The sequence below is a fragment of the uncultured Paracoccus sp. genome (assembly GCF_945915435.1).
GTDB lineage: Bacteria > Pseudomonadota > Alphaproteobacteria > Rhodobacterales > Rhodobacteraceae > Paracoccus.
In genome coordinates, this window is record NZ_CAMEFG010000007.1 from 1 (window position 1) to 53870 (window position 53870).

Here is a 53870-nt window from a genome sequence, read left to right on the forward strand (position 1 = left end):
TGCTGGCGCTGTGCCTGCTGAAGGAGCCGGGCGCGATGGGGGCCGATATCGCCGTCGGCAGCGCGCAGCGGTTCGGCGTGCCGATGGGTTATGGCGGGCCTCATGCCGGGTTCATGTCCTGCCGCGATGCGATGAAGCGCGCCATGCCGGGCCGGATCGTCGGCGTTTCCATCGACGCCAAGGGCAACAAGGCCTATCGCCTGTCCCTGCAAACGCGCGAGCAGCATATCCGTCGGGAAAAGGCGACCTCGAACGTCTGCACGGCCCAGGCCCTGCTGGCCGTGATGGCCGGATTCTACGCGGTTTTCCACGGGCCCGAGGGGCTGCGCGCCATTGCGCAGCGGGTCCATCTGAACGCGGTCACGCTGGCCGATGCGCTGCGCGCCGCCGGGGCCGAGGTCGCGCCCCAGGCCTTCTTCGACACGATCACCGTTCGCGTGGGCGTCGGGCAGGCGGGGATCCTGGCCGCCGCGCGGCAGCGCGGGATCAACCTGCGCAGGGTCGGGCGGGACCGCGTGGGGATTTCCGTCGACGAACTGACCGACGGCGGCGTGATCGCGCGGGTGCTGGACGCCTTTGGCATCTCGGACCCGGCGCGGCCTGCCGACACCCCTGCCATCCCCGAGGATCTGCTGCGTGAAAGCGATTACCTGACGCATCCGATCTTTCACATGAACCGCGCGGAATCCGAGATGATGCGCTATATGCGCCGCCTCTCGGACCGCGACTTGGCGCTGGACCGGGCGATGATCCCGCTTGGCTCCTGCACGATGAAGCTGAACGCCGCGGCCGAGATGATGCCGCTGACATGGCCCGAGTTCGGCGGCCTGCATCCCTTCGCGCCCCAGGACCAGGCGGCGGGCTATCACGAGGTGTTCGCCGACCTGTCCGACAAGCTTTGCGCGATCACGGGCTATGACGCCTTTTCCCTGCAGGCCAACAGCGGCGCGCAGGGCGAATATGCCGGGCTGCTGGCGATCGCGGGTTATCACCGCGCGCGCGGCGAGGCCCGCGACATCTGCCTGATTCCCGTCAGCGCGCATGGCACCAACCCCGCCAGCGCGCAGATGGCGGGGATGAAGGTGGTCGTCGTCAAATCCGCCCCCAACGGCGATATCGACCTGGAGGATTTCGCCGACAAGGCGGCGCAGGCTGGCGACCGGCTGGCGGCAGCGATGATCACCTATCCTTCCACGCATGGCGTCTTCGAGGATACCGTGCGCGACGTCTGCCGCATCACGCATGAGCATGGCGGGCAGGTCTATATCGACGGCGCGAACATGAATGCGATGGTCGGGTTGGTCCGGCCCGGCGATATCGGCGGCGACGTCAGCCACCTGAACCTGCACAAGACCTTTGCCATCCCGCATGGCGGGGGCGGGCCGGGCATGGGGCCGATCGGCGTCAAGGCGCACCTGGCGCCCTTCGTGCCGGGCGACCCGCGCGAAGAGGGCCGGGGCGCGGTCAGCGCGGCGCCCTGGGGCAGCGCCTCGATCCTGCTGATTTCATGGGCCTATATCGTGATGATGGGCGGGGCGGGGCTGACGCAGGCCACGCGCGTCGCGATCCTGAACGCCAACTATATCGCCAGCCGGCTGGCGGGGGCCTATCCGGTGCTGTTCATGGGCAACCGGGGCCGCGTCGCGCATGAATGCATCCTGGACATGCGCCCCTTCGCGGAACATGGCGTCACCGTGGACGACATCGCCAAGCGCCTGATCGACAACGGATTCCATGCCCCCACCATGAGCTGGCCGGTCGCCGGAACGCTGATGGTCGAGCCGACCGAATCCGAAACCAAGGCCGAGATCGACCGCTTCGTCACCGCCATGCTGGCCATCCGCGACGAGATCACCGAGGTTGCCGAGGGCCGCGTTCCGGCGCAGGACAGCCCCCTGCGCCACGCCCCCCACACGGTCGAGGACCTGGTCGCCGAATGGGACCGCCCCTATTCGCGTGAACAGGGCTGCTTCCCGCCGGGCGCGTTCCGGGTGGACAAATACTGGCCTCCGGTCGGGCGGGTCGATAACGCTTATGGCGACCGCAACCTGGTCTGCACCTGTCCGCCGCTGGAGGATTACGCCGACGACTGACGCGATGCCCCGGCTGTCCGAAAGGGTGGCCGGGAATTGCTTTTTGTTCGGGATGAAAAGCCGGCCCGGCCCTGTATACAGGGGGAAAGTCGGTTTTTCGGATCAGGTGCGCCCGCCCGTGTTTCAGCTACAGCCTTTGCCCGTCCTGCCCGTCGGCGGCGATCCCGCGCCCGGATTTGTCCAGCGCACCCATGCCAACCCGCGCTTTTCCTTCGATTCGGCGGCGGGGCGCTACCTGGTGCTGGGGTTTGCCGGTTCGGGCGGGGATCCGGCGGTGCAGCGGGCCATGCGGGCGATCATGGCGCGCCGGGACCTGTTCGACGACGAACACGCCAGCTTTTTCGCCGTCACCCAGGACCCGCAGGACGAGGCGCAGGGGCGGCTGGCCGACCGCCTGCCGGGTTGCCGCATCTTCTGGGACTTCGACCACCGGATCGCCCGGCGCTATCGGCTGATCGACCGCCACGTGCAGGGCGCGGATCCGCGCGCATTGCCGCGCTTCTGGCTGGTGATCGACCCGACCATGCGCGTGATCGAGAATATCCCCTTCGCCCCGGACGGTTCGGACGTGATCCGGCTGCTGGACCTGGTGGCGGGCCTGCCCCCGCCCGGCGGTTTCGCGGGCGTCCCCCTGCAAGCGCCGATCCTGTTCCTGCCCCGCGTGTTCGAGCCGGAACTGTGCCGCCACCTGATCGCGCTTTACGACCGCCACGGGGGCGAGGAAAGCGGCTTCATGCGGCAAGAGGGCGCGCGCACGGTGGCGGCCAGCGACGCGCGCTTCAAGCGGCGCAAGGATTACGTCATCCGCGACACCGAGCTGATCGCGCAGATACAGGCGCGATTCGTGCGCCGCGTGATCCCGGAAATCGCCAAGGCCCACCACTTCGCCGCCACCAGGATGGAGCGTTACATCGTATCGTGCTATGATGCGCGGGACGGCGGGCATTTCGCCGCCCATCGCGACAATACCACCACCGGGACCGCCCATCGCCGCTTTGCCGTCTCGATCAATCTCAACGACGATTTCCAGGGGGGCGAGGTGGGCTTTCCCGAATACGGCCCGCGCAGCTTCAAGGCCCCTGCGGGCGGGGCGGTGGTCTTTTCCTGCTCACTGCTGCATCGCGTGGGGCAGGTGACCGCCGGGCGGCGCTTTGCCTTCCTGCCCTTTCTTTACGATGAGGCGGCGGCGAAGATCCGCGAAACAAACGCGCAATCGGTGGGCGCAGCAGGCGCCGGGCCGCAGCGGGCCGTGCCCTGATCGGGGGCGAATCACCGGGCGCCGGGGCAGCGCGGACCAAGGCGTTCGCGCAAGGGTTGCGCCGATGAACGCGACTCGCCGGTATGCATCGGCGGGTTTGCGCCAATAGGACAATATCACGCAGTGCCTTTCCTTGTGCGATCCACTATCGGGTCCCCATGTTCCGACGCGGCATCAGATAGAATTTGCTTTTATTTTTAAGGATTTTTTTGACGAAACCCGGCTCACTTTTCACATCGGACGGGGTATGAAAAACAGGTGACAAACGGAACAAAACGGTTTATCGCGCCCACCTGTCGCAATTATGTCTGTTTTGTGTTTCCGTAAAGTAAGCTTGATGACATCGCAGTTTCAGTCTGTTTGGTTGTTTTAGGAGGTAGCATGATGTCAAAGGATCTTCCCATCACGCGTGGCCGCAAGTTCGCACAGGTCCTGGAAGGGGCGCGCAAGGTCTTTCTGCGCGATGGTTTCGAAGGTGCCAGCGTCGATGACATCGCCCGTGAAGCCGCGGTCTCGAAGGCCACGCTCTACAGCTATTTCCCTGACAAGCGCCTCATGTTCATCGAGGTGTTTCGCGCCGAACTCAGCCGCGACACCGCCGACGCCAGCGCGCTGATCGACGTGGACCTGCCGGTCGAGCAGGTGCTGCCCTTCATCGTCCAGATGATTTCCTCGCAGCTTACATCCGATTTCGGCGCGCGCGTCTATCGCGTCAGCGTCGGCGAGGCCGAGCGTTTTCCCAGCCTTGCGCAGGAATATTACGATGCCGGTCCCGGCCTTCTGCGCAGCCAGCTTGTCCGCTATCTGGAACGCTGCGTCGAGCGGGGCGAACTGGTGGTGGACGATTTCGAACTGGCCGCCGACCAGTTGATCCGCCTTGCGGGCACCACGATCCAGGACCGGGCGATCTTCCTGGGCCGGGAATCGGTGGACCGGGACATGCTGCGCCGCGTCAACCGGGGCGCGGTCGCGATGTTCATGGCCGCATATGGGGTCCGGAACCGGGCCGCGGATCAGCCGGGCTGACCGCGCCATGCGCTGAAATGTGAGCGGGGCGGGACGCCTTCGCGGTTCTCAAACCCGAAAGCGGCGCATATAGTGCAAACCATTGCATGAATTCCCGAACTGGAAGTCCGACGAATGAAACAAGCCCTGATTGCGCTTCTGGTCGCGTCGCCGCTGGCGGCCTGCATGGCGCCGCAGCATGCGCCCTTCCATGAACCGCTTCCGGCCCAGCCGATGCCGGCGGCCCTGCCCGCCTACGAACCCCTGCCGGTCGCCGCGTCCGGCGGGTTCCAGTCGCGCGAACCCGACGTCTGCGGCGCGCAGAACCATCGCAGCGCGATCGGCCAGCCCGCTTCGGCCATCCCCTCGCTTGGCCTGTCGCGGCCCCATCGCGTGGTCGCCTATCGCGGCATCGAATCGCAGGAATATGATCCGCAGCGCATCGTTTTCCGTCTGGACCAGATGGGCAACATCTCGAACATTGATTGCGGCTGAAGAAGGAACGATCCGATGCGCCGATATCTTGCCCTGATCCCGTTTGCCCTGCTGGCCGCCTGCGAACCCGCGCCGACCGCCACCCCGCCCGAGGATGAGACCACCGACGCCTGCGGCGCCTCGGGCTTTTCGGGGCTGGAAGGGCAGCCCGAATCCGTCCTGGACCAGATGCGTTTCCCCGCGGGCACCCGCGTCATCCGGCCCAACCAGGCGATCACGATGGATTACCGCATCGACCGCCTGAATATCGAGATCGGCGCGAATGGCCGCATCGACAAGGTTTCCTGCTACTGACCGGGCAGGACCATCGCGAAGGGGCCGCGCTTTGTTGTTGCGGCCCGCATCGGGCGCTGCCACCATCGCGTCATGTCCAACCCTGTGCCTGCCCATATGCGCGACGCTGAGCGAGTGAGTTTCGACCGGGCCGAGCTTGGTGTCATCCTCTCGGTCTATGGCCGCATGGTGGCGGCGGGGGAATGGCGCGATTACGCCATGTCCTTCCTGCGCGAGGTGGCGGTGTTTTCCATCTTTCGCCGCGCCGCCGAACATCCGATCTACCGCATCGAAAAGCGCCCCCGCCTGCGCAATGCGCAAGGGGCCTATGCGGTGATCGGCATGGACGGGCGGGTGTTGAAGCGCGGCCACGACCTGCGCACGGTGCTGCGCGTGCTGGAGCGCAAGCTGATCCGCCCCGTGGATTGACGTTTCCGGGGGCTAGCCGCGATCCGGGCCGCGCCGGACGGTGTATTCCGTCACGCCCTCGTCCACTGCCGTCTGTGCGACCAGTTCGTGCCCCGACTGGTTGCAGAAATGCGGCACGTCGATGACGGCGGCGGGATCGGTGGCTTGCAGCGTCACCGTCGCGCCGGGCGGCAGCGCGCGCAGGCGCTTTTGCAGGCGCAGGACAGGCAGGGGGCACAGCAGCCCGCGGGCGTCGATGATGCTCATTCCGCCAGCGGCCCGTAGAAGATCAGGGCGGGATGCGGGCTGGGACCTTCCGTTTCCAGCAGGCGGGCCAGTCCTGCCACGGTGCTGCGCAGCAGTTTCTGGCCGGGATGGCCCACCGCCTCGGCCAGCAGGGCCGGGGTGTCGGCGGGCAGGCCCCGCGCGATCAGTTCGCGCGCCAGGTCGGGAAAGTTGCGCTGCCCCATGAAGACCACCGTCGTCGCCTGCGGGTCCGCGATGGCGGCCCAGTTCAGCCCCTGCGGCACCCCGCCCGTCACATCCGCGCCGGTGACGAATTGCAGCCGCCGCGCCGTCAGCCGCCGCGTCAGGGGAATGCCCGCCACCGCCGCCGCCGCAAGGGCCGAGGGGACACCGGGCACGATCTCGAACCCGATGCCGGCGGCTTGCAGGGCGGCGATTTCTTCCTCCAGCCGCCCGAAGATCCCCGCATCGCCCGATTTCAGCCGCACCACGCGCCGCCCCGCTTGCGCATGTTCGACCAGCAAGGCATTGACGCTTTCCTGCTTGGCCGAGGGACGCCCCGCGCGCTTGCCGACGCTGACCAGCTCGGCGCTGCCCGCAAGATCCAGGATCGGCCCGGCGGCCAGCGCGTCGTAAAGCACGACCTCGGCCCCGCGCAGCCGGTCCACGGCGCGCATGGTCAGCAGTTCCGGGTCGCCCGGTCCCGAGGATACGAATGAGACAAATCCGGCAAGGGTATCGTTCATGTCCAACCCGTTGCGCCAAACCGCGCGGCGATGCAAGCCCTTTGCCGCGCTTGCCCGGCCCCGCGACATTTGCGATAGAAGACGCAGATGAGATGAGGGGACCCTTGCCATGTTTCGCGCCCGCCACCTGCTGGGGATCGAGCCCCTTGCCCCCGCCGAAATCACCACTTTGCTGGACCTTGCCGAAACCTATGTCGACCTGAACCGGCGCACCGTCAAACGCTCGGACGCGCTGGCGGGGATGACGCAGATCAACCTGTTCTTCGAAAACTCGACCCGCACGCAATCCAGCTTCGAGCTGGCGGGCAAGCGCCTTGGCGCGGATGTGATGAACATGGCCGTCGCGCAATCCAGCGTGAAAAAGGGCGAGACGCTGATCGACACCGCCCTGACGCTGAACGCGATGCACCCCGACCTGCTGGTCGTGCGCCACAACCAGTCCGGCGCGGTCAAGCTGTTGGCGGAAAAGGTGAACTGCGCCGTCCTGAACGCGGGCGACGGGCGGCACGAACACCCCACGCAGGCGCTTCTGGACGCGCTGACGATCCGCCGCGCCAAGGGGCGGCTGCACCGCCTGACCGTCGCGATCTGCGGCGATATCGCGCACAGCCGCGTCGCGCGCTCGAACCTGATCCTGCTGGGCAAGATGGAAAACCGCCTGCGCCTGATCGGCCCTGCAACGCTGATGCCCGCAGGCGTGGGCGACCTGGGCTGCGAGGTCTACGAGGACATGCGCGAGGGCCTGAAGGGCGCCGATGTCGTCATGATGCTGCGCCTGCAAAAGGAGCGGATGGACGGCGGCTTCATCCCGTCCGAGCGCGAATATTACCACCGCTGGGGGCTGGACGCCGAGAAACTGGCGCTTGCCGCCCCCGACGCCATCGTCATGCACCCCGGCCCGATGAACCGCGGGGTCGAGATCGACGGCACCATCGCCGACGACATCAACCACTCGGTCATCCGCGATCAGGTCGAAATGGGCGTCGCTGTCCGCATGGCCGCTATGGACCTCTTGGCCCGCAACCTGCGCGCGGAACGCGGCGCGCAATTCGTGGCCGAGGTCTGACGTGGGCCATTCCGCCGACATGCCGCCGAACTGGCAAGACATCCTGCAAAAGGGCGAGAGGATCCTCTGGCAGGGGCGTCCCTCGGCGCGTATCCACCTGCGCCTGCCGGACCTGCCGATGATGCTGTTCGGATTGGCCTTTGCAGGGTTTGCGCTGTTCTGGATGAGAATGGCAGGCATGGGCGGGGGCAGCTTCTGGATGTTCGGGTTGATCCATTTCGCGGTGGGCCTGCTGGTGTTCACCTTGCCGCTGGTCTGGCGGCCCCTGCTGCGCGCCCGGACCTTCTACACCCTGACCGACCGCCGCGCCTTCATCGCCCGCGACCTGCCGATGGCCGGGCGCAACCTGGACATCTATCCGATCAGTCTCATGTCCGAACTGACGCTGAAGCCGGGAAACCCCGGAACCATATGGTTTGCCCCCCGCAGCAGGGGTTGGGGCGGGTTCGACCTGAACAGGCGGATCGGGTTCGAGCTCATTCCCGATGCCGAACAGGTTTTCGGCCAAATCACCCGCCGGCAAAAGGAACAGGCATGATCCAGCATTTCCACAACGCCCGCCTGATCGACCCCGAGGCGCTGACGTACGAGCCGGGCAGCCTCACCATCCGCGATGGCCGGATCGAGGCAGTGGGCGGCGATGCCCCCGAAGGCGCGGAATTGATCGACGCGGGCGGCAAATGCCTCGCCCCCGGCATCGTCGATTGGGGCGTCAAGATCGGCGAACCGGGCGAGCGGCACAAGGAATCCTTCCGCTCCGCCGGTCGCGCGGCGGCGGCGGGGGGCGTGACCACCATCGTTGCGCGCCCCGACACGCTGCCCCCCATCGACGACCCCGAGGCGCTGGAATTCGCCGCCCGCCGCGCCGCCGATGCGCCGGTCAACATCCGCCACATGGCCGCCTTGACCAAATCGCGCGAGGGCCGTGAGATGGTCGAGATGGGCTTTCTGCAAGACGCGGGCGCGGTCGCCTTCAGCGACGGCGTGCGCACCGTGACCGACACGCGGCTGCTGTCGCGCTGCATGACCTATGCGCGCGGCCTTGGCGCGCTGATCGTGGGCCACCCGCAGGACGTGGGCCTGTCGCGCGGCGCGGTGGCGACCAGCGGAAAGTTCGCCTCGCTCTACGGCCTGCCCGCCGTCTCGCCCATGGCCGAGGTCATGGGGCTGGACCGCGACCTCGCGCTGGCGGCGATGACGGGCTGCCGCTGGCACGCCGATCAGGTCACCGTGGCCGCCAGCCTGCCCGCCCTGCGGCGCGCGCGCGATGCGGGGCTGGACGTCAGTGCGGGCATCTCGATCCACCACCTGACGCTGAACGAATTTGACGTGGGCGATTACCGCACCTTCTTCCGCTTCACCCCGCCCTTGCGGTCCGAGGACGACCGCATGGCGATGGTGCAGGCGGTGGCGGACGGCGTGATCGATGTCATCGCCAGCTTCCACACTCCGCAGGACGAGGAATCCAAGCGCCTGCCCTTCGCTGAGGCCGCGCCGGGCGCCGTCGGTTTGCAGACCCTGCTGCCCGCCGCGATGCGGCTTTACCATCAGGGCGGGCTGACGCTGCCGCAGATCTGGAGGGCGATGTCGCTGAACCCGGCGCGCCGCCTCGGTCTGGACGCGGGCCGCCTTGCGGCAGGGGCGCCCGCCGATCTGGTGCTGTTCGACCCTGACGCACCCTTCGTGCTGGACCGCTTCACGCTGCTGTCCAAGTCGAAGAACACCCCCTTCGACGGCGCGCGGATGCAGGGGAGGGTGCTGGGAACCTGGGTCGCAGGCACCCGCGTATTCGGAGAAACCGCATGAGCCTGATCCTCTGGGCGGCACTGGGCTATCTGCTCGGCTCGGTCCCCTTCGGCCTCGTCATCACGCGCGCCTTGGGCCTTGGCGACCTGCGCCGGATCGGTTCGGGCAATATCGGCGCGACCAACGTGCTGCGCACCGGCAACAAACCCGCCGCGCTGGCGACGCTCCTGCTGGATTCGGGCAAGGGCGCCATCGCCGTCCTGCTGGCCCGCGCCTTCGCGGGCGATCAGGCGGCCCTGTTCGCAGGCGCCGCCGCCTTCCTTGGCCACCTGTTCCCGGTCTGGCTGGGTTTCAGGGGCGGCAAGGGCGTGGCCACCTTCCTCGGCACGCTGATCGCACTCGACTGGCGTGTCGGCCTGACGGCCTGCGCGCTTTGGGCGGTCACGGCGGCGGTCGGCCGCATCTCCTCGCTCTCGGCGCTTGTCGCGGCGGCGGGGGCGCCCATTGCAGCCTGGCTGCTCAACGGCCCGCAAATGGCGCTGGCGGCGGGCTTCATGGCGGTGCTGATCTTCATCCGCCACCACGCCAATATCACCCGCCTGCTGGATGGAACCGAGCCTCGCATCGGCAAGAAGGGCTAGGCCCCTTTCTTCATCACCCAAATACCCCGGGGTCCGGGGCAGCGCCCCGGTCCGGCGATGCGCTTTAGCGCGTCGGCACGGGTTCCTCGCCGGAATAGTCGTAGAACCCGCGCCCGGTCTTGCGGCCCAGCCAGCCCGCTTCGACATATTTCGTCAGCAGGGGGCAGGGGCGGTATTTCGTGTCTGCCAGACCCTCATGCAGCACGTTCATGATCGCAAGGCAGGTGTCCAGCCCGATGAAATCGGCCAGTTCCAGTGGACCCATCGGATGGTTGGCGCCCAGTTTCATGGCGCGGTCGATGGACCGCACGTTCCCCACGCCCTCGTAAAGCGTATAGACCGCCTCGTTGATCATCGGCATCAGGATGCGGTTGACGATGAAGGCCGGGAAATCCTCGGCGCTGGCGGTGGTCTTGCCCAGCTTCTCGACGACCTCGATCAGGGCGTCATAGGTCGGCTCATCGGTGGCGATGCCCCGGATCAACTCGACCAGTTGCATCACCGGAACCGGGTTCATGAAGTGAAAGCCCATGAATTTTTCCGGGCGGTCCGTGCGGCTCGCCAGCCGCGTGATCGAGATCGAGGAGGTGTTCGACGTCAGGATCGTTTCCGGCTTCAGATGCGGGACCAGTTCCTCGAAGATCGCGTGCTTGACCGATTCGCGCTCGGTCGCGGCCTCGATCACCAGGTCGCATTGACCCAGGTCGGGCAGGCGAAGCGTGGTCGAGATCCGCTTCATCGCCGCGTCCTTGTCCCCGGCCGAGATCTTTTCGCGGCTGACCTGCCGGTCGAGGTTATGCGCAATCAGCGCGACCGCCTTGTCCAGCGCCTCGCGCGAGATATCCGTCAGCATCACGTCGAAACCGGCCAGCGCAAAGACATGCGCGATACCGTTGCCCATCTGACCCGCGCCGATGACGCCCACCGTTTGAATTGCCATGACGGCCTCCTGCTTAGCTAGCCTGGGCGGACGATAGGGGTATCGGGGTCCTGCCTCAATGAGAAAACCGCCCGGTCGGGTTTCCGGGCGGTTTGCGTTTTTTCTGCGGCGTTGCGATTCCTTCTTCGGGTCGCCGTGGGTATTTTTGTGATGAAGAAGGGGTTTGGGTGCTTACAGCTTTTCCGTCAGTTCCGGGATGGTTGTGAAGAGGTCACCGACGAGGCCATAGTCTGCGATCTGGAAGATGGGGGCTTCCTCGTCCTTGTTGATCGCGACGATGACCTTGCTGTCCTTCATGCCCGCGAGGTGCTGGATCGCGCCCGAGATGCCGACGGCGACGTAGAGTTCAGGTGCGACGACCTTGCCGGTCTGCCCGACCTGCCAGTCGTTGGGGGCATAGCCCGAGTCGACCGCCGCGCGCGAGGCGCCGACGGCGGCGCCAAGCTTGTCGGCAAGCGCCTCGATGATGGCGAAGTCTTCCTTGGAGCCTACGCCGCGCCCGCCGGAAACCACCCGGCCGGCCGAGGTCAGTTCGGGGCGGTCGCTCTCGGCGACCTCGTCGGCGACCCATTTCGACAGGCCCGGATCGTCGGCCAACGTGGCGTCGGAAACCGGGGCCGCGCCGCCCTCACCCGCCGCGTCGAAGCTGGCCGTGCGCACAGTCAGCACCTTCTTTGCGTCGCGCGACTTGACCGTCTGGATCGCGTTGCCCGCATAGACCGGGCGCTCGAACGTGTCGGCATCGATCACCGCCGAGACGTCCGGGATCACCATCACGTCCAGAAGTGCGGCGACGCGGGGCATGACGTTCTTGGCATCGGTGGTCGAGGGCGCGACGATATGGTCGTAATCGCCCGCCAGCGCCGCCAGCAGCGCCGCAGTGGGTTCGGCCAGGCGGTGGCCGTAGCGCGCATCCTCGGCCACCAGCACGCGGGCCACGCCGTCGATCTTCGCGACCTCATCCGCCGCAGCACGCGCGGAAGCGCCTGCGCAAAGCAGCGTCACATCGCCCAAGCCCTTGACCGCATTCACGGCCTTGGCCGTCGCGTCGCGGTTCAACTCGCCATTCGTGACTTCACCCAGCAGAAGAACAGCCATCAGATCACCCCCGCTTCTTTCAGTTTCGTTACCAGCTCATCGACCGAGCCGACCTTGATCCCGGCCTTGCGGCCCTCGGGTTCGCGGGTCGAGACGATCTCCAGGCGCGGCGTGACGTCGACGCCGTAATCCGCCGCCGTCTTTTCATCGAGCGGCTTTTTCTTGGCCTTCATGATGTTGGGAAGGCTCGCATAGCGCGGCTCGTTCAGCCGCAGGTCGGCGGTGACGATGGCGGGCAGGCTGACCTGAATGGTCTGCAAACCGCCGTCGACCTCGCGGGTGACTTTCGCCGCTTCGCCCTCGATCTCGATCTTCGAGGCAAATGCCGCCTGCCCCCAGCCGAGCAGCGCCGCCAGCATCTGGCCGGTCGCGTTCATGTCGTTGTCGATGGCCTGCTTGCCGGCGATGACCAGCTTGGGCTGTTCCTCGTCGATCACGGCCTTGAGGATCTTGGCCACCGCCAGAGGCTCGATATCCTGATGCACGTCATCGGCGGCCACCACCAGGATCGCCCGGTCCGCGCCCATCGCCAAGGCCGTGCGCAGCGTTTCCTGCGCCTGCTTGACGCCGATGCTGACGGCGACGACCTCGCTGGCCGCGCCCTTTTCCCGCAGACGGATCGCCTCTTCCACCGCGATCTCGTCGAAGGGGTTCATCGACATCTTCACATTCGCAAGATCGACGCCGGAACCATCCGCCTTCACACGAGGCTTCACGTTGTAGTCGATTACCCGCTTCACAGGCACCAGAACCTTCATATGCCCTTCTCCCTTCCTGGTTTGGGGTTTGTTAGCTGGCCGGAGGCAGCTTGCACAACAAGAATTCCTGTTTTCCACCCAGAGGCGGCGAATGCCTTGGCGTCATGCGCCCGGCGATCATTCCTGACGGCTGGCACCCGGCACCCATAAAATATCGTCCTGCCCCTGGTTGTTGGCTACCCGCCCGGCGACGAAAAGCCAGTCGGACAGGCGGTTGAGATAGCGCACCGCCGCCGGATTCGCATGTTCGAATGCTGCCAGCAGGGTCGCGGCGCGTTCGGCCCGGCGGGCGACGGTGCGCGACAGGTGCAGATGGGCGGAAAGCACGCTGCCGCCGGGCAGGATGAAGCTGCGTAGCGGGGCGAGGTCGGCGTTCATCGCGTCGATCTCGGCTTCCAGCCGGTCCACCTGGGCGTCGATGATGCGCAGGACCGGATAGGGGGCCTGGCCGTCCTTGTCCATGTCGGGCCGCGACAGGTCGGCGCCAAGGTCGAAGAGGTCGTTCTGGATCACCGCGATCCGGCCTGCCATCTCGGCCCCGGCATGCAGCCGGGCAAGGCCGAGGGTCGCGTTCAGTTCGTCCACCGTGCCATAGGCATCGACGCGCGCGGAATGCTTGGCGACGCGCTGGCCGTCGGACAGGGCGGTTTCGCCCTTGTCGCCGGTGCGCGTGTAGATCTTGTTCAGGACAACCATCAGCCCCCCCGGATGACGACATAGGCGACGAGGATGGCGACCGCGATGGCCTGCGCGATCAGGCGCCAGCGCATCATGCGGTTGCCGTTCTTGCGGTTGAACTCCCCTCCCCTGGCGAAACCGCCGATCCCGATGGCCAGGATGACGGTGACGATCAGGCAGAGGATCGCGGCAAGGGTGAAAAGCGTCGGATCATTCATGCTACATGGCCTAACCGTGTTGGGCGAACCAGTCCAGTGCCCGCGTCGACAGGACGCGCCGCCCGATCCCGGCAAACCATGTCGGGCGGGTGACGTAATGGCGCGGACGGGGGCGCGGATGTTCCAGCGCCAGCGCGATCCTTTCGCTGACGGCGCGGGGCGGCAGTTCGAAACGGTCCTTTTTCGCTGCGGGCCGATACAGCCGTTTCAGCAGCGTCTTGCGGTATTCCTCGCGCCGCGCGCTGTTTTCCCAGTCGATCCAGCGTTCGAAATGGGGGATGGATTTCTGGCGGATCATGGTGGCGATCGGGCCCGGCTCGATCAGCACGACCTTGATGGGGGTATCGGCCATTTCCAGCCGCATCACGTCGGTCAGCCCTTCCAGTGCGAATTTGCTGGCGGCATAGGCACCGCGCCAGCGGATTCCGACCAGCCCCAGGACCGAGCTGATATTGACGATTCGCCCCTGCCCGTTTTCGCGGAAATGGGGGATCAGGCGGCGGGTCAGGTCGTGGGTGCCGAAGAGGTTGGTCTCGAAGATCTCGCGCAGGCCCGCGCGCGGCAGGTCCTCGACCGCGCCGGGCAGGGCGAAGGCGGCGTTGTTGACCAGCGCATGGACCGGGCCAAGCGACAGGGCGCGGGCCGCGCCTTCGGCCACGCTGTCCTCGGACGCGAGGTCGAGGGGGAAGCTTTCCAGCCCCTCGGCCCGCAGCGCGGCGACGTCGCGGGGGTCGCGGCAGGTCGCCAGCACGCGCCAGCCGCGCCCGGCAAGGAAGGACGCCGCGTCGCGTCCGATGCCGGACGAACAGCCGGTGATCAGCACGGTCCCCCTGCCGCTTGCCTTGCCGTCCATGCGAACCCGTTCCCCTGCCTGTCGCGCGGCAGTAGAATGAAAGGCGCCGCGAAGGTCAACGGGGGTCGCGCGACAAGAACGGTGCGGCAAGATTGGGCTGGACCGGCGCGGGGCGTGGTTCTATTGACGGCCCCATGTCAGACGATACCAAGACCCCCGGCGAACCCTCTGGGCAGAACGTGACCGAGCAGCTATCGCGCGCCATCGGCGAACGGTATCTGACCTATGCGCTGTCCACCATCATGAACCGCGCGCTGCCCGACGCCCGCGACGGGTTGAAGCCGGTGCATCGCCGCATCCTGTTCGCCATGCGCGAATTGCGGCTGTCGCCGGGTGGGGCCTTCCGCAAATCGGCCAAGATCAGCGGCGACGTGATGGGCAACTACCACCCGCATGGCGATGTGGCGATCTATGACGCGATGGCGCGGCTGGCCCAGCCCTTCGCCATGCGCTATCCGCTGGTGGACGGGCAGGGCAACTTCGGCAATATCGACGGCGACAACCCCGCCGCCAGCCGCTACACCGAGGCCCGCCTGACAGCCGCCGCCGAGGCGCTGATGGAGGGGCTGGCCGAAAACGCGGTCGATTTCCGCCCCAATTACGACGGCACGCTGCAAGAACCCGTCGTGTTGCCTGCGGCCTTTCCGAACCTGCTGTGCAACGGCGCGTCGGGCATCGCGGTCGGCATGGCCACGAACATCCCGCCGCACAACCTGCACGAAGTCGTCGACGCCTGCCTGCATCTGATCAAGTCGCCCGATGCGCGCGACGATACGCTGGTTTCGCTGATCCCCGGTCCCGATTTCCCGACCGGCGGCGTGCTGGTCGAAAGCCGCGACGTGATCGCCGAGGCCTACCGCACCGGGCGCGGCAGCCTGCGCCTGCGCGCGAAGTGGGAACGCGAGGATCTGGGCCGCGGCAACTGGCAGATCGTCGTGACCGAGATCCCCTATCAGGTCCAGAAGTCCAAGCTGATCGAGCGTCTGGCCGAGGTGATCCAGCTCAAGCGGGTGCCGATCCTTGCCGATGTCCGCGACGAATCCGCCGAGGACGTGCGTATCGTGCTGGAACCCCGCACCCGCACCGTCGACCCCGAGCAGTTGATGGCGGCGCTGTTCCGCGTCAGCGACCTCGAGGTGCGTTTCGGGCTGAACATGAACGTGCTGATCGACGGCCGCCAGCCCAAGGTATGCAGCCTGAAAGAGGTGCTGCGCGCCTTCCTGGACCACCGGCGCGATGTGTTGGTGCGCCGCTCGCAGCATCGTCTGGACAAGATCGCCGCCCGGCTTGAGGTGCTGGAGGGCTACATGATCGCCTTCCTCAACCTTGACCGCGTGATCGAGATCATCCGCCACGAGGACGACCCCAAGGCGGTGATGATGGCCGAATTCGCCCTGTCGGACGTGCAGGTCGAGGCGATCCTGAACATGCGCCTGCGCGCCCTGCGCCGGCTGGAAGAAATCGAGCTGAAGGTCGAACACGCCGCCCTGACCCAGGAACGCGCCGCCTTGCAAGCCATGCTGGCCGACGAATCCGCGCAATGGGGCCGGATCGCCGAGGAGTTGCGCGAGGTGCGCGGCAAGTTCGGCAAATCCGCCCCCGGCGGGCTGCGCCGCACCGTCATCGCCGAGGCCGAGGATATCGGTCCCATCGACATGGAAGCCATGATCGAGCGCGAGCCGATCACCGTCGTGCTGTCGAAAATGGGCTGGATCCGCGCGCTCAAGGGCCATCAGCCGCTGGACGGCGAGCTGAAATTCCGCGACGGCGACGGGCCGTTCATGGCCTTCCACGCCGAGACCACCGACAAGCTGATGGTCTTTGGCGCGAACGGGCGGTTCTACACACTCTCGCCCACCGCGCTGCCGGGCGGGCGGGGATTGGGCGAACCCCTGCGGCTGATGATCGACCTGCCCAACGATGCCGCGGTGATCGGCATGTTCCCCTGGCGCGAGGGGGTGAAATACCTCGTCGCCTCGAAGGCGGGGGACGGGTTCGTGGTGGGTGCCGCCGACATCCTGGCCCAGACCCGCAGCGGCAAGCAGGTCCTGAACGGCGAGGCGTTGCTGTGCCACCCCGTCAGCGGCGACCATGTCGCCACCGTCGGCGACAACCGCAAGCTGCTGGTCTTCCCGCTGGACGAACTGCCCGAGATGGGACGCGGCAAGGGCGTGCGCCTGCAAAAGTTCAAGGACGGCGGGTTGTCGGATGCCACCTGCATCACCCTGGCCGAGGGCCTGTCGTGGAAGGATCCCGCCGGGCGCACGCGGCTGGAAACCGACCTTGCCGAATGGCTGGGCAAGCGCGCCACCGCCGGGCGCATGGCCCCGCGCGGCTTCCCCCGCGACAACCGCTTCAACTAGGGCGGTTCGGCGTGATTCCCAAGCGCCGCCACGCTGTGCATGTCATCGACATGGCCGGGGGCGCCGCAGGGTCCTTCATCACCTTGCCGTCGCATTTCCGGCGAAAGCGGCAGCCGGTCTTGCCCGTATCGTGATGCGCGCAAGCAGCCTGCGGCATTTCGGCGATTCACCGCATTGCCGAAATGCCGCCGGGGCGTTGCGGGCGCGGGCGGATGGCGGGTCTGCGTCGGGAACCGGCGCCCCTCAGCGCGCGGGTGGCCAGTTCAGATCGACCCAGACCAGCCGGTGGCGCGATGCCGCCGCCACGGCTTCGGCAAGGGGGGCCGAAGGCTCGGGCCAGATGGTGCCCGTTCCCAGGACCTTCAACCCCCTGGCGGGCAGGACATAATCCACCCGCAGGTTGCCGGTTCTGTCGGCGGGCCAATCCGTGGTATCCAGTGCCGGATCGCCCCGATGGCTGGCGTTGCTGCCGTCTTGCGGGGCCAGCCTTGCGCCGTTGCTGGCCGGGCGGGTGTCCTGCGTGATTTCCAGCAGCGCATGGATCGCCTGGTGCCACCCGTCGCCGTCATGGGGGTCCAGGTTGGCATTGCCCAGCAGGACGAAAGGCGCATCGGGCAGGTGTTGCAGCCAGAAGACGGCCTCGTCATGGTTGCGGCGGCGGTTGCGCCCTTCAGGCCCGTCGAAGGCCGGCGGCGTCGCATACCAGGCCAGCAGGTGCAGCGGCCTGTCCAGCACCGTGACGACCGCATCCCAATGCGCCGCCGAGGACAGGCGCTGCACCTCTGCCACCTCGTCCGGCAGGGGCGGCATGACATGTCCGGGCAAGTCGCGCCACAACAGGGCGCTGTGATCCGTCACCGGCCCGATCGGATGGCGCGACAGCAGCGCCATCGCCTTTTCGCCGGTAAAACTGCCGAAACCCTGCGCATCGCCGGGTCCGCCGCGCCGCCCGTCCCCGTCAAGGTCGATGCCGGTGGCCATTCCGCGATTGGGGCGCGTGGCATGCAGATGGGGATATTCCACCCCGGCATCCGCCAGCGTCCGGGCAAAGGCGGTCAGCGCGGCATTGTCGTGGTCCCAGTCGAATCCGGTCAGCAGCAGGATATCGGCATCGGCGGCCTTGATCACCTCGACCACCGCCGCGACCTGGCGGTCCTTGCCCGATTCGATATCGCGCAGAAGCAGCCCCGGCCCGTCGCGGGTCAGGGCGGGCGAGAATGTGGCGATGCGCAACGGCTCGGCCGTTGCGGGCAGGGCGGCCAGCGCCGCGACCGCCGCCAGCCGGCGCATCAGACCCAGGGGCGGCTTTGGGCGGCCTGCTGCTCGAAGGCGTCGATGCTGGCCGCCTTTTCCATCGTCAGCCCGATGTCGTCCAGCCCGTTCAGCAGGCAATGCTTGCGGAAGGGATCGATCTCGAACGGAAAGCTTTGCCCGTCCGAGGTGGTGACGGTCTGGTTTTCCAGATCGACGGTGATGCGGGCATTCGCGCCCTTGCGCGCGTCCTCCATCAGCACATCGACCACCTCTTGCGGCATGACGATGGGCAGGATGCCGTTCTTGAAGCAGTTGTTATAGAAGATATCGGCAAAGCTGGTCGAGATCACGGCGCGGATCCCGAAATCCAGCAGCGCCCAGGGCGCATGTTCGCGCGACGAGCCGCAACCGAAGTTGTCCCCCGCCACGATGATCCGGCTTTCGCGATAGGCGGGCTGGTTCAGGATGAAATCGGGATTCTCGCCGCCCTGCGCGTCATAGCGCATTTCGTCGAACAGGTTCTTGCCCAGCCCCGAGCGATGGATCGTCTTGAGGAACTGCTTGGGGATGATCATGTCGGTGTCGATATTGACCAGGGGCATCGGCGCCGCGATCCCGGTCAGGGTGGTGAATTTGTCCATTGGCTTGCTCGCTATGAAATGGGGGGCGGGGCTTTTGCGCCCCGCGCCTGCGTCAGACGGTCTCGGTCATCAACTCGCGCACGTCGGTCAGGTGGCCGGTGATGCCTGCTGCCGCCGCCATGACAGGGGACATCAGGTGGGTGCGCCCGCCGCGGCCCATGCGGCCCTCGAAGTTGCGGTTCGACGTGGCGGCGCAGCGTTCGCCCGGCGCAAGCTGGTCGGGGTTCATGCCCAGGCACATCGAGCAACCCGCCAGACGCCATTCGAAACCGGCGTCGGTAAAGATCTTGTCCAGCCCCTCTTCCTCGGCCTGCATCCTGACCAGACCGGAACCGGGCACCACCATGCCGCGCACGCCATCGGCCAGCTTGCGGCCCCGCAGGATGGCGGCGGCGGCGCGCAGGTCCTCGATCCGGCCGTTGGTGCAGGAACCGATGAAAACCGCGTCCACCTTGATCCGGTTCAGCGGCGTGCCCGGCGTCAGGCCCATGTAGTCCAGCGACCGGCGCGCGGCCTCGACCTTGCCGCCCTCGAAATCGTCGGGCGAGGGGACGGTGCCGGTGATGGGCAGCACGTCCTCGGGGCTGGTGCCCCAGGTCACGACCGGGGCGATGTCCTCGCCCGCGATGGTGACGACCTTGTCCCAATGCGCGCCCTCGTCCGAGAACAGGGTCTTCCACCATTGGACGGCGGCCTCCCATGCCGCGCCCTTCGGCGCATGGGGGCGGCCCTGGCAATAGGCGAAGGTCTTGTCGTCGGGCGCGATCAGGCCCGCGCGGGCGCCGCCCTCGATCGCCATGTTGCACACGGTCATGCGGCCTTCCATCGACAGCTCGCGGATCGCCTGCCCGCAATATTCGATGACATAGCCGGTGCCGCCCGCCGTGCCGGTCTTGCCGATCACCGCCAGCGTGATGTCCTTGGCGGTGACGCCGGGGCGCAGGCTGCCGGTGATTTCCACCTTCATGTTTTTCGATTTCTTCTGGATCAGCGTCTGCGTGGCCAGGACGTGTTCCACCTCGGAGGTGCCGATGCCGTGGGCCAGCGCGCCGAATGCGCCATGCGTGGCGGTGTGGCTGTCGCCGCAAACGACCGTCATGCCGGGCAGGGTCCAGCCCTGTTCGGGGCCGACGATATGGACGATGCCCTGCCGGATGTCGTTCATCGGGTAGTAGTTCAGCCCGAATTCGCGGGCGTTCTTGTCCAGTTCGGCGACCTGGATGCGGCCCTCGGGGTTTTCGATGCCGTTCACGCGGTCGGGGGTCGTGGGCACGTTGTGGTCAGGGACGGCGATGGTCTGGTCGGGACGGCGCACCTTGCGGCCCGCCATGCGCAGCCCCTCGAAGGCCTGCGGGCTGGTCACCTCGTGGACCAGATGGCGGTCGATATAGAGGATGCAGGTGCCGTCCTCTTGCCGGTCGACGACATGGGCGTCGAAGATCTTGTCATACAAGGTGCGGGGCGCGCCCGCGTTGTTGTTGCCGGTCATGGCTTTCTCTTTCCGAAGAGTAGCTGGTTTTTCATGCGAATCGCCGCAGGGCGCGGCAGGGGGCGCAGGACAAGGCGCCCGGCCCGGCATCAAAGTCGGGCGGTGATCGAGAGGCTTTCGCCATAGAACCGTCCCGGCAGGCGGGCGCGGTCGTGAATGTCGAAATAGACGAATCCTTGCATGGGCGTGAATTTAGGCCGGTTTCCCCGCCGGTGCAACGATTGCCTGCACGCTGGCGGGGATTTGACCCGCGGGCTGTGCCCCCTTTGCCGCGCCGCCCTATGGGCGGTTTTGCCACAAATCGCATCCGTGGCATTGAGAAAGGCCGGAATCGTGCTATCTTTGGGGATACCCGGCGCCGGGGTTCAGCGGCGTTATGATCGGAGGAACTACCCTGTCCAATACCGTCCCGCCGGCGGATCAGCCGGCCGCGACCGCCACCCGTTCCGAAGCGCTGACCAGCGATCAGCTTCTGGAACGCATCCTTGCCTCATTGGAAGATGACAAGGCCGAAGATGTCGTGACCATCGACCTTCGCGGCCGTTCGGCGATGGCCGATCACATGGTGATCGCCTCGGGCCGCTCATCGCGCCAGGTCGCGTCGATCGCCGAAAAGCTGGTCGAACGGCTCAAGCAGCAGACCGGACGCGGCGCCCGCGTCGAGGGCAAGGAGACCGGAGACTGGGTCCTGATCGACACCGACGACGTCATCATCCACGTCTTTCGCCCCGAGGTGCGCGAGTTCTATCAGCTTGAAAAGATGTGGATGCCCGCGGACGCCCTGCGCTCGCCCACGTTGGAGCGGCTGCGCGCCGAACACGCGAACGAAACGCGCTGATGCGGCTGGTGATCGCCGCGGTCGGGCGGCTGCGGCAAGGTCCCGAGGCCGATCTGGCCGCCGATTACCTTGACCGCTTCGCCAAGGCGGGCCGTCCGCTTGGCCTGCCCGCCGTCACCCTGGCCGAGGTCGAGGACAAGCGCGGCGGCGGCATGGGCGCCGAAGCCGCGCTGCTGGCCCGCGCGATCCCCGATGGCGCGGCGCTGGTGGTGCTGGACGAACGCGGGCGGATGCTGGATTCGCCCGATTTCGCGACCCGCATCGCCGGCTGGCGCGATCAGGCGCGCGATGTCTGTTTCGTCATCGGGGGCGCGGACGGGATCGACCCCGCCTTGCGCGCCCGCGCCGATCTGGCGATCAGCCTGGGCCGGATGGTCTGGCCGCACATGCTGGTGCGCGTCATGCTGGCAGAACAGCTTTACCGCGCCGCGACGATCCTGGCGGGCGGTCCCTATCACCGGGCCTAGTCGTCGCAGGGCGCACAGGGGTCCTGCCAGCCGTCGATGATCGCGACGGCCTCGTCGGCGGTTTCGACGAAGCGGATCAGGTCCAGGTCCTCGGGGCTGATGGTGCCCGCCTCGGCCAGCGCCTGCCAGTTGATGATGTCCTGCCAGAATTCGCGCCCGAACAGCATGAAGGGGATGCGCCGCATCCGGCCGGTCTGGATCAGGGTCAGGGCCTCGAACAATTCGTCCAGCGTGCCGAAGCCGCCGGGAAAGACCGTGATCGCCTTGGCGCGCATCAGGAAATGCATCTTGCGGATCGCGAAATAGTGGAAGTTGAAGCACAGGTCCGGCGTGACATAGCCGTTGGGCGCCTGTTCATGCGGCAGCACGATGGACAGCCCGATCGAGACGCCCCCCGCATCATGGGCGCCCTGGTTGCCCGCCTCCATCACGCCGGGGCCGCCGCCTGTGCAGATCACGTTTTCGACGCCGTAGCTGCGCAGGCTGCGTTCGGTCATCATGCGGGCGAAGCTGCGCGCCTCGTCGTAATAGCGCGACAGGGCGGCCAGCGTGGGCGTGCGGGCGGTGTCGCGCGCCTCGGGCGAGGGGATGCGCGCGCCGCCGAACATCACGATGGTCGAGCGGATCCCCCGTGCATCCATGATCATCTGCGGCTTGAGCAGTTCCAGTTGCAGCCGCACCGGGCGCAGTTCCTCGCGCAGCAGGAATTCCTGGTCGGTGAAGGCAAGCCGATAGGCGGGTGCGCGGGTCTGGGGCGTGTCGGGCCGCAGTTCGGCGGCGCGGGCGTCCTGCTGGCTGTCGCGGAAAGGGTGGTTGCGCTCTTCTTCTTCGGTCATCGAAATCTCTTGCATGGCCGGCTGCTCATTGCGCCGCGGTCGTTCCCCGCTTATAGCCAGCAGCACATAGTTTCCACCCGTGAGAGGCCCCAATGACCTTCACCGCCCTTGAAAATGCCATCGAAACCGCCTGGGAAGCCCGCGACGGGATCACCCCCGCCACCCAGGGCGAAACCCGCGAGGCGATCGAGGCCACGCTGGACGCGCTGGATCGCGGCGCGCTGCGCGTCGCCGAAAGGCGCGAGGGCGGCGACTGGCATGTGAACCAATGGGCGAAAAAGGCGGTGCTGCTGGGCTTTCGCCTGAACGACATGCAGATCCAGCCGGGCGGCCCGCAGGATGGCGGCTGGTGGGACAAGGTGGACAGCAAGTTCGCCGGCTGGGGCGAAAACCGCTGGCGCGAGGCCGGTTTCCGCGCCGTGCCGAACTGCGTGGTGCGCAAGTCCGCCCATATCGGCAAGGGCGTGGTGCTGATGCCCAGCTTCGTCAACCTTGGCGCCTTCGTGGACGAGGGCACGATGGTCGACACCTGGGCCACCGTGGGATCCTGCGCGCAGATCGGCAAGAACGTCCACCTGTCGGGCGGCGTCGGCATCGGCGGCGTGCTGGAACCCATGCAGGCAGGTCCCACCATCATCGAGGACAATTGCTTTATCGGTGCCCGCTCCGAGGTGGTCGAGGGCGTGATCGTGCGCGAAGGCTCGGTCCTTGGCATGGGCGTGTTCATCGGCCAATCGACCAAGATCCTGGACCGCGAGACGGGCAAGGTCGTCTATGGCGAAGTGCCCGCCGGTTCGGTCGTGGTCGCGGGGTCCATGCCCTCGAAGAACGGCGTTCACCTTTATTGCGCCGTGATCGTCAAGCGCGTGGATGAAAAGACCCGCTCCAAGACCTCGATCAACGAATTGCTGCGCGACTGATTTTTCCGCCCCCGCTGACGGCGCCGTGAACCGAATCGCGGTTTGCGGCGTTGGGTGCCGGAAGGCTTCTGCAAACGGGGGTAAGTCATGCAAGGCTTGGGTTGGATCGCCGCAATCATCGTCGGCGGATTGGCGGGATGGCTCGCCAGCAATATCATGAAGGCCGATACCGGGATTTTCCTGAACGTCATCCTGGGCATCGTCGGCGCGGTGGTTGCGAATGCGCTGCTGTCCATGTTCGGCATCTATACGCAGGCGGGAAGCTGGATCGCGCAGGGGATCGCGGGCATCGTCGGCGCGGTGATCCTGATCTGGCTCTATCGCGCCGTGGCGCGCTAGCCGCCGCCCCGCACCACCCGAAGAACCCGCGGCCCGGCCCGCGGGTTTTTCATTGCGCGCCGCCGCCGCGGGGGCTTGACGCGCCCGCCCGCCTTGCCCATTCCCGCCCTGGAACGCGCGCGAAGGGACACGTCATGGCGGAAGAACAGGTCTATACCCTGCTGGTCGAACTGGGTCGCAAAGAGGGCGACGGCCTGCCCGATGGCGCGACGGGGGGCGCGATGCTGGTCTATGCCTCGGGCAAGGACGAGGATGAGGCCGTGCGCGAAACCGTCGCCATCCTGAAACAGGCCGACCTGAACCCGATCGAGATCACCGGCCACGGCTCGCTGGACGAACGCCTGGCCGAAGGGCACGACATCCCCGACGAGGAACGCGCCCTGATGCAGCGCGCGCTGGACGAAAACGCCGTCATCGTTGCCAGTTCGCAGCCGCTTTTCCCCGAAGATCGCTGACCCGGCCCGACAGGCGGGAAAACGGACGGGGTGCGGAAAACGGGCAAACCAGACCTATTCATCCTGCGGACCTTGGGCTAGAATCGCTGAAAACGGCAGAAAACCCAAACGAACAGGCAGTGACATGACCAGATCCCTTCCCCGTATCGCGCTTTCGGCCGCGCTGATCGGTGCGCTTTCCAGTTGCGGCGCGCCGCTTGGCTATGCGCCGGGCGCGGCAGCGCCTTCGTCCTCGTCTTCGGTGACGCCGTCGCCGATCCCGCAGGCCTCGCCGGGGGATGAGGCGGGCTTGCAGCGTTTCGTCCAGAACTTCCGTTCGCGCGCGGTTTCGTCGGGCGTCAATGCCGCGACCTACGACCGCGCCATGCGCATCGCCCGCTACAACCCCGAGGTCATCCGGCTGGACCGCCGCCAGGCCGAGTTCTCGCGTCCCGTCTGGCTGTATCTGGACAGCGCCGTGTCGGACAGCCGCATCGGCACCGGCCGCCAGATGCTGTCGCAGCACAGCCGCACCCTTGCCGCGATCGAGCAACGCTATGGCGTTCCGCGCGAAATCGTGCTGGCCGTCTGGGGGATGGAATCGAACTTCGGCGCGAACCGGGGGCGGATGCAGATCATCCCGTCGCTCGCGACGCTGGCCTATGACGGGCGGCGGGGCGAGATGTTCCAGAACCAGCTCATCGCCGCGCTCAAGATCATCCAGGCGGGTGATACCGATCCCGAACATATGCTGGGAAGCTGGGCGGGCGCGATGGGTCACACCCAGTTCATGCCGACCTCGTATCTGGAATATGCGGTCGATTTCAACGGCGACGGGCGGCGCGACATCTGGTCGGACGACCCGACGGATTCGCTGGCCTCGACCGCGGCCTATCTGGCGCGCAACGGCTGGCGGCGCGGCCAGGCATGGGGGACCGAGGTGCAACTGCCCTCGAATTTCAACATGGGCCTGATCGGCAAGGGCACGCGGCGTTCGAGCGGCGACTGGTCGGCGCAGGGCGTGCGCCGCATCGGCGGGGGCGCGCTGCCCAGCGGCAACGGCTCAATCATCATGCCCGCGGGGGCGCGCGGCCCGGCCTTCCTGATCATGGACAACTTCCGTTCGATCCTGCGCTACAACAACTCGGACAATTACGCGCTTGGCGTGGCCTTCCTGGCTGAACGCATCGCGGGCCGTCCGGGCATCCAGGGCAACTGGCCGCGTAACGACCGCCCGCTGTCCACCTCCGAGCGCGAGGAAATCCAGCGCCGCCTTGCCCAGCGCGGTTTCTATCAGGGCGAGATCGACGGGCTGTTCGGTTCCGCCACGATGGAGGCGGTCTCGGCCTTCCAGCGTTCCATCGGCGTGACGCCGGACGGCTATCCGACCTCGATCCTGCTGGGTCAGTTGCGGCGATAAGGCCGGGCAGGGCGGTCCTGCAAAGGGCCGCCCCGTTTCCGTCAGCTACGTTCGCGCCACCATTTGAACAGCCGCGACACCGCCGAAAGATCGCGCGAATTTCGGCATTTGCGCAGGCGCCGGGCCAGGGGGTCCAGCCAGCGCAGGCAATGCAGCCAGCGGCTGGCGGCGTCATAGACCCCGCGCACGTCCAGCATCCGGTAAAGGTAAAGCGCCTGGTCGATCTGCGGCAGCGAGCGGTTGGCCACGGCAAAGCAGCTTAGCGCAAAGATGATGAAATCTATGACCTGGGCCGCATGCAACCGGCGAATCCTGCCGAAGCGCTCCAGGTCGATCAGGGTGATGTGCTGCCCGTCCCACAGGAAGTCCTTGAGGTTGGGCCGCCCATGCGCCAGCCCGGCCTCGTGCAGCCGGTGCAGGGTCCGGGCGGCCTGCGCCAGCGCGGTCCGGCGTTCCTCATGCGTGAAATCGGGGGATCGGCAAAGCGCGGCAAGCGACGGCCCGGCATCGGGGGTGACGAAGTAATCGGGGCCCTCATCGACGATGGGCGGGACCGGCATGCCCAGTTCGCGCAGCCGGTGCAGGCCCTTGCGCTCGCGCTCGAAGGCGCGGGCGGGATTGCCCTTTTGCAGCCGCCAGCGCAGCGACAGGTTTTCGGGGCGCTTGATCCAATAGGCGCGCCCATTGACCTCGACGCGGGCGACGCGGTGCCCGGCGGGCGAGCGGCGCACGGCCCGGCGCAGATCGTGGATGTCGCGCGCGTCCGGGCAAGGTGGCTTGACGGATTGCATGGTCATTCTTCCCCCGGTTGCCGCCGTGGCTTTTTATCTTGTTGTTCAGGGCTTTGCCAGATCAGCAGGTTCGGCGGCGCAGGCCGGTCACTTTGCCGTCAGCCCAGCAGATCGCGGAAATCGTCCATCACGCGGCGATAGACCTCACGTTTGAAGGGGACGATCTTTTCGATCATTTCCTCCGCGCCGGTCCATTGCCAGCGGTCGAATTCGGGGTGGGGCGTGTCGATGCGGATGTCGCTGTCGCGGCCCAGAAAGCGCATCAGGAACCACATCTGCCGCTGGCCGCCGAATTCGCCGCCCCAGATCTTGCCGACCAGTTCGGGCGGCAGGTCGTAATAGAGCCAGCCGGGGCTTTCGGCCACCACCTCGACCAGCGCGGGCGGGACGCCGGTTTCCTCGGTCAGCTCGCGCAGGGCGGCCTGGCGCGGGGTTTCGCCCGCGTCTATGCCGCCCTGTGGCATCTGCCAGGCCTCGGCCACGGTGTCGATGCGGTGGCCGGTAAAGATCAGCCCGTCACGGTTCACCAGAACCACGCCCGCGCAGGGACGATAGGGCAGCCCGGCGGGGCCGCTGCGTTCCTGCCCGCTGGCTTGCGCGGTCATTGGGAAGATGCCTCGCCATCCGGGCCGCCTTCGCCGGTGACGGCGGGCTTGGCCTCGTCCGGGACGCGGTTGGCGTGATATTCCACGGCGGCCAGCCCCTTGAGGATATCGACCGCATAGGCAAGCTGATAGTCTTCCTCGCGCAGATTGGCGGTTTCCTCGACCTGCCTGGCCTCTTCCTCGATCTGCTGGCGTTCCTCGTCGCTGATCGAGTCGTTGCCAAGCGCGCCCCGCAGATCGGCTTCCGAGTTCAGGAAGCTGGACTGGGTGCGCGGTGCGTCCTCATCCTCGTCGGTGGGGGCGCGGCGGGGCTGTTCCACGATGATGTCGGGGTTGATCCCCAGCGACTGGATCGAGCGGCCCGAGGGCGTGTAATAGCGCGCCGTGGTCAGCCGGATCGCGCTGTCCGAAGTCACCGGCATCACCGTCTGGACCGAGCCTTTGCCGAAGGACTTGGTGCCCACGACGATGGCGCGGCGGTGGTCTTGCAACGCGCCGGTCACGATTTCCGACGCGCTGGCCGAACCGCCGTTGATCAGCACGACCATCGGCTTGCCTTCCGCCAGATCGCCCGGGTTGGCGTTCCAGCGTTCGCTTTCCTCGGCGATGCGGCCACGGGTCGAGACGATCTCGCCGCGTTCCAGGAAGGCGTCCGAGACCTCGATCGCCTGGTTCAGCAACCCGCCGGGGTTGTTGCGCAGGTCCAGCACGAAGCCCGAAACCCGGTCCATCCCGCCCGCTTCCTCGATCGCCTTGGCCATCTCGGCGGTCAGCGTGGACATGGTTTCGTCGTTGAAGGTCGAGACGCGGACCACCACCGAATTGCCGATGACGCGGGTGCGCACCACGGTCAGCTTGATCGTGTCGCGGGTGATGGAAATGTCGAAAGGCTCGGACTCGCCCTCTCGCAGGATTGTGATCGTGATTTCGCTGCCGACGGGGCCGCGCATCTTCTCGACGGCGTCGTCCAGCGTCATTCCCAGCAGCGATTCGCCATCGACATGGGTGATGAAATCGCCCGCCCTGACGCCTGCCTTGTCAGCGGGCGTGTCGTCGATGGGCGAGATGACCTTGACCAGCCCGTCCTCTTGCCCGACCTCGATCCCAAGGCCGCCGAAGGTGCCGCGGGTCTGGGTCTGCATGTCCTCGTATTCCTTGGCAGGAAGGAAGCCCGAATGCGGGTCGAGCGAGGTCAGCATGCCGTTAATCGCGGCTTCTATCAGTTCCTTATCGTCCACCTGCTCGACATAATCGGCGCGGACACGTTCAAAGACGTTGCCGAAAAGATCGAGCTGTTCGTAGACCGAGGCATTGCGGCCCGATTCCTGCGCGATCAGCGGCGCGGCGAGCTGGGTCGATACCAGCGCGCCCGCCAGGGTGCCGATGGCGCCTGCGATTAGATAATGTTTCATCCGGTCGTTCCGTCCTGACCTGTGTCGCCGACAATGGGATTCACCATGAACCACTCGGTCGGGTCCAGCGTATCCTTGCCTTTTCTCAGTTCAATATAAAGTGTCTCGGTCTGGTCTTCATGTTCGCCGATGGCGGCGTTCTGCACGAAACCGATGCCGAATTCCTGGGCCGAGCCAAGTTCGCCTCCCATCAGGCCGACCGGCTCGCCCGCGGCAAGCACGTCGCCCACCTCGCCGAAGACCTGCGACAGGCCCGCGAAGATCAGCAGATAGCCCTGCGCCGGTTCGATCACCATGACATTGCCGTAATCCAGCAACGGGCCACGATAGCGGATCGTGGCGGGCCAGGGGGTCGTGACAAGCGCGGCGGGGCTGGTGGACATGACGATGCCGGGGCGCGATACGCCCGCCGCATCGGCCTGGCCGTATTGGCGGATGATGGTGCCGACGGCGGGCATGGCAAGGCTGCCCTGCGCGCCCTCGAAATCACCCATCGGGGCGCCGACGTCCTTTTCCATGCCGATGATGCCGGTGGCGAAGGCGTCGAGCGTATCGGCGGATTGCACCAGCGTCGTCAGCTCGACCGGATCCTCGCCGAAGCGCACCGGCAGGGACGAGCGGTCGTTGACCGCGCTGGCCAGCAGGCGGCGGGCCTCCTGCACTTCGCCCATGCCTTGGGCCAGCGTGTTGGCGGCGCCTTCCTCCAGCGCGCGGACGGTCTGGATCTCGCGCAGGGCGGTCTGCAATTCGTCGGCCTCGGCCGACAGCGCGGGCGCGATCGAATTCAGGATCATGGCCGAGCGCGCCGTCGCCTCGGGTCCCGCCGGATGCAGCAGCAGCGCGGTTTCGGGCGATTTCTGCATCGCGGTCATCACGCCAAGGACGCGGCCAAGGCGGTCGCGGCGGGCCTCGAACTCGGCCAGGATCTCCTGCTCGCGCATCCCGGCGCGGCGCAGCCCCGAACGCAGGGCGCCCATGCCCCGCTCATAGGCGCGGATCATGTCGGTCAGCGCAACCACCTGGTCCTGCGCGCCAAGCGCCGTATCCAGCCGCCCCGCCGCCTCGCGCAGATGGCGCGCGGCAAGCGCCGCCTCGGCCGAGGCTTCGTCGACAGGCGAATCGGCCGCGGCCACCGTCAGCGACAGGGCCGCCGCAGCCATCAGGCCAAGGACAAGGGTGGGCAAGACCTTCATGCGCGGATCAGGCTGTTGCCGGTCATCTCGGGCGGTTTGGGCAGGCCCATCAGCTCCAGCACCGTGGGGGCGACATCGGCCAGCCGGCCATCTGCCAGCGTGGCCCCCCGCGGGCCGTTGTGGACGATCACGGGCACGGGGTTGACGGTATGGGCCGTATGCGCGCCGCCGGTTTCGGGGTCCAGCATGGTTTCGCAATTCCCGTGATCGGCAATGACGACCGCCGCGCCGCCGGTGGCATCCAGCGCCTCGACCATCATGCCCAGCCCCTTGTCCACGGCCTCGCAGGCGCGGATCGCGGCGGGCAGGCTGCCGGTATGGCCGACCATGTCGGGGTTGGCGAAATTCACCACGATCAGGTCGTAGCCTTCGTGGATCGCCTGGACCAGCCGCGCGCTGACCTCGGGGGCGGCCATCTCGGGGGCAAGGTCGTAGGTGGCGACCTTGGGGCTGGCGGGCATGTGGCGGTCCTCGCCGGGTTCGGGGGTCTCCTTGCCGCCGTTCAGGAAGAAGGTGACATGGGGGTATTTCTCGGTCTCGGCCAGCCGGAACTGGCGCAACCCCTGCTGTGCGACCCAGGCGCCAAGCGTGTTGGCCACCTGCCGCTTGGGATAGGCGCTGGCCATGAAATCATTGTGCCGGTCCGAATAATCGACCATCCCCAGCATGGCCGACCACTGCGGGCGCGGCCCGGTCTCAAAGGCGTCGAAAGCGGGATCGCCAAGCGCGGACAGGATCTCGCGCGCGCGGTCGGCTCGGAAATTGAGGCAGAAGAACCCGTCCCCGTCCCGCACGCCCGCGTAATCGCCGATGACGGTCGGCTGGATGAATTCGTCGTATTCGCCAAGGTCGCAGGATTGCGAAACGGCCTGTTCGGGCAGTTCGGCGCGCGCGCCTTCGGCGTTCACGATGGCCTGCCACGCGCGCGCGACGCGCTCCCACCGATTGTCGCGGTCCATCGCGTAATAGCGCCCGATCACCGTCCCGATCCGGGCGCCCATCGGCAGGGCGGGGGTCAGCGCGGCGACGAAACCCGCCGCCGATTGCGGAGGCACATCCCGCCCGTCGGTGATCGCATGGACGACGACCGGCAAGCCGCGATCCGTCAGGGCACGCACGGCGGCCAGCAGATGCGCGACATGGCCGTGAACCCCGCCGTCCGAGACGACGCCCATGACATGGGCCACCCCGCCCTCGGCGCTGACCTTCGCGGCGAAATCCAGAAGCGCGGGGTTGCGCTGAAAGCTGCCGTCCTCGATCGCAAGGTCGATCTGGCCCAGGTCCATCGCAACCACGCGGCCCGCGCCGATATTGGTATGGCCGACCTCGGAATTGCCCATCTGCCCGCGCGGAAGGCCGACATCGGGACCGAAGGTGACCAGCGTGGCATGGGGATCCTCGCGCATCAGCCGGTCGAAGTTCGGCGTCAGCGCCTGCGCCGGCGCGCTCTGCTCGGGCCGGTCGGAGATCCCCCAGCCATCCAGGATGCACAGGACGACGGGCTTTCGGGCGGTCGGCGGAACGGTCATGCGGGGCCTCGGATATTTTGCCACGGTTCTACGCCGGGAACGGGCCGGGGGCAAGGACGGCCCCCGTGCCGAATCGCGCGGCTGCTGCTTTCTTCATCATCCAAATACCCATGCAACGGCGCAACCGGCGCGGCGCCGGCGGGTTCAGGCGCCCGCTTCCGCCGCGATCTGGGCCTTCGACTTGCGGCCACGCTCGGTCGCGGATTTGAGCTGCCCGCAGGCGGCCATGATATCCTCGCCCCTCGGGGTGCGGATGGGGCTGGCATAGCCCGCCTTGTGGATGATGTCGGCGAAAGCCTCGATCCGTTCCCAGCTCGACCGCCGGTAGGGCGTGCCGGGCCATTCGTTAAAGGGGATGAGGTTGATCTTGGCCGGAATGCCGCGGATCAGCCGGACCAGCCGGCGCGCATCCTCGTCGCTGTCGTTCACGCCGTCCAGCATGACATATTCAAAGGTGATGCGCTCGCTGTTGGACAGGCGCGGATATTCGCGCAGCGCCGCCAGCAATTCCTGGATGTTCCACTTGCGATTGATCGGCACCAGCCTGTCGCGCACCTCATCGGTGGTGGCGTGGAAGCTGACGGCCAGAAGGCAGCCGATTTCCTGCGCGGTCCGGGCGATTTCCGGCACGATGCCGCTGGTGGACAGGGTGATGCGGCGGCGCGACAGGCTGATGCCCTCGCCGTCCATCACGACCTTCATCGCGTTGCGGACATTGTCGAAGTTGTAAAGCGGCTCGCCCATGCCCATCAGCACGACATTGCTGACCAGCCGCGTTTCGTCCTTGGGCGCGCCGGGTTTCGGCCATTCGCCAAGGTCGTCGCGGGCCAGCAGCACCTGGCCCACGATCTCGCCCGCGGTCAGGTTGCGCACCAGCTTCTGCGTGCCGGTATGGCAGAAGGAACAGGTCAGCGTGCAGCCCACCTGCGAACTGATGCACAGGGTGCCGCGCGATTCCTCGGGGATATAGACGGTCTCGACCTCGTGCCCGCCGTTGATGCGCAGCAGGTATTTGCGGGTGCCGTCGGCGCTGATCTGGCGGGTGACGATCTCGGGCAGCGCGATCTCGAACCGTTCGGCCAGCAGCGCGCGGTAGTCCTTGGCAAGGTTGGTCATCTGCGCGAAATCGCGCACGCCCCAGTGATAGACCCATTGCCAGACTTGGCCCACGCGCATCTTCGCCTGCTTTTCGGGCGTGCCGGCCTCGATCAGCGCCTGGCGCAATTCCTCGCGCGTGAGGCCGACGATATTCACCCGCGCGCCGTCGGGCAGCTTGCGGGGGATGGTCAGCACGTCCTGCGTGATCGGGACCGAGGCATTGGGATCGGGTGTCATGGCGAAACCGGCAAAAGGGGCAAGCCCCGCAGATATGCGGCTTTTGCGCATTTTTCAATGGGGAAAACCCCGGCGGCAGCGCCGGGGCCAGGTTTGGGGCCGTGTTTGCGGGCGGGCCGCGCCGCCGTTACTGGCAGCTCGACCGTGCGGCGTTGGTCGCGGCGGTCGCCCCGGAAAGCGAGAAGGTATCGGCCGTGTTCGTCCCGCGCGACGAACGCCCGGTGACCACGGCGGTCGCACCGCCGCGCAGCGCGGCGACAAGGCGCGCATCCTCGGCAGGGGAACCGGCCCAGGCGTTTTCGCCCTCGGTGAACAGGTTGAACTTCTGCCCGCCCACGTCCACCTCGACCGTGGAATCGCCTGCGAAGGGATAGCCGCCGGTAAAGGAGACCTCGGGATCCTGGCCGGGCCGATAGGCGATATACAGGCGGATGTCGCCGCGGTTCACGTCGGCTGGCTGGCCGTTGCGGGTGTTCTGCGTGGACCTGGGCGCCGAAACCGCCCAGCATTCGCGGGGGTTGCTGGCCGCGAAGACGGTCCAGTCGCCTTCGGTGGTCACCACATTCGTCGAATCCTGTGCAAATACAGGTGCGGAAACGCCGACGGTAGCGATGAAGACTGCTGCCGCAGCGGCGCGCAGCGAGGGTGTGGTCATGCTCTGGCCTCCTGCCATTATCCGGTTGACCGGATTAGTTTCCGAATACGGTGGTATTTTCAACCGTCTGGCGGCACAATAATGCGAAATGCGTGGCGCGAGAAAGCCCTCGTCGCAGAAAATCGCGCAAATGTCAGAGGAAACATGCCCGAAAAAGCAGCCGACCTGATCGAACTGTGGCGCGGGGGACTGAAGGAAAGCGTCCACCAGGGTCATGCCGTCATCTGCGACCGCCACGGAATCGTCGAGGCATGGGGCAGCCCCGGCGCCACGATCTTTCCGCGGTCGTCGTGCAAGATGATCCAGGCGCTGCCGCTGGTCGAAAGCGGTGCGGCGGATGCCTGCGGGCTGGAACCGCGCCACCTGGCGCTGGCCTGCGCCAGTCATCAGGGCGCGCGGCTGCATGTCGATCAGGTGGCCGAATGGCTGGAGCGGCTGGGGCTTGGCGAAACCGACCTGCGCTGTGGGGCGCATCTGCCCGGCGACGCGGACGAACGCAAGCGGCTGGTCTGCGGCGATGAGGCGCCCTGCCAGTTGCACAACAACTGTTCGGGCAAGCATGCGGGTTTCCTGACGCTGAACCGCCATATCAAGGGCGATTCCGAATATGTCGCGCCGGACCATCCGATCCAGCGGTCCATCCGCATGGCCTTCGAGGACCTGACCGGCGAGCCGATCCGGGGCTGGGGCATCGACGGCTGCTCGGCCCCCAATTTCGCCTGCACGGTCGAGGGGTTGGCCCGCGCCATGCGCAGCTTTGCCGCCCCCGATGCCGGGACGCGCGGCGAGGCGCAGCGCCGGCTGGTCCGGGCGATGCTGGACCACCCCGAACTGGTTGCCGGCGAAACCCGCGCCTGCACCGAGCTGATGCGCGCCATGAACGGCCGCGCCGTCGTCAAGACCGGGGCCGAGGCCGTCTTCGTCGCCATCCTGCCCGATCAGGGACTGGGCGTGGCGTTGAAGGTGGCGGACGGCGGCACGCGCGGCTCCGAGGCCGCGATCACCGCCCTGATGGTCCACCTGGGCGTGCTGGATCCCGACCATCCCGTCGTCGCCAGATACCTGACCGGCCCGCAAAGGAACTGGCGCGGCATGGTCACCGGCGAATTGCGCCGCGCGGCGGGCTTTCCCTGACCTTTCCTGAACGTTTCATTCCGGTCTTTCCCGCTGACCTTCGGCCTGCCCTGCTGTAAGCGTGGATATGCCCGATATGCCTGCATGTCGGGCCGGTATTCAGTCTTCAGGTATTTCGGGAAATCTCATGGCGACCTTATCCTATCAGTTTTATTGGAACGTCTACAGCGGCACCCTGGCGGATGTGGCGGGCGAATACGCCTGGCAGCACACCCGCCTGCCGGTGCTGAACAAGCTGGTCGGCGGCTTCGGCAACGACCTGCTGCGCGGCGGCTCGGGTCACGACGCGCTGCTGGGAAATGCGGGCCGCGACACGCTGAACGGCGGCGCGGGCGACGATTTCCTCGACGGCGGCGCGGGCCATGACCTGATGCGCGGAGGCGAGGGCGACGACGCCATGTTCGGCGGGCTTGGCAACGATACCATGTATGGCCAGCTTGGCGACGACTTCATGCATGGCGGGCTTGGCCATGACGTGATGTGGGGCGGCCAGGGCAACGACAACATGCACGGCTGTTTCGGCGACGACCTCATGTATGGCGAGGCCGGGGACGATTTCATGCATGGCGGCTTCGGCGACGACTACCTGTCGGGCGGGCGCGGGGACGACACGCTCAACGGTTGTTTCGGCGACGACACGCTGGACGGCGGGCAGGGCAACGACATCCTGTCGGGCGGCTATGGGCGCGATACGTTCATCTTCAGCGGCGGCCATGACGTCATCATCGACTTCGAGCCGGGCGCGGATGCCTGCGGCTGTGGCAACGGCCTGCCCGCCGAGTTGATCCATATCCGCGCGGGCGGCGTCGGCAGCTATGGGCAGTTGATGGAACGCGCGTCCGAAAGCGGGGGCGATACGGTCTTCGACCTGGGCCGCGCCCATTCGCTGACGCTGGAGGGGGTGGCGCTGGCGCAGCTTGACGAATCGATGTTCGTCTTTACCTGAGGCGCGGGCTACAGCATCTGCCAGATCAGCCGCAGCGCCAGCGCGGTCGAGGTCGCGACCAGCAGCGGCTTGATCACCCGCGCCCCGATCCGCATGGCCAGCCGCGATCCCAGGCTGGCCCCCGCGACCTGCGCCACCGCCATGACCAGCCCGATCAGCCACAGCGGCTGGCCCACCATCGCGAAGGCCACCAGCCCGCCCAGGTTCGAGGCGAAGTTCAGCAGCTTGGTATGCGCCGTGGCCTTCAGCACGCCATGCCCGGCCAGCATGACGAAGCCCAGCATGTAGAACGACCCCGCCCCCGGTCCCAGCAGCCCGTCGTAAAAGCCGATCAGCGGCACCACGGTCGCGCCGAAGACGGCAGGCGCCATCCTCCGGGCGCGGTCCATGTCGTTCAGGCCGGGCTTGAGCGCGAAGAACACGGCGATGCCGATCAGCAGCACGGGCAGGACATAGCGCAGCATCTCGGTCGGGACGGCGCTGACCATCAGCGCCCCCAGCAGGCCCGCGCCGAAGGCGATGGCCGCCGTGCCGATCTGCGCGCGCAGATCGACCAGCCCGCTGCGGGCATAGCTGATCGCCGCCGTCGCCGCGCCGAATGCGCCCTGCACCTTGTTCGTCGCCAGCGCCTGCGTGGGCGGAATGCCCGCCAGCATCAGGGCGGGCACGGTGATCAGCCCGCCGCCGCCCGCGATCGCGTCGATGAACCCCGCGGCGAAGCCCGCCACGACCAGCATCAGGAATATCTCGGTGGAAAGCTCGATCATCATCGCGGCTCATTGCGCCGGGCGCGGGGCGATGTAAAGGGCCGGGTCAGGGCTGGGTATCGAAGGCGGGGCTGAACCCAAGGCGGCCTCTTGGGCACGGGGCGCCGAAGGCCAGCCACTGGACATAGGCGGCGGGAACCTCGCCATAATCCAGCCGCCCGTCGTTCGCAAATCCGAAGCGGGCGTAGAAATCCGGGTCTCCGATCAGGGCGCAACCCTTCGCGCCCTGCGCCTTCAGCGCACCAAGCCCTTGCCGGACAAGCAGGCTGCCCACCCCCCTGCGCTGAAAACCGGGATGCACCGAGACGGGTCCCAGGCCGAACCAGCCCTCGGCCCGGCCATCGATCGTCACCGGAGAGAATGCGATATGCCCGATGATGTCCGGACCGTGCAGGGCGACGAGGGAGAGGGTCAGGTCGCCGTCCCTGCGAAGCGCGCGGATGATCGGCGCCTCGGTGCCCTGGCTGTAGGGCATCGGCGCGAATGCCGCCACGGTAAGGTCGTGGATCGCGTCTTCGTCGCCGGGCTGTTCGGGTCGGATCTGCGTGGGTCGGATCTGCATGGGGCGGGGCCTTATGAACGGGGATGGGCGGCGCGGTAGACCGCCAGCAGATGGGCGTCGTCCACGCCGGTATAGACCTGCGTGGTGGACAGGCTGGCATGGCCCAGCAATTCCTGGATGGTGCGCAGATCGCCCCCCGCCGCCAGCAGATGCGTGGCGAAGGAATGGCGCAGCGCGTGGGGCGTCGCCGTGGGCGGCAGGCCCAGCCTTTCGCGCGCCAGCCGCATCGCCCCCGAGATCGCGCCGGGGTTGAGTCGCCCCCCGCGCGCGCCCCGAAACAGGGCCGAGGCCGGTTCCAGCGGCCAGGGGCATTGGCGCAGGTAATCCGCGATGGCCTGGCGCGCCACCGGCAGGACCGGCACCTGCCTTTCGCGCCCGCCCTTGCCGCGAATCAGCAGTGCCTCGCCCATCGGCCAGTCGCGGCCGTCCAGCGAAAGCGCCTCGGATATGCGCAGCCCGCAGCCGTAGAGCAGCGTCAGCACCGCCACGTCGCGCGCGGCGATCCAGGGGGTTTCGTGGCCCGCCTCGGCCATCTCCAGCACCTCGCGGGCCTGGTCGGCGGCCAGCGGGCGGGGCAGGGACCGCCGATAGCGCGGCCCGCGGGTGTTGAGGATGCGTGAGGCCTCGAACCCCTCGCGGTCCGACAGCCAGCGGATGAAGCTGCGCACCGCCGACAGCCGCCGGGCCAGCGCGCGCGCGCCAAGGCCGCGTCCCCTTTCGTGGGCGGAAAAGCCGCGCAGGTCGGTCTGGGTCAGTTCGGCGATATTGCCGGGCAGGGCGGGCTGGCCACGATGCTTCCCGACAAAGGACAGGAAGGCCAGCAGGTCCGCCCGGTAAGCCCGGATCGTGTGGTCGGAACGGTCGCGGGTGGCGCGCTCGCCCTCAAGCCAGCGGGCCAGTGCGTCGGACATGGCCGGGGCAAGCGCCAGCGGCGCGTCCTTGCCCCGGTCGCCCGTCATGGCCGCAGCCAGCGCAGCAGCGTCAGCCGGAACACCTGCGCGAAGAAGCGCAGCAGGTCGGTCCCCTGCGTGGGCGAGAACCGTTGCGCATCGCGCGACCCCATCAGGATCAGCGCCATGCCGTGATCGGGGTCGAGGTTGAGCGGGATCAGCGCCTCGGACCAGATGCGGCCCTCGGCGTTGTCATGCAGGGGGCGCGTGATGTCGGCGGTTGCGCGCAGCACGATGTCGTCGCCGCGCGGCGCGCGCCTTTCGGCCAGCACCATTTGCAGGACGGTGCCCTCGGGCACGAAGACCAGCCCCTTTTTCGCAGGCTGGGCCGCCGGGTCGTCATGTTCGATCAGCAGGCGCAGCGATTCGATGCGCAGGATCGGCGCGACCTCGGCTTGCAGCGCGTCCAGGAAGGCGGGGAAGTCCTGGGGTTCCAGCAGCGACAGGATCGCGCGGTGGACCTGGTGCATCCCCGACTGGTTGTCATAGGCGGTGGCAACGACGGTGCGGTGCGCGGATTCCAGCCGGTCCAGCCGTTCCTCCAGCACCTGCATGGCGCGGCCCCGGATATCGACGACATTGGTGCCCGCCTCGGCCTCGCGCGCGCCGACAAGGGCGCGCATCAGGTCGCGGTCGGCCAGCAGCAGTTGCGGATTGGCCAGCAATTGCTGGCGCGTCGCCTCGGGCAGGGCCGGCTCGGCTGCCTGCCCTTCGCCCTCGACCGTTTCGCCGTCCCCGGACATCAGACGATCTTCTGGCCGGTCTTGGCCCAGTCGGCGTTGAACTGGTCCAGCCCCTTGTCGGTCAGCACATGGCTGGCCATCGCCTTGATGACGGCGGGGGGTGCGGTGATCACGTCCGCGCCGATCCGCGCCGCGTCGGTGATATGGTTGACCGAGCGGATCGAGGCCGCGAGGATTTCCGTCGTCCAGTCGTAATTGTCGTAGATTTCGCGGATCTGGGCGATCAGCTCCATCCCGTCCAGGTTGATGTCGTCCAGCCGCCCGATGAAGGGGCTGATGAAGCTGGCGCCCGCCTTGGCCGCAAGGATCGCCTGCGCGGGGCTGAAGCACAGCGTGACGTTGACCATCCGGCCCTCGCCCGACAGCACCTTGCAGGCGCGCAGCCCGTCCCAGGTCAGCGGCACCTTCACCGCGATGTTGTCGGCGATCTTGGCAAGGTGGCGGCCCTCGGCGATCATGCCCTCGGCGTCGCTGGCGACGACCTCGGCGCTGACGGGACCGCTGACGATCTCGCAGATCTCGCGCGTGACCTCGGCGATGTCGCGGCCCGATTTCAGGATCAGCGAGGGGTTGGTGGTCACGCCGTCCACCATGCCCAGATCGTTCAGTTCGCGGATGGCGGCGACATCTGCGGTATCGACAAAGAATTTCATGGCGGTTGGCCTTTTGTTTACGAATTCGTGCCATCCTTACCGCAGATCCCCGCGCGGGTGAAGGGCATCGCATGGGTTGCGGGTGCATGGCGCGGCGTGCCAGAATCCGCGCCATGCGTCCAAGGGAAAGGTGATGCGATGGAAGCGGTCAGCGGCGGGGAAATAATGGCCCTGCTTTTCGCCAACGGGTTCTTGATGAGCGTTCTCGGCCCCGTCATGCCGGTCGCCGTGATCGGCGCGGCCAGCTATTTCACGCTGGTGGGCGGGATCTGAGGCGAAAGGACGGGTTCATGGTCACGATGATTGCGGCGGTGCTTGTGGCGACGATTCCGCCCGTCCCTGTCGGCGGGCTGGTGGTGCTGGCGCTGGCCGATCATGCGATCCGGCAGGGGCTGGTGTTCCTGCTTGCCTGAATGACCCCGGCGCCGCTTTTCTTTCCCCACGGCCACCGCATCGCCGTCCTGACGGGCGAGCCGGTGGGGGTGCTGGACTACCTTGCCCCCGAAGGCGGGGTCCGGCTGGGGCAGTTGGTCGTCGTCCCGCTGGGTCCGCGCCGGATCATGGGCGCGGTCTGGGGCGAGGGGCTGGGCGGCTTCGACGCCGCCAAGCTGCGCCCCGTCGCAAGGCTGGTCGAGGCCGAGCCGCTGACCCCCCGGATGATGGATTTCCTGACGCGCATGGGCGAATACACGCTGACGCCCATGCCCCTGATGCTGCGCATGGCGACCCGCGCGCCCGATCTGGACAAGCCCGCCGCCGCGCGCCGTGTGATCCACCGCGCAGGCCCCCCGCCCGAGCGCATGACCGAGGCGCGCGCCGCCGTCCTGCGCGTCATCGAGGACCACGGCGGGGCGGGTTTTGCGCCCTCGGAACTGGCGCAGATGGCCGGGGTCGGGCCCGGCGTCGTCAAGGGGCTGGTCGCCGCGGGCACCCTGGCCGAGACGCTGGCGCCCCGCGACACGCCCTATCCCCGGCTGGACCCCGCGCTGCCCGGCAAGCCGCTGGCCCCCGATCAGGCGCAGGCGGCGGCGGTGCTGCGCGCCGGTCTGGCTGGGCGCGCCTATGGCACCACGCTTCTGCGCGGCGTCACCGGCTCGGGCAAGACCGAGGTTTACCTTGAGGCCGTCGCCGAATGCCTGCGCCAGGGTCGGCAGGCGCTGGTGCTGCTGCCTGAAATCGCGCTGTCCTCGGAATTCCTGGACCGGGTCGAGGCGCGTTTCGGCGCGCGCCCCGGCGAATGGCACTCGGGCATCACCCGGACCGAGCGGCGGCGGCTGTGGCAGATGGCCGGGCGGGCGCAGGTCCAGCTTGTCGTCGGCGCGCGCTCGGCGCTGTTCCTGCCCTTTGCCGACCTTGGCCTGATCGTCGTGGATGAGGAACATGATTCGTCCTATAAACAAGAGGATGGCGTCTTCTACAGCGCCCGCGACATGGCGGTTCTGCGCGCATCCATCGAACAGGCGCAGGTGGTCCTGGCCTCGGCCACGCCTTCCATCGAAAGCTGGGTGAACGCGGCCAGCGGGAAATATGCGCGGCTTGACCTGCGCGCGCGCTATGGTGGGGCGGAACTGCCGGAAATGGCGGCCATCGACCTGCGCGCGCAGCGGATGGGGTCGGGCGAATGGATCTCGCCCACGCTTGCCGGGGCGGTGCGGGCGCGGCTGAAACGGGGTGAGCAGTCGCTCTTGTTCCTGAACCGGCGCGGCTATGCGCCCGTCACCGTCTGCCGCGCCTGCGGCCAGCAGATCGGCTGCGACCATTGCGACGCGCGCATGGTGGAACACCGCTTCCAGAACCGCCTCGTCTGCCACCAATGCGGCGAGACGAAGCCGATCCCCACCGCCTGCCCCGCCTGCGGGGTCGAGGGCAAGCTGGCCGCCGTCGGCCCCGGCGTCGAGCGCCTGGCCGAAGAGGTGGCGGCCCGTTTCCCCGATGCGCGGGCCGAGGTGCTGTCCTCGGACCTGTTCCATTCGGCGCGGGCGCTGAAGGAGGCGATCGCCCGGATCGGCGCGGGCGATACCGACATCATCATCGGCACGCAGATCGTCGCCAAGGGGCACAATTTCCCGCGCCTGACACTGGTGGGCGTGATCGACGCCGACCTGGGCCTGCAAGGCGCCGACCTGCGCGCGGCGGAACGCAGCTTTCAACTGATGCGGCAGGTCGCGGGCCGGGCGGGGCGCGAAGGCGACGGGGCGCAGGGTGTTGCGCTGTTGCAGACCCACCAGCCCGAACATCCCGTCATCCGCGCCATCCTGTCGGGCGAGGACGAAGATTTCTGGAACGCCGAGGCCGCCGCCCGCCGCCATGCCGGGATGCCCCCTTTCGGGCGTCTGGCCGGCGTGATCCTGTCCCATCCCGATCCCGCCACGGTCGAGGGCTACGCCCGCGAACTCGCCCGCCGCGCCGCGCCGCTGGCCCGCGCAGGGGCCGAACTTTACGGCCCCGCCCCCGCCCCCATCGCCCGCGTCCGGGGCCGTTTCCGCTTTCGCATGCTGATCCGCGCCGACCGGCAGGCCGCCTTGCAGGCTGCCATCCGCGACTGGCTGGCATTCGCCCCGAAACAGCCCCCGAACCTGCGCCTGTCGGTCGATATCGACCCGCAGAGCTTTTTCTGATCGGTTTTCAAGGATTTGGACGGCCCGTCCTTGGCATTCGGGACGAAATCTGTATGACCATTACACCGTTTTGCATGACCCCGAGGTTTTCCATGTCCGATTCAACCCCCGCATCCCCGGTCGAGCCGCGCCCCACCACCGCGACGCGCATCCTGTTGGTCTATCTGGCCTGTCTGGTCGGCGTGGGTGTCTTTCTCTTTCTGCTTATCTTTGTCGCGGATATGTATCTCGGCATCCAGATCGACGGCACGAGCGGCGCCGTCGGGATGGTCGTCGCGGCCATGATGGCGGGAATGATCTGGGCCGAGCGCGAGCGTGCCAGGCCCGCTTCGGGCCGCATCTGGGGCGCGACCCTGCTTTGCGCGGTGGCGACCTTCGCGATTCAGGCCGGGCTGGTCTATGCCGTGATGGTCGCCGATCCGCTATTCGGCCATGAGGTCGCGGCGCAGCCGGGCGGCCTTCTTGTCGCCGTCAGCCTTATCCTGCTGGCGTTCGATATCCTGACGGTGCGCTTCGGTTTCTGGCTGGGTATCCGCGTGGGCCTGAAATCGGCCGCCGCCCGGCAGGCGAAAGGCTGAAACTCCCCGATCCGCCGGTTCGGTGCGGATCGGATCCCGGGCATTGCACGGGTGCTTGGCATTTGTCTGCGCCTGTGCTTTTGCTCGGATCATTCAACGGCTGTCCGAGGTTTTCATGTCCAATCCCTTGCCCGAACCCGTATCCGCCCTGCGCCTGGTCGTGCATTACGCGCTGGCGCTTGCCGTCTGCGTCGCGGTCTATGTCCTGCTTGTCCAGGTCTCGGCGCATTTCTTCGATATCGCCTTTCCGGGCGCGGCGATGGGCCTGATCCTGATGCTGGTCGCCGCCTCGTCCGCCGGGGGCGGGTGGGTCAGCCGCGAAAAGGTCCGCCCCGCAGGCGGGCGCGTCTGGAAGATCGCGGTGCTGTGCGCGGTGCTGACGGTGGCGATGCAAGGGGCGGTGGCCGTCGCCTCGGCGGAGACGATGGCCGTGTTGCGCGAAAACGTGCGCGGGGATACGGCCATCCTGGTCATTGTCGTCGCGGCGATCTGGCTGGTGGATCTGCTGGTGATCCGCCTGGGTTTCGGGATGGGCATCCGCCAGGGCGCCAGGCAGATCGAACGCGCCGCCGCGAAGGGCTAAAGCCCCAGCCGTTCCAGCACGCCGCCCAGCAGGTCCGCCAGCCGGTCGGCCCATTCGCGTTGCCCGGACGGGTCGCGGATCAGGTCGTTGCGGATCTCGATCAGCACGTTGGGGCGGCCATGCGCCAGCGCGTGGCGGTCGATGGAATCGCCGTCCAGATGGCCGCCGTAGGGTTCGTTGTCGCCGGTGATCCAGCCCCTTTCGCGGCACATCGCGATCAGCGGCGGACCCAGCCTTTCGTCGGTATGCGAATAGAGGATGCCGACCTGCCAGGGCCGTTGCGGCCTGCCGCGCAGCCGGGGCGTAAAGCTGTGGATCGCGCAGATTGCCCGGTCGGGCCGTGCCGCCGCCAGCTGCGCATAGGCGGCGTGATAGGGGCGGTAGAGGCGGCTCAGCCGCTGCTCGCGCCCATCGTGGCCAAGGTCGCGGTTGGCGGGAATCACCGTCCCGTCGTAAAGCCGCATCAGCAGGGTCGGGTCGTCCTCGCCCCGGTTGGGGTCGATCACCAGGCGCGAGAAATTCGACAGGATCGCGGGCGCATCCAGCCGTGCTGCCAGTTCCCGCGCCAGCCCCGCCGCGCCCACGTCATAGGCGATGTGGCGCGCCATGTCCGCAGGCTCGATACCCAGATCGCCCCCGGCCACCCAGTCCGGCACATGGTTGGCGGCATGATCGCAAGTGACCAGCCATCGCGACGGACGATCCTCGCCCAAGGTGAAAAATGGCATTTCTGTCATGTTCGCTTTACGCTTTCTTCAGGGTATCGCGGTAGTTTTGTGTGGCTATTGCCTGATGCACCAGTTGCCGCCGGGGTTGCAATGGGCCATAGATGGCGGCAGATAGCGCAAACATGAGCTGATGGGGGAAACCGGATGAGACGGCATCGCAAGGTCAAGATCGTAGCGACATTGGGGCCAGCCTCCAGCGACCACGAAACCATCAAGGCGCTGTTCGAGGCCGGGGCCGACGTCTTCCGCCTGAACATGAGCCACGGCACCCATGACGAACAGCGCGCGCGTTTCGACATCATCCGCCGGATCGAGGCCGAAACGGGCCGCCCCATCGCCGTGCTGGCCGATCTGCAAGGGCCGAAGCTGCGCGTGGGCACCTTTGCCGAAGGTGCGCATGACCTGCATGAGGGCGAGCCGTTCCGTTTCGACCTGGACCCCGCGCCGGGCGATGCGCACCGGGTCGAACTGCCCCATCCCGAAATCTTCGCCGCGCTGGAAAAAGGCTCGAACCTGCTGGTCAACGACGGCAAGATCCGTTTGCAGGTGCGCGATTGCGGACCCGATTTCGCCGATTGCGTGGTGACGGTGGGGGGTGTCATCTCGAACCGCAAGGGCGTGAACGTGCCCGATGTCGTGCTGCCCGTCGCCGCGCTTTCCGACAAGGACCGCGAAGATCTTGAATTCGCATGTGAAATGGGCGTCGACTGGCTGGCCCTGTCCTTCGTCCAGCGCCCCGAGGATGTGGTCGAGGCCCGCAGCCTTGCCCGTGGCCGCGCCGCGATCTTGTCCAAGATCGAAAAGCCCGCCGCCGTGCGGTCCTTTGCGGAAATCCTCAAGGTTTCGGACGGGATCATGGTGGCACGGGGCGACCTGGGGGTCGAACTGCCGGTCCATTCCGTGCCGCCGATCCAGAAGCGGCTGGTCCGCGCCTGCCGCGCGGCGGCCAAGCCGGTGATCGTGGCGACGCAGATGCTGGAATCGATGATCACCAGCCCCATGCCCACCCGCGCCGAGGTCAGCGACGTCGCAACCGCGATCTACGAGGGCGCCGATGCGGTGATGCTCTCGGCCGAAAGCGCCGCCGGCACCTGGCCTGTCGAGGCGGTGCTGACGATGGACAGCGTCGCGCGTTCCGTCGAAAGCGACCCGACCTATCGCGAGATCGTCGAAAGCTCTCGCAACGTCAAGCGGCAGTCGGTGGCCGATGCCATCGTCGGCGCCGCGCGCGAGGTGGCGGAAACGACCGACATCACCGCCATCTGCGCCTTCACCCAATCGGGCACCACCGTCCGCCTGACCGCCCGCGAACGTCCGCGCGTGCCCATCATCGCCATGTGCCACGAGGAAAACATCCTGCGCAGGCTGTGCCTGATCTGGGGCGCCCATTGCGTGCGCACGCCGGAACTGGAACGCTTCAAGCAGGCGGTCGTCAACGCCGCCCGCGCCGCCCGCGAATTCGGATTTGCCAATGAAACCCAACAGATCGCGGTGATTGCGGGGGTGCCGTTCAAGACCTCCGGCTCGACCAACATCCTGCGGGTGGCGCCTTGCGACGAACGCTTGATCTACAGCACCGACCCCGAATAAACCCCTCGGGGCAGCGCCGCCGCGAAGGAAGGGAGGGGCATGATCGATCTGATGTTGCTGGCCGGTTCGGCCCTTTGCGCGATCTCGGTCGTGCTGGCGGTCGTGTCGGTCGCGCAGACCCGCGCGCCGCGTGTTGCCGCGATCACCCTGGTGCTGGGCCTGGCGTTGCTGTTCGGCGCGGCCTGGCTGCGCCCCGCAGCCGTCGGCCCGCAGCAGGTGCTGGACGCCTGGCAGCGCCTGCTTGCGGATAAACCGCTGCCGCCGGGAACCGATGCCGCGGCACCATAAGCCGCTTGCAATTTCGCGCGTTGCGGTCTATGGGCAACGCTTCAATCCCGCGCGTCCGGCCGATTGGCATTGCCGAGTCGCGCGTTCACTCTGACCGCAAGGAGAGTAAAATGCCGAAGATGAAGACCAAGGCCGCCGCGAAAAAGCGGTTCTCTTTCACCGCCACGGGCAAGGTCAAGGCCGGTCCCGCGGGCAAGCGCCACGGCATGATCAAGCGCTCGACGAAATTCATCCGCGACGTGACCGGGACCATGATCCTGTCCGATGCGGATACGAAGATCGTCAAGAAATACATGCCCTATAACCGCTAAGAAGGAGAACCGGACATGGCACGAGTCAAATCGGGTAAAGTCACCCACGCCCGCCACAAGAAGGTCATCGACGCGGCCAAGGGCTATTACGGCGCCCGTTCGCGCAACTTCCGCACCGCGACCCAGGCCGTCGACAAGGCCAACCAATACGCGACCCGCGACCGCAAGAACCGCAAGCGCAACTTCCGCGCCCTGTGGATCCAGCGCATCAACGCCGCCGTCCGCGCCATCGACCCCGCGCTGACCTATTCGCGTTTCATCGCCGCGCTGACGAAAGCCGGGATCGAGGTCGACCGCAAGGTCCTGGCCGACCTGGCCGTCCACGAACCCGAAGCTTTCGGCGCGATCGTCGAAAAGGCGAAAGCCGCCGCCTGATCCCAGGCCAAGGCCCGCAGCCACGAAACCCGCGCCCCCTTGCGCGGGTTTTTTCATGCCGCCCTCCAGGGCGACCCCCGCCCTTTCTTCATCATCCAAATACCCATTCCGACGCCGCAACCCGCGCGGCCTTGCCAAAGGTGCCCGGAACCCGCACCTTGTCCGCAGGGTTTCACGATATGCCGACCGATCAGCCAACAAGCCCATATCCCCCGCGCGTGGCCCTGAACCGCCGGATGATGGGCCCTGTCCGAAGCGCCATCACCGCGCGGCGCAACGTGCTGGAACTCATCCCCGAACTTGCCACCCGCCAGCCGATGGTCTCAGGGCGGACGGGGGTGCGCTGGCACATGGTCATGGACCCCGGCGCACTGGCCCGCGTGTTCAAGGACCGGGTCGAGGATTATCCGAAATCGCTGGTCGCGCGGCTGATCCTCGAACCCGCCGTCGGCCAGTCGATGTTCGTGGCCGAGGGCGCGCATTGGCGCTGGCAGCGCCTCGCCGCCGCGCCCGCCTTCGCGCAGCGCAATGTCGAGGCGCTTGGCCCCGTCATGTCCGCCGCCGCCGAGGCCAGCCTGCGCCGCCTGTCGACCCAAACCGGCCCCGTCGATGTCTTTGCGGAAATGGTCGCGGCGACCTTCGACGTCATCTCGGACGTCACATTCTCGGGCGGGCAGGGGTTCGAACGCGATGCGGTCCATGCCGCCATCGAAAGCTATATCGCGGGGACCGCCCGCATCTCGGTGCTGGACGTCATGGGAATGCCGCGCTGGATACCCCGCCCCGGACGCCTCTTCTCGACCCGCCGCCTGCGCGAGACGAAGCGCGTCGCCGATGATGCGATCCGCGCCCGCGCCAGGGCCGGGCCGCGCCCCGTGCCCGACCTGCTCGACCTTCTGCGCACGGGCGAGGACCCCGAAACGGGCCGCCGCATGACCCCGCCCGAGTTGCGCGACAACCTTCTGACCTTCATCGTCGCGGGGCACGAAACGACCGCCCTGACGTTGGCTTGGGCGCTCTACCTTCTGGCCTTCGATCCGGGGGTCCAGTCCCGCGCGGCCATCGAGGCGCGCGCGGTCCTGGGCGATCGCTGCGCGACCGCCGCCGACCTGCCGCGCCTGTCCTATATCCGCCAGATCGTCGAGGAAACGCTGCGCCTCTATCCCCCCGCCGCCTTTCTGTCGCGCACCGCCCGCGCCCCCGACACGCTTTGCGGGCGCGAGATCCGGCCCGGCGACACCGTCCTGCTGCCGATCTATGCGCTGCATCGCCATCATATGCTGTGGGACGACCCCGACCGCTTCGACCCCGACCGTTTCGCGCCGGGCATCACGCGCGACCGCTTCGCCTTCCTGCCCTTTGGTGCGGGGCCGCGCATCTGCATCGGCGCCAGCTTCGCGCTGCAAGAGGCGGTCATCATCCTTGCCAGCCTGCTTGCCCGGTTGCGATTCGAGACGACCGACCGCCATCCCGACCCGCGCATGATCCTGACCTTGCGCCCGCATGGCGGCGTCTGGCTGCGCGTCACCCCGCGCTGAATTGCCTTCCGTCCCCGTTTGCGCCACCCTGCCGCGAAAGCCCGGAGGCCCCATGATCGTCATCTACCACAAACCGACCTGCTCGACCTCGCGCAAGGTGCTGGAACTGATCCGCGCCGAGGGGCACGCCCCCATCGTCATCGACTATGCCAAGGAAGGCTGGACGCGCGGCCAGCTTCTGGGCCTTTTCGCGGCGGCTGATTTGACGCCTGCGCAGGCCCTGCGGACCAAGGGCACCGACGCCGCCGAGCGCGGCCTGATCGGCGCGGATGACGACGCCATCCTGTCCGCGATGATCCAGAACCCGCTGCTGGTCGAGCGTCCTTTTGTCTGCGGCCCCGGCGGCACCCGCCTCTGCCGCCCCATCGAGGCGGTGCGCGAGACCTTCTAACCATCGCCCAAGTCTTTTCCCCCGGTCCCGCCCGTGCTAATCGGCGCGGGAACCACAGGAATATGCCCATGTCCGACATCGACGCCCTTCGCCAGAGCTATCTCGACCGTATCCTGAACGCCGCCGACCCCGAGGCGCTTGAACAGGTCCGCCTCGCCGCCCTTGGCAAGAAGGGCGAGATCAGCGGGCGCATGAAGGAACTGGGCCGGATGACGCCCGAAGAGCGCCAGACTACCGGCGCCGCGCTGAACCGCCTGAAGGATGAGATCGACGCCGCCCTGCGCGCCCGCCGCCAGGGGCTGGAGGATGCGGCGCTGGACGCGCGGCTGAAAGACGAATGGCTGGACGTCACCCTGCCGGGCCGCCCGCGCCGCGAAGGTTCGATCCACCCGGTCAGCCAGGTGACCGAGGAAGTGACCGCGATCTTCGCCGACATGGGTTTCGCCGTGGCCGAGGGGCCGCAGGTCGAAAGCGACTGGTTCAACTTCGATGCGCTGAACATCCCGCCCGAACATCCGGCGCGGCAGGAACACGACACCTTCTTCATGGCCCGCGCGGACGGTGACAACCGCCCACCGCATGTGCTGCGCACCCATACCTCGCCCGTCCAGATCCGCGCGATGCAGGAAACCGGCGCGCCGATCCGCGTGATCTGTCCGGGCCGCGTCTATCGCATGGACATGGACCAGACCCACACGCCGATGTTCCACCAGGTCGAGGGGCTGGCGCTTGGCAAGGGCATCTCGATGGCCAACCTGAAATGGACGCTGGAAGAATTCTGCCGCGCCTTTTTCGAGGTCGATGAGGTCGAGCTGCGCTTCCGCGCCAGTCACTTCCCCTTTACTGAGCCGTCGGCCGAGGTCGATATCCGCTGTTCATGGGAAGGCGGCAAGCTGACCATCGGGCAGGGCGAATCGTGGCTGGAGATCCTGGGCAGCGGCATGGTCCACCCCAAGGTGCTGGCCGCAGGCGGCATCGACCCCGAGGAATGGCAAGGCTTCGCCTTCGGCATGGGCATCGACCGCATCGCGATGCTGAAATACGGCATCCCCGATCTGCGCGCGTTCTTTGAAAGCGATTTGCGCTGGCTGCGACATTACGGGTTCGCGGCGGGGGATGTGCCTAGTGTGAGCGGTGGGTTGTCGCGGTGAGTGTAATTGCGGCAATCATCGCCGCCTCCACCGCAATATTCATTGCCGTGGTGATTTATCCTTGGCAGAAACAGATTGATCGTGACAACGAAATTGCGAGAGAAAAGAGAGCACTCTACTGGAAGGTTTCTGAGTTAATCAGCAGCACAAATCGCTTATACGACATGGTTCTATCTCAAGAAAACGAGATAACCAACCTCGTCGTCGCACTGATTTCCGTAGGGGAGTGCAAGGCGGCGAAAAAGCTCATAGACTTAAATGTTGCGCTGCGCCCCTTCCACGAAGAGCGTGACGAAATACGTCAACGAGGATTGCGCACTTTCATATCTCTTATTAGCAAGAGAAACCAGAAAATCCCAGCCGAGCATGTCGACAAGCTAACGAAAACAATAGCTGAATTGCTCGACCTAACCAACAAGGGCATATCAAGCAACCACGTTTCCACAATTCCGCTTCGGAAATGGATCCGTGACCATCTAAAAGGGTCGCTATGAAATTCACCCTCTCCTGGCTCAAAGAGCATCTCGATACCGACGCCACGCTGGACCAGATCACCGAGGCGCTGACTGACCTTGGCCTTGAGGTCGAAGGCGTGACCGATCCGGCGCGTGCGCTGGCGCCCTTCACGCTGGCCAAGGTCGTCCATGCCGAGCAGCACCCCGATGCCGACCGGCTGCGGGTCTGCCGCGTGATGACGGATGAGGGCGAAAAGCAGATCGTCTGTGGCGCGCCCAATGCCCGCGAAGGGATCACCGTCGTTCTGGCCAAGCCCGGCGATTACGTCCCCGGCATCGACCTGACGCTGAGCGTCGGCAAGATCCGGGGCGTGGAAAGCCACGGCATGATGGCCTCGGAACGCGAAATGCAGATGTCGGATGAACATGACGGCATCATCGAACTGCCCTCGGGCGAGGTCGGGCAGCGTTTCGTCGATTGGCTGGCCGCGAACCGTCCCGAGGCGGTCGATCCGGTGATCGAGATCAAGATCACCCCCAACCGCCCCGATGCGCTTGGCGTCCACGGCATCGCGCGCGATCTGGCGGCGCGGGGGCTGGGCAGGCTCAAGCCGCTGAAAAACATCGAGGTTCCGGGGGCCTTCGCCTCGCCCGTCAAGGTCGGCATCGCGCCGGACATGGCCGAGAGCGCGCCTTTCTTCACCGGCCGCGTGATCCGCAACGTCAGGAACGGGCCGTCGCCGGAATGGCTGCAAAAGCGGCTGGTGGCCATCGGGCTGCGGCCGATCAATGCGCTGGTCGATATCACCAACTTCTTCACCTTCGACCTCAACCGCCCGCTGCATGTCTTCGATGCGGCCAAGGTGCGGGGCGATCTGCATATCCGCGCCTCGGGTCAGGGTGAGGAGATGCTGGCGCTGGACGGCAAGACCTATGCCTTCGCGCCCGGCATGATGGTCATTGCCGATGACAGCGGTCCCGTCAGCATCGCCGGGATCATGGGCGGCGAGACAACGGGGGCGGACGAAGGCACGACCAGCGTTTTCCTTGAAAGCGCCTATTGGGACCCCATCGCCGTGGCGACCGTGGGCCGCGCGCTCAAGATCAATTCCGACGCGCGCTATCGGTTCGAGCGCGGGGCCGACCCCGCATTCACCCTGCCGGGGCTGGAGATGGCGACGCAGATGGTGATGGACCTTTGCGGGGGCGAGGCGGGCGAGGTCGTCACCGCCGGCGCTGTCCCCGACACCACGCGCAGCTACAAGCTGGACCCGGCCCGCGTCGTCAGCCTTGTGGGAATGGAAATCGCCGAGGCCGAGCAGCGCGCCACGCTGGAGGCACTGGGCTTCCGGCTGGAGGGCGATCAGGCTTTCGTCCCAAGCTGGCGGCCCGACGTGCAGGGCAGCGCCGATCTGGTCGAAGAGGTCGCCCGCATCGCCAGCCTGACCAAGCTGCAAGGCCAACCCCTGCCGCGTCCGCAGGCGGGTGTGCCCAAGCCCGTGCTGACGCCCCTGCAACGCCGCGAAAGCGCGGCGCGGCGGATGGCGGCGGCGCTTGGCTATAACGAATGCGTGACCTACAGCTTCATCGACGCTCAGGCGGCGGCGCTGTTCGGCGGTGGGTCCGACGCCGTGCGGATCGAAAACCCGATCAGCAGCGAGATGACCCACCTGCGCCCCGACCTGCTGCCCGGCCTGCTGGCGGCTGCGGCGCGCAACCAGGCGCGCGGCTTTGCCGATCTGGCGCTGTTCGAATGCGGCCCGGTGTTTTCGGGTGGCGAGCCGGGTGAGCAGGGGCTGCACCTGTCCGGCCTGCTGGTCGGCCATAGTGCTGCGCGCGACCCCTATGGCAGCCGCCGCAAGGTCGATATCTACGACGCCAAGGCCGATGCCGAGGCGATCCTGCAAGCCATCGGCGCGCCCGCGAAATCGCAGATCAACCGCAAGCTGGACGGCTGGTGGCATCCGGGCCGTGCGGGCAATGTCGCGCTGGGTCCCAACGTGCTAGCGACATTCGGCGAGGTTCACCCCCGCATCCTGCGCCATTTCGGTATCAAGGGCGCGGCGGTCGGCTTCACCATCCGCATCGCGAACATCCCGCTGCCGAAAAGCCGCACGCCCTCGCGTCCCGCCTTGGCGCTGTCGGACCTGCAAGCGGTCGAGCGCGACTTTGCCTTCGTCGTCGATGGCGGGGTCGAGGCGATGGCGCTGGTCAATGCCGCCGCCGGTGCCGACAAGGCGCTGATCGAGCGGGTGACGGTCTTCGACCAGTTCACCGGGCTGGAAGGCGGCAAAAAGTCCATCGCCATCACCGCCCGCCTGCAACCGAAAGACAAGACCCTGACCGATGCCGAGATCGAGGCGGTCAGCGCGAAGATCGTCGAAAAAGTCGGCAAGGCCACCGGCGGCACCCTGCGGGGCTGATCGGGGGGCTGATCCGAACAGCCCGCGAAACCGGCCGGAAACGAAACGGCCCGCGCCACATGCGCGGGCCGTTTTCCTTGGCAGGTCCGGGGGCAGGACCTAGCTGTCGTCGCCCGGCACCCGGCCCCAGGGACCGTCGCGGTTGTCGGCCACGCCCCAGACGGGGATTTCCAGCGGCAGCACCCAGGGATCGGCGGCGAAGGGGTTGATGCGGACCTGCGTCAGATCCACCTCGGGGTCGATATAGGGCTGGCAGGGCCGCCCGTTCAGCGATTTGCAGATATCCGCATGGACGGATACGTCGCGCCCCTCGGCCCGCCAGATGTCGGCCAGGTGGTTGGCGAACTGGTGGATCATGTCGGCGCGCACGATCATCTTGCTGGTCTGGCGGCGGGTCAGGTAGTCGTCGGGGTCCACGTTCCAGACCTGCCCGGTCTGGCGGTCGGTGACGATGAAATGGCCCACGGCCTGCCGGTCGTAGATGCGCATCCGCCAGGAATAGCGGTGGCCGTCCCCGCTCCACCGGATTTCGGAATCGAAGAAGACGCCGCGAACGGGCAGGAAAAGCTGCACCGCGATCCAGATCGCCATGCCCGCCAGCACCGCCTTGGGCAGTGGGCGCGCGACCGGCGGCGGGGTGTCCGCGACCCTTGCCCGGCGCATCAGGCGCGAGGGCCAGTCGGGATCGAAGAAGATCGTCGTCGCCGCGATCGTCATCCAGGGGAAGATGCCGATGTTGAAGGACCACGCATTGCCGATGTGGAAGACGGCATAGATCAGGAAGACGGCCAGCCGCGTCTTGCGCCACAGCAGCAGGGGCGCGCCCAGCACATGCAGCGCGATCACCGACCAGCAGGCCGCGATGATGATCCAGTCGTATTGGAAAAGCGGCTCGAACCACTGGCCTTCCACGCGGTTGCGCATCCAGATGCCCAAAGGCTCGCCCGCCAGCCAGTCGGGGGTCAGCTTGACCAGCCCGGCGTAGACCAGCATGATCTCGGTCTGTGCGCGCAGCATGAAGACGTTGGCATAGGGCACCGTCCGCACGCCCTCGCGCCCGCGCTTGCGGGCGATCAGCGCATCCAGCGACCAGATCCGCGCGGCAGGCATGAAGCACAGCAGGATCAGATACAGCAGCACCAGGTAGAAGTGATTGAGGTATTCCGCCGAGTCGATCAGGAAGAAATAGGCGAAAAGCACCGTCAGCGCGACGACGCTGACCCGGTAGAACAGCCCCAGCGTCACCATCAGCGCCAGCAGCCCAAGGACCAGCCAGCCAAGTTCCGCCTGCATCAGCGAGGGTGCGCCGACCCAGGAAAAGCCGGGATAATGGAAGTGGAAATCAGGCTCGACCCAATAGCGCCAGATCCGCAGATGGACCATGAAGCGCCAGAAGTCCCACAGGATCAGCAGGCCGAACAGGATACGGAACATCGCCAGCGACTGCGCGGGGACGTGGCTGGCCAGCCGGTCGCCGAATGCGCGGGCACGGTTTCCCAGTGTGTTTTCGCTCATCTGCCTTTCCTTCTGTCAATCGGGCCGATGCGGCATATATTGTGCCGCATGGGCCTTGTTGTTCCCGTCAAGCCGAAAATCGGACGGATTTGCAAGGGGCCGGATGCGGGAAAGACGGATATGGACGCGCCCAACGGCAAGGAAATGCTGGTTTTCTACGACGGGGAATGCCCGTTTTGCAGCGCCTATGTGCGCCTGCTGCGCCTGCGCGAGGCTGTGGGCCGGGTCGAGTTGATCGATGCGCGCTCGGACGACGTGCGGGTCGGTGCGCTGAAGGATGCGGGGGTGGACCTGAACGCCGGCATGGCGGTGCGCTATGGCGGGACGCTCTATCACGGGGCGGATGCGATGCGGATCCTGTCGGTGCTGTCGGCGGATGGCGGCATCCTGCGCGCGGTGATGAAATCGCCCCGCCGCGCGAAGGTGGTCTATCCCTTCCTGCGCGCGGGCCGGGGCCTCGTGCTGCGCCTGCTTGGGCGCAAGCCGATCCGCTAGGCGCGCCTCAATCGTCGTCGTCGTGGTGGCGAC

61 protein-coding genes (1 of these 61 running past the window's edge) are annotated in these 53870 nt (G+C 67.0%); 34 read left to right on the forward strand and 27 right to left on the reverse strand.

Features of this window, described 5'->3' with window-relative positions; genetic code table 11:
* From gcvP to Q0O97_RS03835, 6 genes are all read left to right on the forward strand, one after another.
* A partial coding sequence (gcvP, locus tag Q0O97_RS03810; RefSeq protein ID WP_294925087.1) for an aminomethyl-transferring glycine dehydrogenase occupies nucleotides 1–2093 on the forward strand: 2093 nt, incomplete at its 5' end.
* A gap of 118 nt (nucleotides 2094–2211) precedes the next feature.
* Complete coding sequence (locus Q0O97_RS03815; protein ID WP_294925090.1) at nucleotides 2212–3351, forward strand: 2OG-Fe(II) oxygenase; 1140 nt, start codon at nucleotides 2212–2214, stop codon at nucleotides 3349–3351.
* A gap of 384 nt (nucleotides 3352–3735) precedes the next feature.
* Complete coding sequence (locus Q0O97_RS03820; RefSeq protein ID WP_366125240.1) at nucleotides 3736–4377, forward strand: TetR/AcrR family transcriptional regulator; 642 nt, start codon at nucleotides 3736–3738, stop codon at nucleotides 4375–4377.
* Between the two features lie 114 nt (nucleotides 4378–4491).
* Entirely contained in the window at nucleotides 4492–4851 is a 360-nt protein-coding gene (locus Q0O97_RS03825; protein WP_294925096.1) for an I78 family peptidase inhibitor, read from the forward strand.
* Nucleotides 4852–4866: 15 nt separating this feature from the next.
* Nucleotides 4867–5145, forward strand: coding sequence for an I78 family peptidase inhibitor (locus Q0O97_RS03830; RefSeq protein ID WP_294925098.1), 279 nt, complete (start codon nucleotides 4867–4869; stop codon nucleotides 5143–5145).
* Nucleotides 5146–5217: 72 nt separating this feature from the next.
* Entirely contained in the window at nucleotides 5218–5553 is a 336-nt protein-coding gene (locus tag Q0O97_RS03835) for a DUF2794 domain-containing protein (protein ID WP_294925099.1), read from the forward strand.
* A 12-nt stretch (nucleotides 5554–5565) separates the two neighbouring features.
* Here Q0O97_RS03835 and Q0O97_RS03840 read toward each other — a convergent pair whose 3' ends face one another.
* Together Q0O97_RS03840 and cobA are read right to left on the reverse strand one after the other, a co-directional pair.
* Nucleotides 5566–5799, reverse strand: a complete 234-nt coding sequence (locus Q0O97_RS03840; RefSeq protein WP_294925102.1) for a sulfurtransferase TusA family protein — start codon at nucleotides 5797–5799, stop codon at nucleotides 5566–5568.
* Nucleotides 5796–6524 carry a uroporphyrinogen-III C-methyltransferase gene (gene cobA / locus Q0O97_RS03845; protein WP_294925105.1) on the reverse strand — a complete coding sequence of 243 codons (729 nt, stop codon included), beginning with the start codon at nucleotides 6522–6524 and terminating at the stop codon, nucleotides 5796–5798. The genes Q0O97_RS03840 and cobA overlap by 4 nt, the downstream gene beginning before the upstream one ends.
* A gap of 109 nt (nucleotides 6525–6633) precedes the next feature.
* Between cobA and Q0O97_RS03850 the strand changes: the two genes are divergently transcribed.
* Genes Q0O97_RS03850 through plsY form a run of 4 tightly spaced genes read left to right on the forward strand, consistent with a single transcriptional unit; the run spans nucleotide 6634 to nucleotide 9977 of the window.
* Entirely contained in the window at nucleotides 6634–7590 is a 957-nt protein-coding gene (locus Q0O97_RS03850) for an aspartate carbamoyltransferase catalytic subunit (RefSeq protein ID WP_294925108.1), read from the forward strand.
* A 1-nt stretch (nucleotide 7591) separates the two neighbouring features.
* A complete protein-coding gene (locus tag Q0O97_RS03855) occupies nucleotides 7592–8128 on the forward strand; it encodes an aspartate carbamoyltransferase catalytic subunit (RefSeq protein WP_294925111.1) in 537 nt (178 codons plus the stop codon).
* Complete coding sequence (pyrC, locus tag Q0O97_RS03860) at nucleotides 8125–9396, forward strand: dihydroorotase (RefSeq protein WP_294925114.1); 1272 nt, start codon at nucleotides 8125–8127, stop codon at nucleotides 9394–9396. Before Q0O97_RS03855 ends, pyrC begins: the two co-directional genes overlap by 4 nt.
* Complete coding sequence (gene plsY / locus Q0O97_RS03865; protein ID WP_294925116.1) at nucleotides 9393–9977, forward strand: glycerol-3-phosphate 1-O-acyltransferase PlsY; 585 nt, start codon at nucleotides 9393–9395, stop codon at nucleotides 9975–9977. The genes pyrC and plsY overlap by 4 nt, the downstream gene beginning before the upstream one ends.
* A gap of 64 nt (nucleotides 9978–10041) precedes the next feature.
* Here plsY and Q0O97_RS03870 read toward each other — a convergent pair whose 3' ends face one another.
* The 6 genes from Q0O97_RS03870 to Q0O97_RS03895 form a co-directional block, all read right to left on the reverse strand.
* Entirely contained in the window at nucleotides 10042–10917 is an 876-nt protein-coding gene (locus tag Q0O97_RS03870) for a 3-hydroxybutyryl-CoA dehydrogenase (RefSeq protein ID WP_294925119.1), read from the reverse strand.
* Nucleotides 10918–11088: 171 nt separating this feature from the next.
* On the reverse strand, nucleotides 11089–12015 hold the full coding sequence (locus tag Q0O97_RS03875; RefSeq protein ID WP_294925122.1) for an FAD-binding protein: 927 nt from the start codon (nucleotides 12013–12015) through the stop codon (nucleotides 11089–11091).
* Complete coding sequence (locus tag Q0O97_RS03880) at nucleotides 12015–12773, reverse strand: electron transfer flavoprotein subunit beta/FixA family protein (RefSeq protein WP_294925125.1); 759 nt, start codon at nucleotides 12771–12773, stop codon at nucleotides 12015–12017. Before Q0O97_RS03880 ends, Q0O97_RS03875 begins: the two co-directional genes overlap by 1 nt.
* 117 nt (nucleotides 12774–12890) lie before the next feature.
* Nucleotides 12891–13469, reverse strand: a complete 579-nt coding sequence (locus tag Q0O97_RS03885) for a cob(I)yrinic acid a,c-diamide adenosyltransferase (protein ID WP_294925128.1) — start codon at nucleotides 13467–13469, stop codon at nucleotides 12891–12893.
* Nucleotides 13469–13669 (reverse strand): twin transmembrane helix small protein, encoded by a 201-nt coding sequence (locus tag Q0O97_RS03890; RefSeq protein WP_294925132.1) that lies wholly within the window; start codon nucleotides 13667–13669, stop codon nucleotides 13469–13471. The genes Q0O97_RS03885 and Q0O97_RS03890 overlap by 1 nt, the downstream gene beginning before the upstream one ends.
* 10 nt (nucleotides 13670–13679) lie before the next feature.
* Entirely contained in the window at nucleotides 13680–14522 is an 843-nt protein-coding gene (locus Q0O97_RS03895; RefSeq protein ID WP_294925135.1) for an SDR family NAD(P)-dependent oxidoreductase, read from the reverse strand.
* A gap of 134 nt (nucleotides 14523–14656) precedes the next feature.
* On the opposite strand from Q0O97_RS03895, the gene parC reads away from it, so the two are divergent.
* Nucleotides 14657–16885 carry a DNA topoisomerase IV subunit A gene (gene parC / locus Q0O97_RS03900; RefSeq protein WP_294925138.1) on the forward strand — a complete coding sequence of 743 codons (2229 nt, stop codon included), beginning with the start codon at nucleotides 14657–14659 and terminating at the stop codon, nucleotides 16883–16885.
* Between the two features lie 243 nt (nucleotides 16886–17128).
* Here parC and Q0O97_RS03905 read toward each other — a convergent pair whose 3' ends face one another.
* From Q0O97_RS03905 to leuC, 3 genes are read right to left on the reverse strand one after another with little or no spacing between them, the layout of a single operon-like run.
* Nucleotides 17129–18175, reverse strand: coding sequence for an endonuclease/exonuclease/phosphatase family protein (locus Q0O97_RS03905; RefSeq protein WP_294925141.1), 1047 nt, complete (start codon nucleotides 18173–18175; stop codon nucleotides 17129–17131).
* Nucleotides 18175–18780, reverse strand: coding sequence for a 3-isopropylmalate dehydratase small subunit (leuD, locus tag Q0O97_RS03910; RefSeq protein ID WP_294925144.1), 606 nt, complete (start codon nucleotides 18778–18780; stop codon nucleotides 18175–18177). The genes Q0O97_RS03905 and leuD overlap by 1 nt, the downstream gene beginning before the upstream one ends.
* 52 nt (nucleotides 18781–18832) lie before the next feature.
* Nucleotides 18833–20269 (reverse strand): 3-isopropylmalate dehydratase large subunit, encoded by a 1437-nt coding sequence (gene leuC / locus Q0O97_RS03915; RefSeq protein ID WP_294925147.1) that lies wholly within the window; start codon nucleotides 20267–20269, stop codon nucleotides 18833–18835.
* Between the two features lie 376 nt (nucleotides 20270–20645).
* Between leuC and rsfS the strand changes: the two genes are divergently transcribed.
* Together rsfS and rlmH are read left to right on the forward strand one after the other, a co-directional pair.
* Complete coding sequence (gene rsfS, locus Q0O97_RS03920) at nucleotides 20646–21107, forward strand: ribosome silencing factor (RefSeq protein ID WP_294925150.1); 462 nt, start codon at nucleotides 20646–20648, stop codon at nucleotides 21105–21107.
* Nucleotides 21107–21574 carry a 23S rRNA (pseudouridine(1915)-N(3))-methyltransferase RlmH gene (gene rlmH, locus Q0O97_RS03925; RefSeq protein ID WP_294925152.1) on the forward strand — a complete coding sequence of 156 codons (468 nt, stop codon included), beginning with the start codon at nucleotides 21107–21109 and terminating at the stop codon, nucleotides 21572–21574. The genes rsfS and rlmH overlap by 1 nt, the downstream gene beginning before the upstream one ends.
* Here rlmH and Q0O97_RS03930 read toward each other — a convergent pair.
* Nucleotides 21571–22410: an LOG family protein gene (locus Q0O97_RS03930; RefSeq protein ID WP_294925155.1), complete on the reverse strand. Its 840-nt coding sequence runs from the start codon at nucleotides 22408–22410 to the stop codon at nucleotides 21571–21573. The genes rlmH and Q0O97_RS03930 overlap by 4 nt on opposite strands.
* Nucleotides 22411–22502: 92 nt before the next feature.
* Between Q0O97_RS03930 and dapD the strand changes: the two genes are divergently transcribed.
* The 4 genes from dapD to Q0O97_RS03950 all read left to right on the forward strand — a co-directional run bounded on the left by dapD (nucleotide 22503) and on the right by Q0O97_RS03950 (nucleotide 25523).
* Complete coding sequence (gene dapD / locus Q0O97_RS03935) at nucleotides 22503–23330, forward strand: 2,3,4,5-tetrahydropyridine-2,6-dicarboxylate N-succinyltransferase (protein WP_294925157.1); 828 nt, start codon at nucleotides 22503–22505, stop codon at nucleotides 23328–23330.
* An 87-nt stretch (nucleotides 23331–23417) separates the two neighbouring features.
* The gene (locus tag Q0O97_RS03940) at nucleotides 23418–23669 is read left to right on the forward strand and encodes a GlsB/YeaQ/YmgE family stress response membrane protein (protein ID WP_294925160.1); all 252 of its coding nucleotides are present in this window, start codon (nucleotides 23418–23420) and stop codon (nucleotides 23667–23669) included.
* 134 nt (nucleotides 23670–23803) lie between these two features.
* A complete protein-coding gene (locus Q0O97_RS03945; protein WP_294925163.1) occupies nucleotides 23804–24124 on the forward strand; it encodes a hypothetical protein in 321 nt (106 codons plus the stop codon).
* A 124-nt stretch (nucleotides 24125–24248) separates the two neighbouring features.
* Nucleotides 24249–25523, forward strand: coding sequence for a lytic murein transglycosylase (locus tag Q0O97_RS03950; protein ID WP_294925166.1), 1275 nt, complete (start codon nucleotides 24249–24251; stop codon nucleotides 25521–25523).
* A gap of 41 nt (nucleotides 25524–25564) precedes the next feature.
* Here the strand turns inward: Q0O97_RS03950 and Q0O97_RS03955 are convergent, their stop codons facing one another.
* The 7 genes from Q0O97_RS03955 to Q0O97_RS03985 all read right to left on the reverse strand — a co-directional run bounded on the left by Q0O97_RS03955 (nucleotide 25565) and on the right by Q0O97_RS03985 (nucleotide 33043).
* On the reverse strand, nucleotides 25565–26320 hold the full coding sequence (locus Q0O97_RS03955; RefSeq protein ID WP_294925169.1) for a lipopolysaccharide kinase InaA family protein: 756 nt from the start codon (nucleotides 26318–26320) through the stop codon (nucleotides 25565–25567).
* 92 nt (nucleotides 26321–26412) lie between these two features.
* The gene (locus tag Q0O97_RS03960) at nucleotides 26413–26919 is read right to left on the reverse strand and encodes an RNA pyrophosphohydrolase (RefSeq protein WP_294925172.1); all 507 of its coding nucleotides are present in this window, start codon (nucleotides 26917–26919) and stop codon (nucleotides 26413–26415) included.
* Nucleotides 26916–28331, reverse strand: coding sequence for a S41 family peptidase (locus Q0O97_RS03965; protein WP_294925175.1), 1416 nt, complete (start codon nucleotides 28329–28331; stop codon nucleotides 26916–26918). The genes Q0O97_RS03960 and Q0O97_RS03965 overlap by 4 nt, the downstream gene beginning before the upstream one ends.
* Entirely contained in the window at nucleotides 28328–29524 is a 1197-nt protein-coding gene (locus tag Q0O97_RS03970) for a peptidoglycan DD-metalloendopeptidase family protein (protein WP_294925178.1), read from the reverse strand. Before Q0O97_RS03970 ends, Q0O97_RS03965 begins: the two co-directional genes overlap by 4 nt.
* Nucleotides 29521–31053, reverse strand: a complete 1533-nt coding sequence (gpmI, locus tag Q0O97_RS03975; protein ID WP_294925181.1) for a 2,3-bisphosphoglycerate-independent phosphoglycerate mutase — start codon at nucleotides 31051–31053, stop codon at nucleotides 29521–29523. Before gpmI ends, Q0O97_RS03970 begins: the two co-directional genes overlap by 4 nt.
* Before the next feature lie 144 nt (nucleotides 31054–31197).
* On the reverse strand, nucleotides 31198–32388 hold the full coding sequence (gene rlmN, locus Q0O97_RS03980; protein WP_294925184.1) for a 23S rRNA (adenine(2503)-C(2))-methyltransferase RlmN: 1191 nt from the start codon (nucleotides 32386–32388) through the stop codon (nucleotides 31198–31200).
* 127 nt (nucleotides 32389–32515) lie between these two features.
* Nucleotides 32516–33043: an invasion associated locus B family protein gene (locus Q0O97_RS03985; RefSeq protein ID WP_294925187.1), complete on the reverse strand. Its 528-nt coding sequence runs from the start codon at nucleotides 33041–33043 to the stop codon at nucleotides 32516–32518.
* A gap of 144 nt (nucleotides 33044–33187) precedes the next feature.
* On the opposite strand from Q0O97_RS03985, the gene Q0O97_RS03990 reads away from it, so the two are divergent.
* Both Q0O97_RS03990 and Q0O97_RS03995 read left to right on the forward strand, forming a co-directional pair.
* Nucleotides 33188–34177 (forward strand): asparaginase, encoded by a 990-nt coding sequence (locus Q0O97_RS03990; RefSeq protein ID WP_294925190.1) that lies wholly within the window; start codon nucleotides 33188–33190, stop codon nucleotides 34175–34177.
* Between the two features lie 127 nt (nucleotides 34178–34304).
* Nucleotides 34305–35123 (forward strand): calcium-binding protein, encoded by an 819-nt coding sequence (locus tag Q0O97_RS03995; RefSeq protein ID WP_294925193.1) that lies wholly within the window; start codon nucleotides 34305–34307, stop codon nucleotides 35121–35123.
* 8 nt (nucleotides 35124–35131) lie between these two features.
* On the opposite strand, the gene Q0O97_RS04000 is transcribed toward Q0O97_RS03995, so the two are convergent.
* From Q0O97_RS04000 to fsa, 5 genes are read right to left on the reverse strand one after another with little or no spacing between them, the layout of a single operon-like run.
* Complete coding sequence (locus tag Q0O97_RS04000) at nucleotides 35132–35890, reverse strand: TSUP family transporter (protein ID WP_294925333.1); 759 nt, start codon at nucleotides 35888–35890, stop codon at nucleotides 35132–35134.
* A gap of 46 nt (nucleotides 35891–35936) precedes the next feature.
* The gene (locus Q0O97_RS04005; RefSeq protein WP_294925195.1) at nucleotides 35937–36452 is read right to left on the reverse strand and encodes an N-acetyltransferase; all 516 of its coding nucleotides are present in this window, start codon (nucleotides 36450–36452) and stop codon (nucleotides 35937–35939) included.
* An 11-nt stretch (nucleotides 36453–36463) separates the two neighbouring features.
* Nucleotides 36464–37411 carry a tyrosine recombinase XerC gene (locus tag Q0O97_RS04010; RefSeq protein WP_294925198.1) on the reverse strand — a complete coding sequence of 316 codons (948 nt, stop codon included), beginning with the start codon at nucleotides 37409–37411 and terminating at the stop codon, nucleotides 36464–36466.
* Nucleotides 37408–38145, reverse strand: coding sequence for a DUF484 family protein (locus Q0O97_RS04015; RefSeq protein WP_294925200.1), 738 nt, complete (start codon nucleotides 38143–38145; stop codon nucleotides 37408–37410). Before Q0O97_RS04015 ends, Q0O97_RS04010 begins: the two co-directional genes overlap by 4 nt.
* Nucleotides 38145–38798 (reverse strand): fructose-6-phosphate aldolase, encoded by a 654-nt coding sequence (fsa, locus tag Q0O97_RS04020; RefSeq protein ID WP_294925203.1) that lies wholly within the window; start codon nucleotides 38796–38798, stop codon nucleotides 38145–38147. Before fsa ends, Q0O97_RS04015 begins: the two co-directional genes overlap by 1 nt.
* A gap of 138 nt (nucleotides 38799–38936) precedes the next feature.
* On the opposite strand from fsa, the gene Q0O97_RS04025 reads away from it, so the two are divergent.
* The 5 genes from Q0O97_RS04025 to Q0O97_RS04045 all read left to right on the forward strand — a co-directional run bounded on the left by Q0O97_RS04025 (nucleotide 38937) and on the right by Q0O97_RS04045 (nucleotide 42577).
* On the forward strand, nucleotides 38937–39071 hold the full coding sequence (locus tag Q0O97_RS04025) for a hypothetical protein (RefSeq protein ID WP_294925206.1): 135 nt from the start codon (nucleotides 38937–38939) through the stop codon (nucleotides 39069–39071).
* 17 nt (nucleotides 39072–39088) lie between these two features.
* Nucleotides 39089–39211, forward strand: coding sequence for a hypothetical protein (locus tag Q0O97_RS04030; protein WP_294925208.1), 123 nt, complete (start codon nucleotides 39089–39091; stop codon nucleotides 39209–39211).
* Nucleotides 39212–41416: a primosomal protein N' gene (locus Q0O97_RS04035; RefSeq protein WP_294925211.1), complete on the forward strand. Its 2205-nt coding sequence runs from the start codon at nucleotides 39212–39214 to the stop codon at nucleotides 41414–41416. It abuts the gene before it with no gap.
* A 92-nt stretch (nucleotides 41417–41508) separates the two neighbouring features.
* Nucleotides 41509–41994 (forward strand): ABZJ_00895 family protein, encoded by a 486-nt coding sequence (locus tag Q0O97_RS04040; RefSeq protein ID WP_294925214.1) that lies wholly within the window; start codon nucleotides 41509–41511, stop codon nucleotides 41992–41994.
* A gap of 115 nt (nucleotides 41995–42109) precedes the next feature.
* Entirely contained in the window at nucleotides 42110–42577 is a 468-nt protein-coding gene (locus Q0O97_RS04045; RefSeq protein WP_294925217.1) for an ABZJ_00895 family protein, read from the forward strand.
* Here Q0O97_RS04045 and Q0O97_RS04050 read toward each other — a convergent pair.
* Nucleotides 42574–43314, reverse strand: a complete 741-nt coding sequence (locus Q0O97_RS04050) for an N-formylglutamate amidohydrolase (protein ID WP_294925220.1) — start codon at nucleotides 43312–43314, stop codon at nucleotides 42574–42576. The two genes, Q0O97_RS04045 and Q0O97_RS04050, sit on opposite strands and share 4 nt — an antisense overlap.
* Nucleotides 43315–43449: 135 nt before the next feature.
* On the opposite strand from Q0O97_RS04050, the gene pyk reads away from it, so the two are divergent.
* From pyk to pheT, 9 genes are all read left to right on the forward strand, one after another.
* On the forward strand, nucleotides 43450–44895 hold the full coding sequence (gene pyk, locus Q0O97_RS04055) for a pyruvate kinase (RefSeq protein ID WP_294925222.1): 1446 nt from the start codon (nucleotides 43450–43452) through the stop codon (nucleotides 44893–44895).
* Nucleotides 44896–44934: 39 nt separating this feature from the next.
* Nucleotides 44935–45183 (forward strand): hypothetical protein, encoded by a 249-nt coding sequence (locus Q0O97_RS04060; RefSeq protein ID WP_294925225.1) that lies wholly within the window; start codon nucleotides 44935–44937, stop codon nucleotides 45181–45183.
* Nucleotides 45184–45293: 110 nt separating this feature from the next.
* Nucleotides 45294–45494, forward strand: coding sequence for a 50S ribosomal protein L35 (gene rpmI, locus Q0O97_RS04065; RefSeq protein WP_294925228.1), 201 nt, complete (start codon nucleotides 45294–45296; stop codon nucleotides 45492–45494).
* Between the two features lie 15 nt (nucleotides 45495–45509).
* Nucleotides 45510–45869: a 50S ribosomal protein L20 gene (gene rplT, locus Q0O97_RS04070; RefSeq protein ID WP_294925230.1), complete on the forward strand. Its 360-nt coding sequence runs from the start codon at nucleotides 45510–45512 to the stop codon at nucleotides 45867–45869.
* 236 nt (nucleotides 45870–46105) lie between these two features.
* Nucleotides 46106–47407 carry a cytochrome P450 gene (locus Q0O97_RS04075; protein ID WP_294925233.1) on the forward strand — a complete coding sequence of 434 codons (1302 nt, stop codon included), beginning with the start codon at nucleotides 46106–46108 and terminating at the stop codon, nucleotides 47405–47407.
* Nucleotides 47408–47459: 52 nt separating this feature from the next.
* Nucleotides 47460–47798 carry an arsenate reductase family protein gene (locus Q0O97_RS04080; RefSeq protein ID WP_294925236.1) on the forward strand — a complete coding sequence of 113 codons (339 nt, stop codon included), beginning with the start codon at nucleotides 47460–47462 and terminating at the stop codon, nucleotides 47796–47798.
* A gap of 77 nt (nucleotides 47799–47875) precedes the next feature.
* Nucleotides 47876–48949 (forward strand): phenylalanine--tRNA ligase subunit alpha, encoded by a 1074-nt coding sequence (gene pheS / locus Q0O97_RS04085; RefSeq protein WP_294925336.1) that lies wholly within the window; start codon nucleotides 47876–47878, stop codon nucleotides 48947–48949.
* A complete protein-coding gene (locus Q0O97_RS04090; protein WP_294925239.1) occupies nucleotides 48946–49443 on the forward strand; it encodes a hypothetical protein in 498 nt (165 codons plus the stop codon). The genes pheS and Q0O97_RS04090 overlap by 4 nt, the downstream gene beginning before the upstream one ends.
* On the forward strand, nucleotides 49440–51827 hold the full coding sequence (pheT, locus tag Q0O97_RS04095; RefSeq protein WP_294925241.1) for a phenylalanine--tRNA ligase subunit beta: 2388 nt from the start codon (nucleotides 49440–49442) through the stop codon (nucleotides 51825–51827). Before Q0O97_RS04090 ends, pheT begins: the two co-directional genes overlap by 4 nt.
* A gap of 99 nt (nucleotides 51828–51926) precedes the next feature.
* Here pheT and Q0O97_RS04100 read toward each other — a convergent pair whose 3' ends face one another.
* Nucleotides 51927–53342, reverse strand: coding sequence for an HTTM domain-containing protein (locus Q0O97_RS04100; protein ID WP_294925244.1), 1416 nt, complete (start codon nucleotides 53340–53342; stop codon nucleotides 51927–51929).
* Between the two features lie 120 nt (nucleotides 53343–53462).
* On the opposite strand from Q0O97_RS04100, the gene Q0O97_RS04105 reads away from it, so the two are divergent.
* Nucleotides 53463–53837, forward strand: a complete 375-nt coding sequence (locus Q0O97_RS04105) for a DUF393 domain-containing protein (RefSeq protein ID WP_294925247.1) — start codon at nucleotides 53463–53465, stop codon at nucleotides 53835–53837.
* A gap of 7 nt (nucleotides 53838–53844) precedes the next feature.
* Here the strand turns inward: Q0O97_RS04105 and Q0O97_RS04110 are convergent, their stop codons facing one another.
* Nucleotides 53845–53870, reverse strand: the 3' portion of a protein-coding gene (locus Q0O97_RS04110) for a hypothetical protein (protein ID WP_294925250.1). The gene runs 304 nt beyond the window's last position; 26 of the gene's 330 nt are visible here — the last part of the coding sequence; the start codon falls outside the window, past its right edge; the stop codon is at nucleotides 53845–53847.

Coding starts and splice junctions, on each gene's coding strand:
- Q0O97_RS03850 (WP_294925108.1), top strand. CDS start 6,634: ATGTTTCGCGCCCGCCACCTGCTGGGGATCGAGCCCCTTGCCCCCGCC.
- Q0O97_RS03880 (WP_294925125.1), bottom strand. CDS start 12,773: ATGAAGGTTCTGGTGCCTGTGAAGCGGGTAATCGACTACAACGTGAAG.
- fsa (WP_294925203.1), bottom strand. CDS start 38,798: ATGAAATTCTTTGTCGATACCGCAGATGTCGCCGCCATCCGCGAACTG.
- Q0O97_RS03990 (WP_294925190.1), top strand. CDS start 33,188: ATGCCCGAAAAAGCAGCCGACCTGATCGAACTGTGGCGCGGGGGACTG.
- Q0O97_RS03965 (WP_294925175.1), bottom strand. CDS start 28,331: ATGAAACATTATCTAATCGCAGGCGCCATCGGCACCCTGGCGGGCGCG.
- leuC (WP_294925147.1), bottom strand. CDS start 20,269: ATGACCGGCAACAACAACGCGGGCGCGCCCCGCACCTTGTATGACAAG.
- Q0O97_RS03960 (WP_294925172.1), bottom strand. CDS start 26,919: ATGACCGCGCAAGCCAGCGGGCAGGAACGCAGCGGCCCCGCCGGGCTG.
- rlmN (WP_294925184.1), bottom strand. CDS start 32,388: ATGACACCCGATCCCAATGCCTCGGTCCCGATCACGCAGGACGTGCTG.
- Q0O97_RS04030 (WP_294925208.1), top strand. CDS start 39,089: ATGGTCACGATGATTGCGGCGGTGCTTGTGGCGACGATTCCGCCCGTC.
- pyrC (WP_294925114.1), top strand. CDS start 8,125: ATGATCCAGCATTTCCACAACGCCCGCCTGATCGACCCCGAGGCGCTG.
- parC (WP_294925138.1), top strand. CDS start 14,657: ATGTCAGACGATACCAAGACCCCCGGCGAACCCTCTGGGCAGAACGTG.
- Q0O97_RS03820 (WP_366125240.1), top strand. CDS start 3,736: ATGTCAAAGGATCTTCCCATCACGCGTGGCCGCAAGTTCGCACAGGTC.
- Q0O97_RS04080 (WP_294925236.1), top strand. CDS start 47,460: ATGATCGTCATCTACCACAAACCGACCTGCTCGACCTCGCGCAAGGTG.
- Q0O97_RS03895 (WP_294925135.1), bottom strand. CDS start 14,522: ATGGACGGCAAGGCAAGCGGCAGGGGGACCGTGCTGATCACCGGCTGT.
- Q0O97_RS03835 (WP_294925099.1), top strand. CDS start 5,218: ATGTCCAACCCTGTGCCTGCCCATATGCGCGACGCTGAGCGAGTGAGT.
- Q0O97_RS04035 (WP_294925211.1), top strand. CDS start 39,212: ATGACCCCGGCGCCGCTTTTCTTTCCCCACGGCCACCGCATCGCCGTC.
- Q0O97_RS04015 (WP_294925200.1), bottom strand. CDS start 38,145: ATGTCCGGGGACGGCGAAACGGTCGAGGGCGAAGGGCAGGCAGCCGAG.
- Q0O97_RS03985 (WP_294925187.1), bottom strand. CDS start 33,043: ATGACCACACCCTCGCTGCGCGCCGCTGCGGCAGCAGTCTTCATCGCT.
- Q0O97_RS04040 (WP_294925214.1), top strand. CDS start 41,509: ATGTCCGATTCAACCCCCGCATCCCCGGTCGAGCCGCGCCCCACCACC.
- cobA (WP_294925105.1), bottom strand. CDS start 6,524: ATGAACGATACCCTTGCCGGATTTGTCTCATTCGTATCCTCGGGACCG.
- Q0O97_RS03945 (WP_294925163.1), top strand. CDS start 23,804: ATGGCGGAAGAACAGGTCTATACCCTGCTGGTCGAACTGGGTCGCAAA.
- Q0O97_RS03970 (WP_294925178.1), bottom strand. CDS start 29,524: ATGAAGGTCTTGCCCACCCTTGTCCTTGGCCTGATGGCTGCGGCGGCC.
- Q0O97_RS04060 (WP_294925225.1), top strand. CDS start 44,935: ATGATCGATCTGATGTTGCTGGCCGGTTCGGCCCTTTGCGCGATCTCG.
- gpmI (WP_294925181.1), bottom strand. CDS start 31,053: ATGACCGTTCCGCCGACCGCCCGAAAGCCCGTCGTCCTGTGCATCCTG.
- Q0O97_RS03955 (WP_294925169.1), bottom strand. CDS start 26,320: ATGACCATGCAATCCGTCAAGCCACCTTGCCCGGACGCGCGCGACATC.
- Q0O97_RS03940 (WP_294925160.1), top strand. CDS start 23,418: ATGCAAGGCTTGGGTTGGATCGCCGCAATCATCGTCGGCGGATTGGCG.
- Q0O97_RS03905 (WP_294925141.1), bottom strand. CDS start 18,175: ATGCGCCGGCTGGCGGCGGTCGCGGCGCTGGCCGCCCTGCCCGCAACG.
- Q0O97_RS04000 (WP_294925333.1), bottom strand. CDS start 35,890: ATGATCGAGCTTTCCACCGAGATATTCCTGATGCTGGTCGTGGCGGGC.
- rpmI (WP_294925228.1), top strand. CDS start 45,294: ATGCCGAAGATGAAGACCAAGGCCGCCGCGAAAAAGCGGTTCTCTTTC.
- plsY (WP_294925116.1), top strand. CDS start 9,393: ATGAGCCTGATCCTCTGGGCGGCACTGGGCTATCTGCTCGGCTCGGTC.
- leuD (WP_294925144.1), bottom strand. CDS start 18,780: ATGGACAAATTCACCACCCTGACCGGGATCGCGGCGCCGATGCCCCTG.
- pyk (WP_294925222.1), top strand. CDS start 43,450: ATGAGACGGCATCGCAAGGTCAAGATCGTAGCGACATTGGGGCCAGCC.
- Q0O97_RS03930 (WP_294925155.1), bottom strand. CDS start 22,410: ATGACCGAAGAAGAAGAGCGCAACCACCCTTTCCGCGACAGCCAGCAG.
- rlmH (WP_294925152.1), top strand. CDS start 21,107: ATGCGGCTGGTGATCGCCGCGGTCGGGCGGCTGCGGCAAGGTCCCGAG.
- Q0O97_RS03875 (WP_294925122.1), bottom strand. CDS start 12,015: ATGGCTGTTCTTCTGCTGGGTGAAGTCACGAATGGCGAGTTGAACCGC.
- Q0O97_RS03890 (WP_294925132.1), bottom strand. CDS start 13,669: ATGAATGATCCGACGCTTTTCACCCTTGCCGCGATCCTCTGCCTGATC.
- Q0O97_RS04105 (WP_294925247.1), top strand. CDS start 53,463: ATGGACGCGCCCAACGGCAAGGAAATGCTGGTTTTCTACGACGGGGAA.
- rsfS (WP_294925150.1), top strand. CDS start 20,646: ATGATCGGAGGAACTACCCTGTCCAATACCGTCCCGCCGGCGGATCAG.
- Q0O97_RS03995 (WP_294925193.1), top strand. CDS start 34,305: ATGGCGACCTTATCCTATCAGTTTTATTGGAACGTCTACAGCGGCACC.
- Q0O97_RS03830 (WP_294925098.1), top strand. CDS start 4,867: ATGCGCCGATATCTTGCCCTGATCCCGTTTGCCCTGCTGGCCGCCTGC.
- Q0O97_RS04005 (WP_294925195.1), bottom strand. CDS start 36,452: ATGCAGATCCGACCCACGCAGATCCGACCCGAACAGCCCGGCGACGAA.
- dapD (WP_294925157.1), top strand. CDS start 22,503: ATGACCTTCACCGCCCTTGAAAATGCCATCGAAACCGCCTGGGAAGCC.
- Q0O97_RS04045 (WP_294925217.1), top strand. CDS start 42,110: ATGTCCAATCCCTTGCCCGAACCCGTATCCGCCCTGCGCCTGGTCGTG.
- Q0O97_RS04100 (WP_294925244.1), bottom strand. CDS start 53,342: ATGAGCGAAAACACACTGGGAAACCGTGCCCGCGCATTCGGCGACCGG.
- pheT (WP_294925241.1), top strand. CDS start 49,440: ATGAAATTCACCCTCTCCTGGCTCAAAGAGCATCTCGATACCGACGCC.
- Q0O97_RS04010 (WP_294925198.1), bottom strand. CDS start 37,411: ATGACGGGCGACCGGGGCAAGGACGCGCCGCTGGCGCTTGCCCCGGCC.
- Q0O97_RS03950 (WP_294925166.1), top strand. CDS start 24,249: ATGACCAGATCCCTTCCCCGTATCGCGCTTTCGGCCGCGCTGATCGGT.
- Q0O97_RS03825 (WP_294925096.1), top strand. CDS start 4,492: ATGAAACAAGCCCTGATTGCGCTTCTGGTCGCGTCGCCGCTGGCGGCC.
- Q0O97_RS03885 (WP_294925128.1), bottom strand. CDS start 13,469: ATGGTTGTCCTGAACAAGATCTACACGCGCACCGGCGACAAGGGCGAA.
- rplT (WP_294925230.1), top strand. CDS start 45,510: ATGGCACGAGTCAAATCGGGTAAAGTCACCCACGCCCGCCACAAGAAG.
- Q0O97_RS03870 (WP_294925119.1), bottom strand. CDS start 10,917: ATGGCAATTCAAACGGTGGGCGTCATCGGCGCGGGTCAGATGGGCAAC.
- Q0O97_RS04025 (WP_294925206.1), top strand. CDS start 38,937: ATGGAAGCGGTCAGCGGCGGGGAAATAATGGCCCTGCTTTTCGCCAAC.
- Q0O97_RS04075 (WP_294925233.1), top strand. CDS start 46,106: ATGATGGGCCCTGTCCGAAGCGCCATCACCGCGCGGCGCAACGTGCTG.
- Q0O97_RS03840 (WP_294925102.1), bottom strand. CDS start 5,799: ATGAGCATCATCGACGCCCGCGGGCTGCTGTGCCCCCTGCCTGTCCTG.
- Q0O97_RS04050 (WP_294925220.1), bottom strand. CDS start 43,314: ATGACAGAAATGCCATTTTTCACCTTGGGCGAGGATCGTCCGTCGCGA.